This window comes from Streptomyces sp. GDS52 (assembly GCF_052246875.1).
Classification (GTDB): Bacteria; Actinomycetota; Actinomycetes; order Streptomycetales; family Streptomycetaceae; genus Streptomyces; species Streptomyces cathayae.
In genome coordinates this window covers 1-57,671 of sequence record NZ_JBQQCR010000002.1, presented here as the reverse complement: position 1 = coordinate 57,671, position 57,671 = coordinate 1, and the positions used below count along the sequence as shown (strand labels likewise).

Genomic DNA, 57,671 nt, shown 5'->3' with positions numbered 1-57,671 from the left:
GCCGGCCACCGGAGAAGATGTTCACCATCGGGCAGGGCAGGCTGACTTCGCCGCTGCCGTTCAGGTAGCGCCACAAGGGCTGCCCGGATGCGGCTGCTGCGGCGCGTGCCGAAGCCTGGGACACCGCGAGGGTCACGTTGGACGGGCCGCCGTCGAGGTGGTCGTCGACCTCGCCGGCCGGCACCCCGGCCAGGGTCTCGGCGACGGTTGTCTCGATCCGCACCACCGCGTCCCGGACACCGAGCCCGTCGTACCGCGCGCCGCCGTCGCGCAGGTCGGCGACCTCGAACTGGCCGACGGACGCCCCGGTGGGGACGAGCGCCCGGCCCTGGTGGCCGCTCTCCAGGGTGACCACACAGCCCACGGTGGGATGGGCCCGGGAGTCCAGCGACTCCCAGGCGCGCACCGAGGTCACGGGCTGGCGCGCACCCTCCCGGAACTGCGCGGACTCGTTGTTATCCACCGCGTTCACCACGGCATTCCCTCACCTTCGAAGAGCAGTGCCCGGCCTCGTTCGGCGACTCGCGCGCGGGAGGCGGGGCCCAGGTATTCCAGTTGGGACTGGCCGTGCACACGGGCCAGCAGGAGCGCGCCGACCAGTCGTGCGAGCCAGGAGTCGTCGATGTCCGAGCAGGCACGGCGTACGGTCGCCGCGGCCCGCAGGAAGTCGCTGCTCAGCTCGGGCAGGTGGGCCGCCTTGGCCACGAGATGGGTGATGAGGAACGCGGGGTCGAACGCGGGGTCACCCGCGTGCACGACCTCCCAGTCCAGGACGGTGACAGTGGGCCGCCCGTCCTTCACGCGCTCCACCAGGATGTTTTTGGGCGACAGGTCGCCGTGGACCAGATGGGTGCGGGTGGCGGAGAGCCTGTCCACGACCTCGTGCATCGATGCCCGCAGCGAGGGCTCGGAGTGCGCCGCCGCCAGAAAGTACGGCACGAGCCGCAGCCGGTGGAAACGCTCGTGCCCGTCGATGCCCTCCACGGGCATCTCCCGCACGGCCTGCAGGGCGCTCGCGACCCGGTCCACCACCTGCGGATCGACCCGTCCGTCGAGCAGTTCCTGCTTCCAGGAGTGCCCGTGGACGAAGGGCTGTACGAGGACGTGGTGGCGCTCGTCCACGTGCAGGGGCGCGGGGGCCAGTGGCCCGGCCATCCGCAGGGCCGCCGCCTCGGCGAGGATGCGGCCGGTGCCTGCCTGCCAGTCGAAGGGTACGTCGAGCTTGCGCTTGGGACGCTTGACGACCACGTGGCCGACCCGGACCACGTCGGCGGAGACCCCGCCGAGAATCGTCTCGCGCTCGGGCCCGTCGGGAACCACCCCGCGCGCGTGCAGGTAGGGAATCCACTCCTCGGCGCCGCCGCCCGGGGCGGGCGGCGGCGCGGGCAGATCGCGGGAGGCGATCCAGTCCGGTCCGGCGGGCGGCTGCCACGGCCCCGGCTCCGCGACGCCCGCCGCGACCCTGGCACGCGCCGCCACGGTCGCGACGGTCACGAACTCCACGTCGGGCGCGCCCGCCAGATGGTCGACCACTCGGTGCAGGGCCTCGAACCGGTCGTCCTCCAGGCCGCTGGCACCGGGATGGGCGATCAGCACACAGAGCCGGTCCGGTCGCTTGCGTGCCGCGTCCACCAGCTCGAGCCAGCGCTCGACGAGCGCGTCGGGGTCAGCGGGCGACTCCTCGTTGAGCACGTACTGCCAGTAGTCGACGGCGGGCCAGACGAAGGGCACGTTCACCACACTGTCCCCGTGGACGGTGGGCGCATCGGGGTCGTCGTTCTGCGGCAGGATCGAGCTGTCCTCGTGGATGCCGACCTCGGCGAACAGCTCCAGATCGCCGGGGGCGAGGATGCCGCCGGGGGCCCGGAAACCGGGCCGTTCGCAGCCGGCGAGGCGCAGGGCTGCGGTGCCGTCGTGCAGGATCAGCCGGCGCTCGTCGGGGCCAAGACCGGCCCAGCGCTCGTGCACCCAGCCGTGCAGGCCCACGTCGTGGCCGCGGGAGAGCAGTGCCTCCACGGCCGCCGGGTGGTGCAGGGCACTCCAGCCCTCGACATAGAAGGTGGCGGGCACGCCCTGGCCGTCCAGCAGGTCGAGGATGCGCGGGAAAGCCGTATCCAAGTCCCGGCGGTGGACATCTGGACTGCTGCGTCGCCCCTGGCCGACCTCCTGCCCGCCCCCCATGTGGTCGAAGGTGAGGCAGACGGACACCGGGCGGGAGTTGAGAGCGCTCACGTCACCCCTTCAGCTCGGTGGGCCGTTCCGCTGCGCGGCCCGGAAAAGTAATTTGCTTGAGCATGCATTGGAACATACAAGTAGATGCCTACGCAAGCATAGATTAGACTGGGCATCGACCCACTCCAGGGAAGTCCCCCACACAAGCCCAGAGAGGCCAGCGATGACCGGCATCGATGCGATGCACACCTGGCGGGAGTTGAGCCGTCGGCTGCGCGTCGCCAATGAAACGCTCGAACCCGTACTGCGGACCGTAGGGATCGGCAGCGCGGCCGACTTCGAGGTCCTGGAACTGCTCACCCGCTCGCCCGGAGGCGAGCTTCCCCAGCGCAAGGTCCATGAGGCCGTGGGCCTGAGCCAGTCCGGCTCAAGCCGCCTGGTCACCCGGCTGGAGCGCAGCGGGCTGCTGCGCCGCACCGCGTCCGAGATCGACGCCAGAGCCGCGCTGCTCAAGATCACCGAGTCCGGTCGCGATCTCGTCGCCAAGCACCGCGACGCGTACGAGCAGCACGTCCGCCACGAGCTGACCGTCCTCAGCAACGATCTCCCTTTCTTGCGCGACGCCGGAGACCCTAAGCGCCACCCCGATCCCACCGAACCGGCCCGCGCCGCGCAGGAAGCCGTGGGCGAGGGCCCGGCGAACGAGGCGGTCTCGGACGGCGGGCTGCTCCAGTTCGGCGAATCGCTGCTCTCCCTCGCTTCGGGCGCGATCACGGTCGCCGACGCCATCCACGTACGGGACGCCCTCGAACCGCTGGTGCTGATCGAGGCCGCCCAGTACCGGACCGAGCAGGACATTGTGGACTGTGAGCAGATCCTGGCCACGATGGCCGGGCTGCTCGGCGACGGCAAGGCGTTCTACTTCGCCGACTGGTCGCTGCACCACCGTCTCGCCGCCGTCTGCCGCAACAAGCTCCTCCGCCAGATCTACGAAAGCCTGCTGTTCACCCTCGAACAGCATGTGGACACCGTGGTACCCACCGACGGGCTGCGGGACTACCTGCGCAGGCGCCTGGTCGTCCACACGGAAATCATTGACGCGGTGGCCTCCGGGAAGGCCGACCGGGTGCGCGAGGCCGCCCATTCCCACGCGATCACCGGCATCGCCGCCCATGTCGCAGTCTCCGACTGAGTGACTTCCGCGCAGGGCGGAGGCCGTGGCGCAGGGCCCCGCTCCCTCTATGCCCGTCCGCCGCGTCCGTATCGCCCCGAGGCCGTACGGACGCGGCGGCGCTCAGCCGATGCCCAGGCTCCGACCGCCGTCGACGATCAGGTTCTGACCGGTGATGTATCCGGCGTGGTCGCTGAGCAGATACGTCACGGCCGAGGCGATCTCGTCCCGGTTGGCGTGCCGCCCCATCGGGATCTTTGCGAGGTTCGCCTGGTAGTCGTCCGCGTCGGGGAACAACTGTCCGATGGCGCCGGTGTCGTCGGTCAGCCCAGGCGTGACCACGTTCAGTCGGATGCCGTGGGTCCCCCAGGCCAGCGCCAGCGACTTCGTCATTGCCAGCACGCCCGCCTTGGCGCTCGCCGAGTGCGCGGTGTCCGCGCCCCCGAACAGCGCCGGCGTGGTGCCGATGCTGACGACGGACCCGCCGCCGCCACGCCCGATCACATGCCTGCCGACCGTCTGGGTGCAGTGCCAGGAGCCGTCCAGGACGATCCGCACGACCGCGTTCCAGGCGTTCGGTGACATCTTCTCGGGGGCGACCCGGAAGTTGCCCGCCGCGTTGTTGACCAGGTGGTCGATCCGGCCGTACCGCGCGACCGTCTCCGTCACGACCTCCTCGACCCGCTCGCGGTCCCGGACATCCGCCGCGAACGCGTCGGCGCTGCCGCCGCGTTTGCGGATCGCGGCGGCGACCGCCTCCACCGGATCGGCACGGCGGCCGATCAGCACGGCTGTCGCCCCCAGGGCGGCCAGGTGGTACGCGATCATCTCGCCCAGGCCCGAGCCGCCGCCCGTGATCAGGGCCACCCGTCCGTCGAAGGAACCGGACGGCAGCATGGGGGTGATGGCCCCCGGCCGGTTGGCGCTCACATCAACCGCCCGCCCGTCACTTCGAGGACCCCGCCGGTCATGTAGCTCGACAGGTCGCAGGCGAGGAAGAGCACGACCTTGGCGACCTCCTCGGGCTCCCCCGCACGCTGGAGCGGAATGTCCTTCTCGCGCGCCGCGAAGATGTCCTGGCGCATCGCCGCCGTCATCGGCGTGCGGATCAGGCCCGGCTGGACCGAGTTGACCCGGATGCCGACGTGCCCCAGCTCCTTGGCCGCCGACTTGCTCAGACCGACGATGCCCGCCTTGGCCGCGGCATAGTTCGTCTGGCCGGGGTTGCCGACCTTCCCGGAGAGGGAGGAGATGTTGACGATGGCTCCGCTGCCCTGTTCGCGCATGGCGGCCGCCGCCTCACGGGTGCCTAGCCACGCGCCCTTGAGGTGCACGTCCATGACGATCTGATAGTCGTCCAGGGTCATCTTGCGCATCGTCACATCGCGTGTGATACCCGCGTTGTTGACCATCACGTCGACCGAGCCGAAATGCTCCTTGCAGGCCGCGACCGCCGCCCGGACCTCGTCCTCGCTGGTCACGTCGCAGCGCACGGCGACCGCCGTGCCGCCGTCCGCGGTGATCGCGGCGGCCACCGCCTCGGCCCCGGCGAGGTCCACATCGGTGACGACAACCTTCGCCCCCTCCGCCGCGAACACCTTCGCGGTCGCCTCACCGATACCCCGGGCCGCCCCGGTGACCACGGCCGACCGGCCATCGAGCAGACCCATGCGGTCCACCTTCCTTCTGTTACTCGTCGAACTGGTTCAGGAGTCAGCGGGACAGTGCGGCCTCGGAGCCGAACAGAGCGGTGACCTGGCTGGAGAGCACTCCGCCGTTGCCGTGGGCGAGGGCCACGTCCACGTCCGGGCGCTGGCGCTCGCCGCACTCGCCGCGGATCTGCCGGACCGCCTCAATGATCAGGAAGATGCCGTACATGCCCGGATGGCAGTAGGACAGCCCGCCGCCGCTGGTGTTGACCGGCAACTCGCCGCCGGGAGCGATCCGGCCGCCGGAGACGAACGCGCCGCCCTCTCCCTTGGCGCAGAACCCCAGGTCCTCCAGGAAGAGGAGGGTGTTGATGGTGAACGCGTCGTAGAGCTGGACGACGTCGACGTCCGCCGGGCCCAGCCCGGCCGCCGCGTACGCCCGCCGACCGGAGACGGCCGCGGCCGTCGTGGTGAGATCCGGCATCTGGCTGATCACCTGATGCGAGGTCGCCTCGCCGACGCCCAGCAGATACGCGGGCTTGCGCGGCAGATCGCGGGCGCGCTCGGCGCTCGTCAGGACCACCGCGCCACCGCCGTCGGTGACCAGGCAGCAGTCCCGCACGGTCAGCGGGGAGCTGACCGTCCGGGCGGACAGCACATCGTCCATGGTCAGCGGGTCACGCAGGAACGCCTTCGGGTTGAGCGCCGCCCACTGACGGGCGGCCACCGCGACCTCGGCGAGCTGCTCCCTCGTGGTCCCGAACTCGTGCATGTGACGGGAGGCGGCCAGCGCGTACATCGTCACCGGGAAGCGGGGGCCGTACGGCTCCTCGTACGGGTTCAGCCGGGTGCGCACCATCAGCTTTCCCGCCGCCGACCGCTGGGTGCTGCCGTACGCGATCAACGCGACCTCGCACAGCCCCGCCTCTATGGCCGCCGCAGCGTGCAGGAGATGCGAGACGAACGAGCTGCCGCCCACCAGGGAACCGTCGAGGAAGCGGGGGCGGACGCCCAGGTACTCGGCGGTGTCCAGCGGGGCCGCGGGGTAGTTGGAGGAGGCGGTGAACAGGCCGTCCACGTCCCGCGTGGTCAGCCCCGCCTCGGCCAGGGCGGCATGCGCGGCCTGGCCGATCAAATCGAGCGGGGTGAAGCCGGGGCCGACCTCACCGAGCGCCGACTCGGCCACACCCACCACGGCCGTACGGCCACGCAGTCCGGCGCTCATGCGGCACCGCTTTCTTCGAACACGACGACGGGCCTGTCCGCCTCCTCGACGACACGGGCCCGTACAGGCGCGCCGATCGCCACGGAGTCGGCCGGGACCCCGACGACGCGGCTCATCATCCGGAACCCCTCGTCCAGATCGACCAGGACGACGTTGCGCGGCTCGGCCCCGCGCTCGTGGATCGCGGAGGTGGCGTACACGACGCCCGCGCCGGCGCTCTCCTGCCACTCGGGCGCGTATTCGCCGCAGTGGGCGCAGAGCACACGGGGATAGAACTGGGCCTTCCCGCAGGCGGTGCAGCGCTGATAGAGCAGTCGGCCTTCGGCGAGACCGGCTCGGTACGCCGACAAGGGGTCGGCGGCGGGGCCAGGGTCGTGGGACATGGTGATCTCCAGGAGTACGGGGACGAGGGACCCAACCGCCGGGCGGCGGACCGGACACGGTCGGTGGGGTGACGGGCCCGGACGTTCGGCCGGGTGGGCGGTCCGGGGCGGGTCAGCGGCCCCGAAAGACCGGACGGCGTTTGGCGAGAAAGGCCTCCGCGCCCTCGGTGAAGTCGGCGGAGGCGACCAGGCGGGCCTGCGCCTCAGCCTCACCCCGCAGCCCCTCCTCCAGACCGGGCGCGGAACCCGCCAGGAGCCGCTTGGTCTCGGCCATCGGCAGCGGAGCCGACCGGAGAAGCCTGCGGGCCGCCGTCAGGGCTTCGGCGAGCGCGGCTCCCGGGGCGCAGACACGGTCTACCAGGCCCCATTCGGCGCCCAGACCGGCGTCCACGATCTCGCCGAACAGGAGCATGGTCTTGGCCCGGCCGACCCCCACTCGCGCGGGCAGCGTGGTGTGCAGCCCGCCGTCCGCGGTCAGACCGACCCGGCCGAACGGACAGCAGAAGGTGGCGTCCGATGCGGCGACCAGATGGTCGGACGCGGCGGCGAGCCCGAGGCCCAGCCCGTATGCCCGGCCCTCCACGGCGGCGATCACCGGTTTGGGACCGGCCGCTATCAGGCGGATCATCTCCGCGACGACTTCCAGCCGGGGCCGGGCGATCTCCGGGTCGGTGGTCATCGCCCTGAGGTCGCCGCCCGCACTGAAGTCGCGGCCGTCGCCGGTGAGGACGACGACCCGCACCGCGGGGTCGGCCATGGCGTGGCGCAGCGCGGCGAGCAGCCGGGCGCGGCCGACGTCGTCGAGGGCGTTGAGCCGGCCGGGGCGGGAGAGGGTCAGGACGCGGGTGCCGTCCTCCTCCGAGACCAGGATCGCGGCCGAGCCGTCGGACGCCCGGGCAGCGGCTGCGGGGTTAGTCGCGGACACGACCCGCTCCTTTCTCGCGCGGGGACACGGCAGGGGAGGCGACCGGCGCGGAGGCCGGTCCCGCCGCCGGGGCCTGCTCCGCGGCGAGCCGGTCCCGCAGTTCCCCCTTGAGCACCTTGCCGACGCGGGACAGCGGCAGCGCCTCCTCCACATGCACCTCGTGGAGCCGTTTGACCGCCGCCACCTGGGCGTTGACCCAGGTCAGCAACTCCTGGCCGCCGACGGGCGTCCGGAGCACGACGAAGGCGACGGGCAGTTCGCCCGCGATCCCGTCGGGGCGGCCGACGACCGCGGCGGACGCCACCGAGGGGTGGTGCAGCAGCAGCTCCTCCAGTTCACGGGGGTAGACGTTGTACCCCTTGTAGATGAGCATGTCCTTGAGACGGCCGGTGACGTACAGGTCTCCATCGTCGTCCTGGTGGCCGAGGTCGCCGGTGCGCAGCCAGCCCTCAACGAACGCTCCCGCGGTGTCCCCGGGCCGGTTCAGATAACCGGCGGCGATCTGCGGGCCGCTGACCCACACCTCGCCGCGCTCGCCGCGCGGCAGGACGGTCAGGCCGTCCTTCGGTGAACGGATCTCCACGCGGGTACCCGGCAGCGGAATGCCGCAACTGCCCGGCTTGCGCGGCGTGACGGCGGTGAAGGGCGCGGCGGTGACGACGAGGGTGGCCTCGGTCATCCCGTACGACTGGCAGACCCGGCCCGCGGGGAACGCCTCCTCGAGGCGGGCGGCGACCGCGCCGGACAGCGGCGCCGAGCCGCAGCCGAGCGCCCGTACGGAGGTCAGATCGCGGGACTTCAGCGTCGGGCTCTCCATTAGCATCGCGTACATCGCGGGCGAGCCCAGCACATGCTGGACCCGGTGGCGCTCGACCAAGTCGAGGAACGCCTCCGCGTCAAAGCGGCGCATGGTGGTCAAGGTAGCCCCGGAGGCGATGTGCTGGCTGAGCCCAACCAGGCCCATGGAGTGGAACAGCGGTGCGGCGGTGAGGACTTCGACCGCGCCGAGCCGCAGCAGGAAGCCGTCGCCGGGCAACGGCTCGACCACGATGCCACCGTGGCCGTCGGCGGCCGGACGGGAACCGGTGCGCCAGCAGGCGTACTGCAGGGTCTGGGCGGTGAGGTTGCGGTGCAGGACCCGGACGCCCTTGGGCACGCCGGTGGTGCCGCCCGTGTAGACGAGGTGGGCGACGTCGTCGCCGCTGAGGTCGACCTCTGGCGGTGCGGCGGGCGACTCGGGCATCGGGACCCGGGTGACAGCATCCGCACCAGGGCCGCAGGGGCCGGCCCCGCCGCGCACCAGAACCAGGCGGACAGCGGTGCCTGTGAGCTTGTCCTTCTCGTCCGCCGCGGCGCGGCAGTCAGGCCCCGCCTCCGCCAGCAGCGCGACGGCGGCCGAGTCCAGCAGTTGCCGGCGGGCCTCCTTCACGGTCAGCATCGGGCTCAGCGGGGTCGCGGCGGCCCCGGCGAGCAGGATGCCGTAGTAGCCGATGGGGTAGGCGGGCCCGTTGTCGAGCTGTACGGCGACGACGTCGCCACGTCCCACACCATGCTCACGCAGGGTGCGGGCGACGGCGCAGGCCCTCCCGTACAGCGCGACGAACGACACCTCCTCGCCCTCGTGGCGCAGGGCGGTCCGTTCGCCGTAGCGCCGGGCGGAGCCGGCGAGCACGGCGGTGACCGGGGCGTCGTAGCCCTCGATGGTGTGCGGCAGCGGGTGCGGCCAGGCGGGGAAGGTGTCGGAAGAGATTCCGGAGGCTGTCTCGGGCGAGGTTCGCGGGCGATTGCTGCCATGGTTGCCGGTCATCGTGAACCCCCTCACAGACCGAGGGACTTGGCGATGATGGACTTCATGATCTCGTTCGAGCCGCCGTAGATACGGGACACGCGCGCGTCCGCGTACCGCCGGGCGATCGGGTACTCCCGTACGTACCCATAGCCGCCGTGCAGTTGCAGGCACTCGTCCGCGATCCGGCCCTGGAGTTCGGTGGCCACCAGCTTGGCCTTGGCGGCGTCCGCCGCGGACAGCTCCCCGGCGTCCAGTTCGGCCAGCGCCCGGTCGACCATGTGGCGCACGGACTCCGCCTGCGCGGCCAGCGCGGCCAGCGTGAAGCGGGTGTTCTGGAAGGTGGCCAGGCTCTTGCCGAACACTTGACGGCTGGTCACGTACTCGACGGTCTCGGTGATCATCGCCTCGCTCATCGCCTGGGAGCCGACCGCTATCGACAGCCGTTCCTGCGGCAGATTCGAAGTCAGATGGGCGAAGGCACCGCCCTCCTCACCGAGCACGTTCTCCACGGGGACGCGTACGTCGGTGAAGAAGAGTTCGGTGGTGTCCTGGGCGTGCAGGCCGAGCTTGCGCAGCGGACGGCCCCGGGTGAAGCCGGGCGTGCCGTCCTCCACCACGAGCAGGGTGAGCCCGCCGCGCCGGTCCTCGGTACGGGCGGTGCGCGCCACCACGATCACCAGGCCGGCGTGGGCGCCGCCGGTGATGAAGGTCTTCGCTCCGTTGAGGATCCAGTGGTCGCCCTCGCGTACGGCGGTGGTCGCCATGCCCGCGAGGTCCGAGCCGGTGCCGGGCTCGGTCATCGCGATCGCGCCCATGGTCGCGCCGGAGGCCATACCCGGCAACCAGCGGGCCTGCTGGGCCGGGGTGGCGAGGTGCAGGAAGTAGGGCACGACCACGTTCATGTGCAGATTGACCTGGCCGAGGAACGAGCTGCCCCGGGCGATCTCTTCGGTGACCACCGCGTTGTAGAGGAAACTGCGCTGGCCGCCGCCACCGTGCTCCTCGGGGATCTGGAGCCCCAGCAGCCCCCCCTGTGCGAGTCTCGGGTACAGCTCGCGGGGGACGATCCCCTCGTCCTCCCACCGCTCGGCGTGCGGCTCGACCTCCTGCGCGAGGATCTTCCGTACCGTCTGCCGGAAGGCGGCGTGCGTCTCGTCGAAGATGGTGCGTCGCATGTTCTGCTCTCCCTCCTCCGCCCTACTGTCTGTGGGCTGGGTGTGTCAGTCGCCGCGGAAGACGGGGGCGCGGCGCTCCTTGGCCGCGGCCAGCGCCTCGGCGGAGTCCCGGGTGGACTGGACGACGGCGAAGTGGGAGGCGATCAGGTCGAGGCTGGTCCGCAGGTCGTTGGCGCGCAGTCCCTGGTGGACGGCGCGCTTGATCGCGGCGAGCGCGACGGGCGGGCCGGCGGCGAGGCGGCGGGCGAACGCGAGCGTCTCGTCCAGGAGTTCGCCGTCCTCGTGGACCCGGGTGACGATGCCGAGCCGCAGCGCCTCCTCGGCGTCGACGAAGTCGCCCGTCCACAGCAGTTCCAGGGCGCGAGCCGTGCCGACGATGCGGGGCAGATAGTGGCAGCCGCCGTCGCCGGGGACCAGGCCGACCTTGACGTACCCCTCGGAGAAACGGGCCGACCGGCCCGCGAACCGGATGTCGCACATCAAGGCCATGTCCATGCCCGCGCCGACCGCAGCGCCATTCACGGCGGCGATGAGCGGTTTGTCGAGAGCGTCGACCGCGTACGCGACCTTGTGGACCCGGTCGGTGAGCATGCGGCGGCGGGCCAGCGGGGTGCGGTCCACGCCGTTCAGCTCGTCGAGGTCCACGCCGGAGCAAAAGGAGCGCCCGGCGGCGGTGAGGACCACGGCCCGCACCCGGTCGTCGCGGGCGGCGCTGGTGAGCGCGTCGGCCCAGTCGTCGATCATGGCGAAGGTGAAGGCGTTGTGCCGGTCGGGACGGTTGAGCCTGATCAGGCCGACGCCGTGGTCGTCCACCACGTAGTCAAGCGCCATCTGATGTCTCCTGAAGGGTTGGTGGCGGGTGGTGTGATCAGTCTGCGAGGAGTTCCCAGAGCTTGCGCCCGTGCTTCTCGGCGAGGCCGGAGAGCCGGGCGGCCCAGTGGTGCTCGTCGCCGTAGTCGTCGCGCCACTGCCACAGGGCCCGGGTGCTGATGTGCAGCGGGTGCTCCTCGGTGAAACCGATCGCGCCGTGGATCTGGTGGGTGGCGGCGGCGATCCTGCCCGCCGTCGCGGACGCCTGGATCTTGGCGACCAAGGCGGCGGCCTCGGCGCGCTCCGGAGCGGCGCCGTCGTCGTCGGCCGCGGCGATCGCCGCGTCCACGGCGACTCCGGTGGCCACGACCTCGCCCGCGCACTGGGCGAGGAGATGGGCGACCGCCTGGAAGCGGTGGAGCGCCCGACCGAACTGCTCGCGCTCGCCCGCGTACTGCGCGGCCTGGTCCAGGGCGGAGGCGGCGGCACCGTGCAGTTCGGCGGAGCGCAGCAGCGCGCCTCTGAGCAGGGCCTGTTCGGCGGTGGGCAGAGAGCGGAACCGCACGCCGGGCAGTCCGGCGAGGGTGTCACTCTCCCCCAGCGGCTCACCGGTGAAGGGACCGTCGGCGATCTCGCGCACGGCGCCCGCCGAGCGGTCGGCGACAACGAGTTCGGACGGCTTCAGCAGGACGAGCCGGTCGGCGAAGGGGGCCCAGGGCAGCCGGACCGGCTCGCCGGGACCGGCCGTGGACCAGGTGAAGGCGAGCGGTCCCGAGGGGATCTCCGTCTCCGCCCAGGCGCACGACCACGCCCCGAGCAGGGTGCTGACCAGAGGCAGCCTGACCCCCGCGTAGGCGCAGCGCCGCAGCACGACGGCGGCGTCGGCGAGCGAGCCGCCCGAGCCGCCGGTCTCCTCGGGCACGGAGAGCAGGGTGAACCCGCCCTGCTCCAGGGCGTTCCAGAGCTTTCTGCGCCCCGCGGGCTCGTGCGCCGCCTCCCCGTACCGCTGCACGATCTCGGCGACCGCGCCGTCGAGCGCGTCGACATGATCGGTTTCGTAGGCAGGCGCGGACACGGCCGTGTCGATGCCATTCATCGCAGTCCCATTCCTCGGGTCACCACACCGCGGAGGATCTCCGTGGTGCCGCCGCGCAGTGTGAAGCCCGGCTGCTGCAGGACGGCTTGTCTCAGCAGCCGCTCGGTCTCGGCGCTGTTCGTGTCCTCGGGCCGCCCGGCGGGGCGGCTGCGGCGGACTACGTCCACCACCTCCCCCTCGAAGCGGGTGCCGAGGTCTTTCGCCAGGGCGGCGGCCACGTCGGGAGCGTGGCCGCCGGTCAGCTCGACCGCGACCGAAGCGGTGAGGCCGCGCAGCGCGGAGAGGCGGGCCAGGGCGAGGCCCAGGCCGACCGGGTCGGCGGTGCCACCGCGAGCCGCGATCTCGTCGAGGTGGGCGAGAAGCAGCGGGGCCGTGGACAGCACGCGCTCGGGGCCGCTGCGCTCGTAGGCGAGTTCGGCGTTGATCTGGCGCCAGCCCTGGCCGATCTCGCCGAGGACCATCGCGTCCGGCACGAACACGTCCTCGATGACGACCTCGGCGAAGTGGGCCTCGCCGTTGAGGAGCCGGATGGGCCGGACCTCGATGCCGGGGTCGGCGAGGTCCAGGATGAGCTGGCTGAGACCGTCGTGGCGGCCGGTGGCCTCGTCACGGGGAGTGGTGCGCACCAGCGCGGTCAGGTAGTGGGCGCGGTGGGCCCCGCTGGTCCAGATCTTGCGTCCGGTGACCCGCCAGCCGCCGTCGGTCCGTTCGGCGCGGGTGCGCACGGAGGCAAGGTCGGACCCGGAGTCGGGTTCGGACATGCCGAGGGCGAAGTGCGTACGGCCGGCGGCGATTTCGGGCAGGAAGCGCCGTTTCTGCTCCTCGGTACCGAAGCCGAGCAGTTGGGGCGCGGTTTGCCGGTCGGCGATCCAGTGGGCCGCGACGGGCGCACCGGCGGCCAGCAGTTCCTCGGTGACGACGAACCGGGCGAGCGCCCCGGCCTCCTGGCCTCCGTACTCGGCCGGGATGGTCATGCCGACCCAGCCGCGCGCGGCGAGCCGTTCGCTGAAGGCGGGGTCCCAGCCGATGAGCCAGTTGTCGCATCGGGGGGTCCAGTGCCCGGCCGCGATCTCCTCGGCGGCGAAGGCGCGGACCTCGGCCCGCAGCCCGCCCGCTCCGGCGAGGCGGTGTCCGTGCAGGGACAGACGCTGGTACGGGGTGCTCATGGCGCTCCCAGGACGGTGACGGCGGCGACCGCGCCGGGGCCGCCGAGGTTGTGGGCGAGGCCGCGCCGGGCGCCGGGCAGCTGACGGCTTCCGGCCCGGCCGGTGATCTGGTCGGTGATCTCGGCGACCATCCGCACCCCGCTGGCACCGACGGGGTGGCCGCAGGACTGGAGGCCGCCGGAGACGTTGACGGGGATCTCTCCGTCGGCGCGGGTGGTCCCGGCCATCAACTCGGCCGCGCCCCGGCCACGATCGAAGATGCCGAGATCCTCCGTGTTGACGATCTCGGTGATGGTGAAGCAGTCGTGGCATTCGATGAGGTCGAGCTGGGCGCGGGCGTCGGTGATGCCCGCCTGCCGGTAGGCGTCGCGGGCCGCGTCGCGGGTGGCGCCGAAGCCGAGGAAGTCGTTGTCGCCGCGGAACAGGGCCGGGTAGTACCCCGCGTACGAGGCGAGGGCGATGCCCTCGACCAGCGCGTAGTGGCTCGCGTGCTTCTCGGCCCAGGCGCGGGAGGAGACCACGACGGCTGCCGCGCCGTCGGTGGTGGGTGTGCAGTCCAGCAGGCCGAGTGGGTCGGCGACCAGGGGAGCGGACAGCACCTCGTCCACGCCGATCGCCCTGCGGAAGTGGGCCTTCGGGTTGTGCACGGCGTTGGCGTGGTTCTTCACGGCGACCTCGGCCAGCACCTCGCGCCCGTATCCGTAGGTCTCCAGATAGCGCGAGGCGACGAGGGCGAACTGGCCGGGGGCGGTGCGCCCCTTGGCGATCACGGGGTGGGACTGCTCGACGGTCTTGGCGACCAGGGAACCGCGCGGCGGTACGTCGCGCATCTTCTCCGCGCCGATCGCCAGACACACCTCGTACTCCCCGGAGGCGACAGCGAGGGCCGCTCCGCGTACCGCCTCCATGCCGGTGGCGCAGAAGTTGCTGACCCGGGTGACCGGGCGGGGGGCGAAGCCGAGTGCCTCGGTGACGGCGGCACCCGAGTCGCCGACAAGGGCCCCCAGCAGAGGTTCCGCGGTGCCGAGCCAGGCGGCTTCGACCCGCTCAGGGTCGATGGCGGCGTCCGCCATGGCCTGGGTGGCGGCCTCGTGGATCAGGCTGGTGTAGGACCGGTCGTACAGAACGCCGAACCGGGTCACACCGGTGCCGACGATGGCGACCTCGCGGGAGACTGGCATCGTTAGCGTCCTGTTCCTTCGGTCCGGTCTTCGGCAGGGGTGGGAAGGATCTTCCAGAAGTAGCGGGGGGCGGCGTCTGCCGCCGTGGCGATGCGGCGCAGCACCAGCACCACCGGGTCTCCGATCGCGACGTCGTACCCGGCGGCCACCTGGCCGTAGAACCGGCCGCCGTCGGCGAGTTCGACCACGGCGGCGGTCAGCGGGCCGCCGACGGGGAAGACATGGTCGCGGGTGCGGGTCAGGACGCTGCCGGTGAGCGCCATGTCGTGCGGGCTCAGCTCGGCCGCAGGGCCGTGCTGGGGGCAGGCAGGGGCGGCCGGGTACTGGGGGGCGGCACAGGCAGAGCAGCGCATTCCGGTGAGCCGCAGCTCCTCACGGCGATCGCGCCATGCCTGCACCTGCGAGGTGTAGGGGCTGAAACCTTCGGCTGCGGGGGCCGAGGGCGGCGGGACCGCGTTCGTCTCCTGCGCGCCGAGAGCGGCGGCGGGGCGCCAGCCGGAGGCGATGTCGAGGTCGACGCGGTAGCGCGCGCCGCCGCCGATCTCCAGGCGGAGCGTGCGGCGCTCGCCGGGGGAGGTGTCGGCCGGCTGCTCCAGCAGGGCCGCGGCCTGCGCCCAAGGCGCGGCGCAGCCGAGGTGGCCGATGCCGGGCAGGCCCTGGCTGCCCGGCCGCACCGCCACGGTCCCGGGCGGGTCCTGGGCCGAGGCCGCCAGCCAGCGGGTGAAGGCGGGTTCGGCGTCCACGACGCCGTCACCGAGCGCGTACACCTCGCGGCTGCTGTCCGCGTCCGTGGCGGTGATTCGCAGGCCGACCGGCCCCTCGGCGTCCACCAGCAGGGCGGCGGCGCCGGAGCCCAGGGCCCGTCCGCGGTCGGAGTGCCGGGTGTCGGCGAGCAGCACCAGCGCGGGCGCGACGCCTGCCGTGACCAGCGCGGCGGCGGACGCCAGGGCCGATCCGGAGGCGAAGAGACCGCCCGCGTGCTCCTGGACGAGCAGACCGTCCGGGTCGAGGCGGAGGGCTTCGGCGAGCAGCGACGCGTTGCCCCCGTCGGTGACCGGCGGGGTCGTGGTGGCCAGGAGCAGGGCCGCGGGCCGGACACCGGGGTGCCGGTCGAGCAGGGCCCGCCCGGCCTGCCAGGCCAGGGTCAGGGTGTCTTCGTCGGGTGCGTGTACGGCAATGCGTCTCGTCCCTTGCCCCTGTCGCCAGGGAGGGACGGAGACGACCGAGTCGTATACGGCTGCACTCAGCGTCATGGTTGTCTCCACCTCCACGACCGAGATTAACATGCGTGAGCACGCAAGTTCAAGGAAATGCTTGCGCACGCATGGCCGCTGGGCTCTAATAGCGACACCACGTTTCAGCCACGTTCCCTGAAGGTCTGGAGATCCTTATGCGCCTGGGATGCGTCGACGGTGAAGCGGTTCTGATCGAGGACGGCCGCTACGCCGGCCTCGCGGAGCCGTCCGCGCAGCGCTTCGCCACACCCGGCCAGGTCTACGGCGACTGGTCCGGCTTCCTCTCCTGGGCCTCCGAGGACCACGACCTGAAATGGCGCGATCTCGACGCCGCACTGCTCCAGGCCCCGGTCCCCAGCCCGGGTCAGGTTTTCGGTGTGGGCCTCAACTACCACGACCACCTGGAGGAGAACGGCCAGGCGGGCACCCGCCCGCTGCCGCTCACCTTCACCAAGTTCCCGAGCTGTGTCACCGGCCCGTACGACGCCGTGGAGATCCCGGTCGACGGTGTGGACTACGAGGTGGAGGTCGTCCTCGTGATCGGTGCGTACGCCGACCGCGTGCCCGCCGAGCGGGCCTGGGAGCACATCGCCGGTCTCACCGTCGGCCAGGACCTGTCGGCCCGTGGAGTCCAACAGGGCGGCCAGCTCTCGCTGGCGAAGTCCTACCGCGGCTTCGCGCCCATCGGCCCCTGGGTCACCACCCCGGACGAGTTGCCCAACCGCGACGCCCTCGACCTGCGCTGCTGGGTCAACGGAGAGCTGCTCCAGGACGGGACCACCGCCAAGATGGTCCACGACATACCCGAGCTGATCGCCTTCCTCTCGACGATCACCCCGCTGCGCCCCGGGGACATCGTCTTCACCGGGACGCCCGCGGGCGTCGGCTTCTTCCGCGAACCGCAGCTGTTCCTCGCCCCCGGCGACGTGGTGCGCAGCGAGGTCACCGGCCTTGGCGTGATGGAGAACCGCTGCGTCGCCCCGGCCGCAGCCGGCTCCTACGACGAGGCGTTTCGGGCTCTTGCCCCCCGGCCGCGCGCCAAGCACTGAGGCTGCCAGAGGCTCCCGTACTACCCCGCCGCCATGGCGACGACCTCACAACAGAGCACGCAGAGTCGCAGGACAACAGAAACAAGACCCAGAAGCAACAGCGGCATCGACGTCGACACCAGCAGAAGTGGAACCCGACATGGTGACTCCCATCGCAATGAACCACATCGCCTACCAGACGACGGACCTGGCTGCGACCCATGCCTTCTGGACCGAGGCCGTGGGCGCCAAGCTCGTCGGAGCGGTCCGCCAGGACCGGGCCACCACCAGCAGCGGCGAGGCGATGAACCCGTTTCTGCACGTGTTCTACGAGCTGAAGAGCGGCGAGTGCATCGCGTTCTTCGACGTCGCCGGTGAGTACGAGGCCAAGGACGACGGCCTCGAGTGGTGGGCCAAGCACGTCGCCCTGTCCGTCTCCTCCGACGAGGAGTTGGAGGAGATGGCCCAGCAGCTCAAGAACCACGGCGTCCAGGTCCGCGGCACCGTCGACCACGACGGCGTGTGGCACTCGATCTACTGCTTCGACCCCAGCGGCGTCCACCTGGAGATCACCCACCAGACCCGCCCGCTGAACGAGAAGGACGCCGACGAGGCCCAGCTCCTGTACGACGCCTGGCTCGCGGACCGTGCCGCCGGCCGCGTCTGACCGACCACACCGGCCCCCGGCCAGGGACCGAGCGCACCCGGCCCAGCCCTCCGGCACCGCACCGTGGCCACCACCTTCGCCCCGGCATCCCGGGCCGGCCCTTCCGAGCCCCGCAAAGCCACCCGCTTCGCCCGGCCGTATCACCGACCTCGGTCACCCGGCCGAAGGGCCCTGCCGTCACCCGGCCCGAGCGCCCCCGGTGCGGCTGCCCCCGCACCGCCCGGCCTCTCCCGACCCTCATCGGCCCATCCCGGGCGGCCCGGATCACCATCGGGCAGGCCAGGCCATGCCCGAGACAGCACCCGAACCCCGCTCTCGCACCGACATTCCTGGACGGACTCTCATGAACAGAACGCTGCGGACCGCGATCGCGGCCGTGTCCCTCACGCTGCTCGCCACCGCCTGCTCCACCAAGGGCAGCGACTCCTCCGCCGCGTCCGACGACGGCAAGAGCGACGTCAAGTCGGGCGTGGGCGTCACGGCCGACACCATCAAGCTGGGCGTCCTCACCGACCTGTCGGGCCCCATCGGCCCGTTGGGCAAGGCCGGTCTCGCGGGCAACGACCTCTACTGGGAGGAGCAGAACGCCAAGGGCGGTATCTGCGGTCGGAAGGTAGAGACCATCGCCAAGGACAACCAGTACAACGTGCAGAAGTCCGTGGTCCACTACGCGTCCCTGCGCAACGAAGTCGTCGGCATCGCCAACTTCGCGGGCGGCCCCGACGTTCTCGCCGTCCAGCAGCAGATCAAGTCCGACAGCATGGTCGTCCTGCCCAGCTCGTACGACGGCGCGCTGCTGAAGATCCCCACCACCCCGTTGGTCGGCTCCCCGTACGACATCGAGGCGATCAACGGCATCAGCTACCTGATGGAACAGAAGAAACTCGCCGAGGGCGACGCCATCGGCGTCATCCACTACCCCGGTGGCATCGGCACCAACACCCTCGCCGGCGTCAAGGCCGCCGCCGGCGAGTTCAAGCTCAAGCTGACCGCTGCCGAGGTCGACCCGACCAGCAGCGACCTGACCGCGCAGGTAGCCGCCATGAAGAAGGCGGGCGCCAAGGTCATCGTCATGGGCACCGCAGGCGGCCAGACCGTCGCCGTGTCCTCGCTGGTGCACTCCAGCGGATACCAGGCGACCGTCCTGGCGACCAACCTGATCTCGGCCGCCCTGGTCAAGGGCCCGGCGCAGAAAGCGCTGACCGAGAACCTGGTGCTGACCAGCAACTCCTCGTCGTTCTCCGCCAACACGGCGATGGTCAAGAAAATCCGCGAGGCGTACGCGAAGAAGCACCCCGGCACCGACATAACCGCCCCCGTCGGCGCGGGCTACGTCTTCGCCCTGACCTACCACACGATTCTGGAGAAGGCCTGCGAGAACAAGGACCTCACCCGCGACGGTGTGGCCAAGGCCCTGACCCAGGTCACCAGCGTCGACTCCGGCGGCATGCAGGTCGCCCTGAACTTCTCCGAGCCCGGCAAACCCGCCTCCCGCGAGTCGTTCATCCTCAAGCCCGACCCGAAGTCCGTGGACGGGGTGGCACTCGTCCAGGAGCCCAAGGCCAGCCCGCTCGCGCTGAAGTACCAGTCGTCGAGCTGAACCGCTGAGACACCCGTGCCCGCATCGCCTGCCGCCGGAGCGTAGCTCATGCTCAACGTCGAATCACTGGCCGTTCAGTACGGAACGGCCGACGCCATCAACGGGATCTCACTGACCATCGATCCCGGGCGGGTCACCGCCTTGCTCGGCAACAACGGAGCGGGCAAGACCACCTTGCTGCGCACCCTGTCGGGCACCATCTCCATGCACGGCGGCCAGGCGGTCCGGGGCAGTGTCCGCCTGGAGGGGCGGGATCTGCTGCGGACCCCGCCGGACCGGATCGTGAGGGCGGGCCTCGCCCAGGTCCCGGAGGGCCGCCGGGTCTTCGCCTCCCTCACAGTGGAGGAGAACCTGCACGCCGGAGGGCTCGCGGTGAAGTCCCGCAAGGACACCGAGCGCAGCATGGCCAAGGTCCTGGAGATGTTCCCGATCCTACGCGAGCGTTCAGCGCAGAGTGCCGGGCTGCTCTCCGGCGGCGAGCAGCAGATGCTGGCCATCGGGCGGGCACTGATGAGCACTCCGAAGGTGCTGCTGCTGGACGAACCGTCTCTGGGCATCGCCCCGATGGTGGCCAAGGAGATCGCCGCCACCGTACGGACGATCGCCGACTCCGGGGTGGCGGTGCTCCTCGTCGAGCAGAACACCCGGCTCGCCCTCAGCATCGCCGACCAGGTGTACGCCATTGACGGCGGAACCGTCGCCGCCGAGGGCCCGGCGACCGACTTCGCCGACTCCGAACTTCTGCGTCGGCTCAGCCTCGGTGGGGGCACCGGCACCCGGACGAAGCCCGACGAGGCGGTACGGCAGGGAGGTACGACCAGCCATGACTGACACACCCACAGCGACCACCGAACGCGTGGCGAACGCCGCCGGCCCACGCACCGTGCCGGAGATCGAGGTGGACGGGGTGACCGTGCGCTTCGGCGGGGTCACTGCCGTCGCCGAGGCCCGCTTCGCGGTCCGCCCCGGCACGGTGCACGCGCTCATCGGTCCCAACGGAGCCGGAAAGTCGAGCTGTTTCAACGCGATCACCGGGGTGTACCGGGCCGCCTCCGGCTCCGTACACCACCGGGGCGAGCGCATCGACGGGCTGCGCCCGGCGGCGATCGCCTCACGCGGAGTGGCCCGGACCTTCCAGAACCTGGTGCTACCGCCGGAGCTGAGCGTCTACGACTGTCTGCGCGTGGCACGCCACTACCGAACCGGGGCCGGGCTGTTCGCGACCGGTTTCGGGCTGCCCGTGGCCCGCCGGGAACGGCAGGCCGACGACCGGCACATCCGCGAGGCGGCGCACACCGCCGGAATCGGGCACCTCCTCGACCACCAGGTCGGCAATCTCCCGTACGGCACCCGCAAGAAGGTGGAGTTCGCCCGGGCCCTGTGCGCGGAACCGACCCTGCTGCTGCTGGACGAGCCGGTGGCCGGCATCAACGACGCCGAGTCCGACGCGATGGCGGAGGCGGTGCTGCGGGTGCGGGACGAGCGCGGTCTGACCGTGCTGCTGGTGGAGCACAGCATGCCGTTCGTCATGGGGATCAGCGACCACGTGACGGTCCTTCAGTCGGGCCGGGTCATCGCGGACGGGACACCCCGGCAGATCCAGGACGACCCGGTGGTGATCGCCGCCTACCTCGGCGACGACACCGACACCCAACCCGGCGCCGCCGCGCCCACGGGCGACGCCGCCGGCAACGGCAGGCCCGACCCTTCAGAAGCACCCTCCGCCAGTGCACCGACAACCGGTCCCGACCCCCGGAGCCACCCGTGATCACGCTACTTGAGGCCATCGTCAACGGCGTCTCGCTCGGGGCGCTGTACTCCCTGATCGCACTCGGTTTTGTGATCATCTACCGGGCGACCGGCGTACTGAACTTCGCCCACGGCGCGTTCCTGCTGGTGGGCACCTATGTGACCGCCGAGGTGGGGGCCTCGCACGGCTTCGCGCTAGGCCTGACCGCCGGTCTCGCCGCGGGCGTGGCCGTCGGCTGGCTCACCCACAGCGTCTTCATGCGGTTCTCCCGGGACCGCAGCCACATCAGCCTCACCGTGATGACGCTGGGCATCAACATCCTTGCGGTCACCGAGGTCACCCGGCGGATCGGCGACCGCACCATCCCGATGACCGAGCCCTGGGGCTCCGCGGAGATGCACATCGGCCCGGTCACCGTGCCGCAGGTGCGCATGGTCGCCCTGCTGCTCGCGACCGTCGTCATCATCGGGTTCCTGCTGGCGTTCCGGTACACCCGCTGGGGGCTCAAACTCCGGGTGAGCGCGGCCGACGGGGAGACCGCCGCCCTGATGGGCGTACGGCTGTCCAAGGTCTCCGCGACCAGCTGGATCATCGGCGGTCTCATGGCGACCCTCGCCGGACTCTTCCTGGCCTCATTCCCCAGCCCGGGCGTTGACCCCGGTCTCTCCAACAGCGCGATGCGTGCCTTCCCCGCCGCGGTCATCGGTGGCCTCGACTCGGTCGGCGGCGCGTTGGTCGGCGGGCTCGCCCTGGGTCTCGCCGAGTCGATCACCGCGACCTACGAGTCCGGGCTCGGCATGATCGGCAACGGGCTCTCGGGCATCGTCGCCTATCTCGTACTCTTCGCCGTCCTGCTGGTGCGCCCGGACGGATTCTTCGGCAAGAAGGCGGTGGCCCGTGTCTGAGGCGATATCCCGTGCGGGCGGATTCCTGACCAGATCCCGCATACTCACCGTGGCCCTGCTCGTCGTCCTCGTCGCGGTGCCGTTCTACCTCGACGAGTTCTGGATGCAGCTCGGGGTGTTCACCCTCGCCGCGGCCGTCGGTGCGATCGGCCTGTCGATCCAAGTCGGCGTCGCCGGACAATTCTCCCTGGCGCACGCCCTCTTCCTCGGCAGCGGGGCGTACCTGTACGCCTTCCTCGCGGGCAGCCCGGAGGGCAAGGTGTACGGCCTTGGCTGGCCCACCGCGCTTGCAGCGCTCGGTGCGATCCTCCTCTCCGGCTTGCTCGGTGCGGCGTTCAGCCCGATGGCCGGACGGGTGCGCGGGCTGTACCTCGGTGTGGCCTCCATCGGCCTGGTCTTCCTCGGCCAGCACCTGCTGACCAAGGTCATCCCGCTGTCCGGCGGCCCGGCTGGCCGGGCCGTACCGCCCCTGTCCATCGGCGGGTTCGAATTCTCCGACAGCGAGAAGACGATGGTGCTCGGGGTACCGTTCGGCAGTTTGGAGAAACTGTGGTTCCTCGGGCTCCTGGTTGCCGCGATCGGATACGTCGCGGCCCGCCGTATCGTCGGCGGACGCCCCGGCCTCGCCATGAACATGATGAGGGAAAGCGAGATCGGCGCCGCCGCGATGGGCGTCCGGGTGGGCCGGGCCAAGGCCGGCTCCTTCGTCCTGGCCGCTGTCTACGGCAGCACCGCAGGCCTGATGCTCGCCCTCGCCTCGCAGTGGATCGTGCCCAACTCCTTCGGTTATCTCGCCTCGGTGGACTACCTCGCCATGGTGATCATCGGAGGCATGGGCAGCATACGGGGCGCGGTCGCGGGCGCGGCCTTCGTGACCGCCCTGCCGCTGCTGCTCTCCCGCCACGCCGACAGCCTGCCGTTCCTGAGTAGCACCAGCGGCAACGGAGGGATCGACGGCGCGGTGTTCGCGACGCTGCTGTACGCGGCTCTACTCATCCTCGTGATCATGTTCGCCCCGGGCGGACTCAACGCCCTGCTCACCCGCATCACCGGCCGCCCCGAGAACCAACGGCGCCATGTCCGGCACGGCGGCCCGCAGGGCCCGGACCCCACTGCCGGGAAGCGGCGGGCGCTGCAGCGAACCCCGGCCTGACACTCTGGAAGGAGAGCCCGTGGCCATGTCCCACGCCGGCTCGATCGACGCACTGGCGGAGCGTTTCCTGCGAGCCGTGGAACGCGGCGACATCGAAACCGTACGCGAGAGCGTCTACACCCCCGAGACGGTCATCTGGCACAACACCACCGACCGTGAAATCGGTCCCGAGGACAACTACCGCACGCTGCGCTGGCTGTCCGGCGTGCTGACCGGAATGCGCTACGAGCAGGAGCGCCGTCACCCGACCCCGGACGGCTTCGTCCAACAGCACGTGCTGCGCGGAACGACACCGGACGGCCAGGAGATCGAGGTGCGGGCCTGTTTCGTGGCCACCGTGCGGGACGACCGGATCGTCCGCCTCGAGGAGTACCTGGACAGCGCGGCGAGCCGGGCGCTGGACCCGTACCGCGAATCGCCCGCGCCGTGAACGGCGCCGACTCGAGCACCGTAGCCGTCCCCCCGACCGACCCTTCTGCACCATCGGAGCCTGAACCATGCCCGTACCCCTGACCATCGGTGGACTCGCCGACCTCGAAGCCGCCACGGGGGCCGAACTGGGCCCCTCCTCCTGGCTGGAGATCACCCAGAAGCGGGTGAACGACTTCGCCGAGGCCACCGGGGACCAGCAGTGGATCCACGTCGATCCCGAGCGCGCTGCGGGCGGGCCCTTCAGCACGACCATCGCCCACGGCTATCTCACACTCTCCCTCATCAGCGGTCTGTTCGGCGACCTGCTCGATAGACAAGGCATCTCGATGGCGGTCAACTACGGCCTGAACCGGGTCCGCTTCACCTCGCCCGTCCCCGTCGGTTCCCGGATCCGCCTGGTGGGGCGGATCGTCCGGACGGAACGGGTCGGGGGCGACGGGCTGCAGGTGACGTACGAGTTCACGGTCGAGATCGAGGGATCCCCGAAGCCCGCGTGCGTGGCGGAATCGGTCCACCGCTACTACGCGTAGTGCCGGCCGGGGTCTCCTGCCCCGGCACGGCCTCCCAGCCGCTCACCGCCCGACCAACCCGCCTGGAGCAGCCCCCGATGACCACTGCCTTCGACCCCATCGACCTGTCCGGCCTGCGGCTCGCCAACCGCATCGCGATGGCCCCCATGACCCGCAGCCGCGCGTACGGCCCCGGCGCCACACCCAGCGGGGCGGCAGCCACGTACTACGCGCAGAGGGCCTCGGCCGGACTGATCATCAGCGAGGGCTGCCACCCCTCGGCTGTGGGCCAGGGCTACATCAATACCCCGGGCCTGCACACCGAGGAGCAGACCGCGGCCTGGCGTCCGGTCACTGACGCCGTCCACGCGGCGGGCGGCCGGATCTTCGCGCAACTCACCCACACGGGCCGCATCGGTCACCCCAGGATGCTGCCCGACGGTTTCGTCCCGGTGGCGCCTTCACCGATCGCCGCGCGCGGTCAGGCGCTGACCACCGAAGGACGGCTCGACTTCGCCGTGCCCGAGGAACTGGACGAGGCGGGCATCCGCGCCGCCATCGCCGACTACGCGCAGGCCGCCCGCAACGCGATGGCGGCCGGTTTCGACGGCGTCGAAATCCATGGGGGCAATGGCTATCTGATCCACCAGTTCCTCGCGCCCAATACCAACCACCGCACCGACGCCTGGGGCGGCGAACCCGAGGCGCGCGTCCGCTTCGCGGTCGAGGTCGTCACGGCGGTCGCGGCGGCGGTGGGAGCGGCCCGCACCGCCCTGCGCATCTCCCCGGCCAACCCGTTCAACGACATCGCCGAGCCCGAGCCATGGACCACCTACCGGTCACTGCTCGACGCCCTCAACTCCATCGGGCCCGCCTACCTTCACTTGGTGGAGCCCGTGGACGCGCGTGACCTCACCCTGGATCTGCGTAAACGCTTCACGGGCACCTTCGTCCTCAACCCGGCCACCCCAGCCGGTCGCACGACAGGCCCCGAAGAGCTGCCCCTGATCGAGGACGGTACTGCGGACATCCTCGCCTTCGGTGCCCTATTCCTCGCCAACCCGGACCTGCCCCGTCGGCTGGCGGCGGGCGGACCGTTCAACACGCCGGACAGGACGACGTTCTACGGAGGCGGTGAACCCGGCTACACGGACTATCCGACGCTTCCCTGATCTCGCCTCGTGGGGTTCCACCGCTCACCGTACAGACCCTGGCCGCGCTGTGACGGTGCCCGGCCGAGTGCCGGGTCAGCCCCCGACCGACCCGGACGGGCAGGCCCCGGGCGCATTGCGTCAGCCGGTCAGCCCCGCCTCCCACTTGCGCCGATGAAGGACGTAGTCGCTGAAGAGGTGCCGGGCCCGGTCCAGCAGCTCGCCCACCTCCGCCTCCCCGCGCGGGGTGTTCGCGCCCGGATGCCAGCGCTGCACCGACTGCCCGGCCCACCTGCGCAGCTTGTCGTCCGGATCGTTCAGCAGGGCGACCGCTGCCCGCAGTCCGATGAGGCCGCCGCGCGCGTCGAGCAGCCGGAACGCGGCGACCCGGACCGGCCGGGACCGCTCGGCGCCGAGGCGCGCCATCAGCAGCCCGTCGGGCAGTGTCCCGACGAAGGGAAGCAGCGCGGTGGTCGTCTCCCGTACGACACCGGGCGCCGGGTCGTCGAGCAGCGGCAGCAGCCGCGCCGCGTCGGTCACGTCCAGTATGCGCAGCCCGGCCACCGCCCGGGCCCGCACCGCCGGTGCCGGATGGGCGAGCAGCGGCCACAGCAGCTCCGCGTCCGCGCGCTCCCCGCACTCCGCCAGCCCGATCACCGCACCGGGCGGCACCGCCGGGCCGGCCGGGTCCGCACACCGCTTCCGGTACCAGGGCAGCGGATCCGTCCCGTGCTGCCGTACGACATACCGCGCACAGGCCCGGACCACCGCGGACCGGTCGATGAGGAATTCCACCGCCCGTTCGGGCCGTCCCGCCCGCCGCAGCGCGGTGACCCCGGCCGACCGCGCCCGGGGATTGCGCGCGCCCAGCAGCGGCTCCAGCACCTCGTCCCAGTCGCCTCCGTCCGTCGGGGCGGCCAGGGCGGCGTCGGCGCACAGGCCCTGGACGACCGCGTCGTCGTCCCAGGCCGCGCGGCGGGCCAGCTCACCGGGGGAGAGGAGCCCCTCCTCGACGGCCAGCCGGAGGGTGAACCGGCGTACGGTGCGGTCGGTGTGGGTGTGCAGGGGCAGCAACCGCTCGCGCGGTGCCCGGCGGAGCACGCCGTCGAGCAGTTCCAGCCCGAAGGTGCCCCGGTCGCGTCGGCCGACCCGCAGGATCAGCGGCGCGAGGACGACCGCGGTCTCCACGTCGAGCCTTTCGCCCAGCAAATGCCGGGCCCGCTCCCGCACGGGCATCACCCGGTCGCCGGCACGTATGACGAGCAGCGGCAGCAGCACGGGATGCCCCGCGACCCGCTCCAGAGCGGCCTCGCGCACCCGCCCGTCCGGATGGCACAGGGCGAGAGCGAGCCGGGCCCGCGCATCCGGCCCCGCGCTCCCGCTCCGGAGCCCGTCTGCCCCGGGCCGGCCGTGTGGAAGGCGCCCGAGTCCGGTCGGCGGTTCCGGGCTCCCGGCCGGGCGGTGGAAGCCGGCGGTGACCCAGCGGCGGAGGCGGTCGGACCGACCGGTTGCCGGGTGCCGGGCAGACGTCCCCGGCCGCGATGCGGCCTCGCCGGCCGTGCCGGAGCGAAGCACCGCGGTCCGCTCTTTCTCCGGCAGCAGCGCATGCCCGTACCGGAGGACCTGCCGGACGCCCACGTCGAACGCGGTCCAGGCGCGGGGATCGGCGGGGTCCAACGCCTCGGTGAGGGGCGTCCCCCGGATCAGGCGGACCGCCGCCGTCCCGCCGCTTCCGATGCCGTCGTCCATGCCCGCCCCCCCCAGCCGACCCGCCGTTTCGAGCGATCGTAGAGGTGAGGCGACAGGGCGTCGCGGGAATTGGTGCGGGCGGAAGTTGAGGGACTTGCGACGTCTTACGCCGATGCGCTGCCCGCCCTCAGCAGGCGTCGCCCCTGGTTCTCGGGTGATGCCACCGAACCAAGGTCGTGACCGGTGAGGACGTCTGGCATGCGGTGAGAGCCGGACTGGACAGCGAAGTGAGACGTTGCAGCCAGCGGAGAGCGCCCCGGTCCCGGAGCTGCGCGGTGGGCAGTTTCGAGGAGGGGGGAGAAGCCGAGTTCCTCACGGAGACCGCGGAAGGCACCGGCCGCGCCCCGTGGAACGCGCGGCCGGCCGTACAACCGAAAGCAGTGGTTGGCCGGGGCACGGGTGCACCCGAGGAGGACGGGGCAGTTGACGCTGCCGTCGCTCCGGCGCTCGGCAAGGAAGGCCTCCGGCGTTGCTGTTCAGGGCCGGGGTCTTCCCGTATCCGGTCGGTTGCACCGGCGCGGGGGATGTGCCGGTCTGTTCGGTGCGCTGAGAGTGTCTATCCGCAGTCGTTGCGGTTGATCTTCAGGGAGCGGGTCTGGTCGTTGAGGTTGTAGCCACGCAGGTCGTGGAGGGAGCCGCCGCTGCGGGTGACGCACACCCAGCGGCCGGAGTGGTTGCGCTTCTCGTACACGCGGGCGGTGCGGTCGGAGTTGTTGCGGATCGAGCTGCCGCGGTCGCGGATCGCGGAGGGCAGGTCCTTCACACTGCCGTCCGAGGCACGCCGCACCCAGGGCTGTCCGCCGAAATCGATCTCCGGGTAGATGCACACGTAGCCGGACGGGCAGTCGATCCCGGCCCGCACCGTGCCGGCCTCGGCGGAAGCGGGGACGGCCAGGGGAAGGAGGGCCAGTGCGGCGGTGGCCCCGGCACGCATCACGTTTTTGATCACGGTGTTACACATACTGGCCACCGGGCACCGGCCGGGCAGGCATGCCCGCGAGGTCACTCCAGTGGCGCAGCGCACGGTGCGGATCGGTACGAACCCACAGACAGGGGGAGCGGGGGAGGGCTGACGTCTCCGGGGCGGTGGGCGAGGACACTTTGCGCGTGTCCGGCTCCGCGGCCGGGGCTGGTGCCCCGGCCGGGTGGCTGCGTGGGAGTTGGGCCTGGTGTGCGCTCCGGCGGCCCTGCGCTATAGTTGATCTTGAAGGCGCGGGGTCGTTTCGACGATGCCGTTGTCCGTGCGTTGGTGGTCTAAGGAAAGACGTCCCGCTTCCTGCGGGGAGATGCAGGTGCAAGGCCTGCCCGGCGCTCCATGAGAAGCCCCGTTCCTGCCGTGGCAGGAGCGGGGCTTCTTCCCATGTGGGGCGGGCCGCGGAGCGGGGAGCCGTTACCCACTTTCGGGTGATGGCCCCGCGGGGGCTGGGGTGGCGCGTCATGGCGTTTTCGAGTCCGGGGTCAGGGCCCGCACGAGTTCTTTGCCTGATGGGTCGTCAACCCGGTGTATTCGGCGCATAGATGGTCATTGCAGATGACAGTTGCCATGAGGTGGGTGATCCGTAACAGGGTTCACGTCTCGTTCACGTGCCGGTCGCGGGGTGGGCAGGGTGTGCGTGTGCGGCCGACCGGCCGCCATCCGCACCACGCACCCCCCGAACCTACGGCCCTCGTGTCGTTGTGTCCGGGTGGCGCCCGCACCATGCAGGGGAAACCTGTGTCGAAGTCCATCACCACTCGCCGCCTGACCGCCGCCGCCTTGAGCGCCGGCGCGCTGACCGCGGTCCTGACGGTGCCGGCGTCGGCGGCCGAGCACCGGCCGCACCGGCCGAACGTGCAGATCTCCGACGTGCAGTACGACTCCCCGGGACGCGACGACCGCTCCAACCGCTCGTTGAACAAGGAGTGGGTGGAGATCACCAACAACACCCGCCGTGCGGTGAACCTGGACGGATGGACGCTGCGGGACGAGGACGGCCACCGCTACCGCTTCGACCACGTCCGTCTCGCCGGCCGCGCCACCGTCCGCGTCCACACCGGCGTCGGCCGTGACACCCGCACCGACCTGTACCAGGACCGCCGCCACTACGTGTGGGACAACCGCGCCGACACCGCCACCCTGCGCGACGAGCGCGGCCGCACGGTGGACACCGAGTCCTGGGGCCGACACCGCGGCGGCCGCCGCTGACACCCCACAGGCAGCACCGGCAGCCAGGGACCGGCGCCGGCACACCCCGACCCCCCCCACCACCACGGCGCGCCGCCCCTTCAAAGGGGCGGCGCGCCGCCGGTTTTTTGCAAGCGGCTGGTCGGGCGGCCGGGAACCGGAGATGGGGGTGCCGACGCCTCGCGGACGGAGAAGCAGGCAGCCTCGATGGCGACCAAGCGCGACAGGGGCGACGTGGACGCCACGACGATGGGCGACAGCTGGCGTCGGCGGGCCGAGGCACTCGTCGGCGACGTCGACGCGGTGGTGGCCGCGGCTGCCCCCGGTCCGCCCGGCCCGGACGGCGGCGCCGGCCTGGACGGGCCCGGCACCGGCCCGCGCATCCCGCCGCCCGGCGACACCGCGGCCGTCGTGTTCGACCCCAAGGAGGGGCTGACCGCGAACGACAAGACGTTCACCCGCGCGCAGCTGCTGGCGGCCGTGGCGAACGCGCTGGAGTTCGGGATCGACGCCGGCCCGGACAGCCTGGAGCGGCTCGTCGACGATGTCCTGGCGGTCGAGGGCTACGCGGTGCGCGTGCCCACCCTCGGGTCCACCGTCATGTCGTCCATCAACCGCTACACCACCCAGGACATCCTCGACGCCGAGGAGACCGTCCGGGCCCAGGCGCTGGACCGGTTCGACAGCGGCGCCGTACAGCTCACCGCCGACCAGGCCGCCGCCGCCATCGACGTCTTCCAGGTCGCCGCCGGGTTCGAGCTGTCCGAGGAACAGTCCGCCGCGGTGCGTCGGGTGCTGACCGCCGGGCACGGCATCGACGCCCTCGTCGGCGTCGCCGGGGCGGGCAAGTCCACGCTGATGGAGGCGTGCCGGATCGGCTGGGACGCCACCGGCACCACCTACGCCGGGGCCACCCTCGCCGCGGTCGCCGCCAAGCAGCTGCACGATGCCTCCGACATCCCCGCCCGGACTGTGGCCGCCTGGCTCGGCGAGATCGAGAACGGCAACGGGCTGCGCGGCGTCGACGTCCTGGTGGTGGACGAGGCCACGATGGTCGACGACCGCGCCGCGGCCGCGCTGATGACCGAGGCCGCGCGCACCGGCACGAAGGTCGTCGGCATCGGCGACCACCTGCAGCTCCAGGCGATCGGCCCCGGGGGGCTGGTTCAAGGAGACCCACCGCCTGGTGCACGGGCTCACCCTCACCGAGAACCGCCGCCAGGAGGACGCCGCCGAGCGCGCCGCGCTGGACGTCTGGCGCACCGGCAACCACCAGCTGGCGCTGCGGATGCTCGCCGAGGGTGGGCGCGTGCATCCCGCCGAGACCGCCGAGGAGGCCCGCTCCCAGATCCTCATGGCGTGGGACGAACTGCGGCTGCAGCAGTGGGCCGACCCGCAGGACCTCATCGCCCACCTGGTGGTGCTCGCCGCCCGCAACTCGGATGTCGACGCGCTCAACCTCGGCGCGCAGGCGATGCGCCGCGAGGCCGGCGAACTCGGCGACGAGCACACCTACGCCCTGCCCGGCGGCGACACCCTCACCCTCGCCGTGGGCGACGTCGTCCGCGTGCGGGAGAACGACTACCGGTCCCGCCGCGGCCAGGGCCCGGACATGCTCAACGGCTACCGGGCCGTCATCACGGCGATGGACGAACACCACCGTGTCGAGATCACCTGGCGGGTCAAGGACGCCAAGGCCCCCGGCGGCCACCGCACCGAGTCCGGCTGGGTATCGCCGCAGAAGGTCGCCGGCGGGGCGCTGTCGCTGGGCTACGCCATGACGATCGCCGCGAGCCAGGGCCTGACGTGCAACACGTCGCTGATGTACGGGCACGGCGCGAACGCGTTTGCCACCTATCCCGGCATCACCCGGGCCCGGCTCGGCCAGTCCCGCAGCGAGAGGGAGCGCCTGGAGCGCGCCATCGACGCGTTCGCGCGCTTCCTGGGCCAGTCCCGGCCGGACAGCATGGTCTCCGACCTCCTGCGGGAGCCGCCGGCTCCCGCCCCGCTGCCCCGGCAGCGCGACCTGTCCGCCGAGGAGGCCCGTGCCGAGTCCGAGCGCAGGCTCCGGCAGTCCCGCATGGCGCAGGCCGGGCGCGCGAAGTCGATGTCCCTCTCCCACCGCCGGGCGCAGGACGAGGCCCAGCGCGAGGAACGGGCCCGGCGTGCCGAGGAGAAGGCCAAGCAGCTGCTCGCCCGCATCCAGGGCGGTGCCGAGGAACGTGCGGTCCCGTCCTGGACGAAGCGCATCTACGGCGCCGTCTCCCCTCAGGAGCTGAACCGGCTGATCGCCGAGGGCGACCGGCTCGCCGCCGAGGCCGAGGCCGTCGCCACCGCGGCGGAGACCAAGGCCCGGGAACTCGCTACGCGCCTCGACCACGAGAAGGCCACCGGCCGGCCCACCCGGGGGCAGCGGTTCGCCGCCGAGGCCGGGGAGGTCCTCGACCAGGCGGACGCCCGTGTCGTCGACGCCCGGGAGTATCTGGCGACCGCGTTCGTTGCGGACGGCCACGCCGAGGACCGCGCCCGGCAGCTGGCCAAGCTCGCCGAGAGCGAGGGCAAGGGCCGCATTGCGCTGCGCCTGGCGGGGACGTCGCTGAAGGAGTACCGCGAGCTGACCCAGCGCCTGACCGGGGAGCGCGCCGCGTGCCTCCAGACCGAGGCCGACGCGAAACGGGACGCCCGGCAGGCCCTGCGGAAGGCATGGGACGTGGTGCAGCAGAGCCGCTTCGCGGACAGCCTCGGTGTGGCGAGGACGCCGGTGCCCGACCACGTGGAGAAGGTCGCCGAGCGGCTCGTGGAAATGCGCTCCGTCGCCGAACGGCGCGGCCACAGCATGGACAAGCGGGACCGTGACGACATTGGCCGCGCCACCCGGCAGGCGGGCGAGTTCCGGGGGTACGCCGCCGGCCACCGCGCCCAGGCCGCCGACGCCCGCGCCGAGAAGGCCCTGCGCGCCACGATCGCCGAGAAGTTCCCGGAGCTGTACGACCGGGAGGTGACGAGCCGCCGCGCCCACCAGCAGGCACAGCAGGCCAAACGGGCGAAGCAGGTCGTGCAGCATCAGCAGGCCGCCGTCGCGCGCCTGGAGCCGACGCAGTCGAGGGGGCGGGGCAGGAAGTAGACCGGGGTTCTTGAGCCGACGGCGCAAGCATGGGCCAGACCCTCCACCTGTAGGACCGAACACAGGCCACCCGGCCGTGCTCGTAGAGGACGAGGGTTGGGTGTCGTACGATGCAGGGGACTCGCCGGGACTCACTGAGCCTCACTGAGGCTGGGTCTGCCCCGGAACGTTGCGAGGGGTCTGAGAGGGCATTTAATGTGACCGAGTTGCCACTTATGCCCTAGTAGGTTCCTCGCCAGGTTGGCGTGACCTCGTCCGTTATGCGCTTGGCGAGGTTGTCGATCGAAGCGATGTGGATCATGGCTTCGGAGCTGGCGGCGAGGGTCTCGTAGTCGCGGGCAAGTCGTCTGTGCATCATGATCCAACCGATGCTCCGCTCCACCACCCAACGTCTTTTCAGGACGTGAAAGCCGCGGGTTCCTGGGTTTTTGTCGACGACTTCGACATCGATCCCAAGTTTCGCGCCGTGTTCGACGACGGTCTTCTTGAAGCCGGTGTCGACCCAGCTCTTGGCGATGGTTGGATAGGTGTTTTTCGCCTGGTCGAGGAGGCGTATCCCCAGGGCGTTTTCGGAGAGGCCGGCGGCGGTGACGGTCACGGCGAGGATCAGGCCGATGGTGTCGGTGAGGATGCCTCGCTTCCTGCCCACGATCTTCTTCGCGGCATCGGTTCCCTGGCTGGTCACGGGCACGTTGGTGGAGGTCTTGACACTCTGGGTGTCGATCACGGAGGCCGTCGGCTCGGGCTTCCGGCCTTCCTTGACGCGGGCCAGGGCGGTGAGGTCGTAATTGAGCTGGGTGAAGATTCCCTCGTCGCGCCAGGCGGCGTAGTAGAAGTAGACGGTGCCGTGGCCGGGGAAGTCGTGCGGGAGGTATTTCCAGGGGATTCCGGTGCGGTTGAGGTAGAGGAGCGCGTTGAACACGTCGCGCAGGTCGACTTTCGCCGGCTGGCCGGTGGGGCGACGTTCGAGACGGGCATTGCGCCAGGCCGTCAACGTCGGTTCGATCAGGGCCCATCGGGCGTCCGACAGGTCGCTGGGATACGGCTTGCGCTCACTCACAGCACAGCCTGAGCATGGGCATGCCGGAACTTCTCGTTCCGCTGATGGCTGGGAGGTTCTGCTGCATCTCTACGCCAGACGGGTTTCCGAACCCAGAAGCGGATGAGACGGGTGGCGAGGCTACCGCCCTGCCGGGCGACGTTCTTCGCGCATCGGGCTATCCGTAATGAAGCGGGACACTCGCATAAGGCGCGTATGTGCCTTGGCCTGCATAAACGCCCTCTGACATCGGCGGCTACCGACGTCAGACCCCGCGCCGAGTACCGCAGTCACCGAGCCCGGCCGTCTAGCTGTCGGCCGGGCTCGTTGCTGAGCACGGACCTTACGGCGGAGCTTTCCGGTTCTCTGGTCAGGACCAGATGGACCGCAGTACATCGACGGCCGCGACGATCACGGGCGCCCAGTCGACAAGTGCCTGACGCCAGGTCAGGACGCGCTCGTAACAGGCGCAGTGCTCGTGTTGGTCCATCGATGCCTCCCCTCACCAACCCCAAGTGGCCCTTGGGAAAGGGCCCCCGTACCTGCTGCACGGAGCACATGAGGGGCTTGTGTGGCGAAGCAGAGCCCAGCATAGGTCAGTTGCAGGGTCTCGACGGTCCGGGGACCACAACTTCTGGGTAGCCAGTGCAATCCAACCACTAGATGTGGGGATTGACTCATACATGCACGCCGTCGCGCGTGTCACCTGCCCGGCCGGTCTGGAAAAGCCCAGGTCCGGCGGAGGGTTGAAGGTGGTAGGCCTGCCTCTACGGAGATGCCGTGGGCGCTCGTGGTCCTGATCCTGTGGGTCTGGTGGACCAGGAACGACTCCATGGAGTGGGATGAACCAGTACCGCAATTTACCGGCCCAGGCCGGTGATCCGCGTCATTTAAACCGAACGTGCGTTTGGCGCAACCTTTCGATGGCGACTGCCGGTGCCCAGTAGGGGACCGTCGAGAGGGTCCGACGTGACCACTACTGCAGACAGTGCCACCTGAACCGCCCCGGGTTCGATAGAGATCTCAGTTTGCGGTTGTGATCTGTGGTTTTGCGGTTGTGAGGTAGTAAGCGGCCTCGTATTCAACGGGTGGGACGTGGCCGATCTCACCGTGGAGTCGGCGGTGGCAGTACCAGTCGACCCACTCGGCGGTGGCCAGCTCGACCTGGGAGAGCGTCTTCCAGGGCCGGCCGGGCTTGACCAGCTCGGTCTTGAACAGGCCGATCACGCTTTCCATCAGCGCGTTGTCATAGGCGTCACCGACCGAGCCGATCGATGCCGCAATGCCGGCCCGGTCGAGGTGCTCCGCGAGCGCGAACGATGTGTATTGCGACCCCGCGTCGCTGTGATGTATCAACTCGCCCTGCTGGTACGGGAATCCGTCCCGGACGCGTTGCCATAGAGCCATTTCCAGGGCGTCCAGGACGAGCCGGGTCTCCTTGGTGGTGGAGGCGGACCAGCCGACGATCCTGCGGGAGTAGGTGTCCACGACGAACGCGACGTAGACGACGCCGCTCCAGGTCGCGACGTGGGTGAAGTCGGCGACCCAGCACCGGTTGGGGGCCGTGGCGACGAAGTCGCGGTCGAGCAGGTCCGGGGCCCGCTCGGCGGCCGGATCGGTGATCGTCGTGACCACCTTCTTACCGCGGACGGCGCCGGTGATGCCGAGCTCGCGCATGAGCCGCTCGACGGTGCAGCGTGCCACGGCATGCTCCTGCCGGTTCAGCTCCCGCCAGATCTTCCGGGCCCCATACACGCGGTAGTTGGACGCGTAGACCTCTTGGATCCGCTCCTTGAGTTCCTCGTCGCGCACGGAACGGGCGGAGGGCGCCTTGAGGCGCTTCTTGTGGGCGTAGTAGGTGGACAGGGCGATCTTGCAGTCGTGTTCGGTGAGGGTTCTGCAGATCGGCTCGACGCCGCCGAAGCGGTCCCGGTACTCGTCGATAAAGGCTACGAGCGTGTGTGTGGCCGGTCGAGCTCGGCCGCGAAGAAACTGGCCGCGGCCTTCAGGATCTCGTTGGCCCGCTTCAGCTCGGCGTTCTCCTTCTTCAGCGCCTTGAGCTGGGCGGATTCCTCCGTTGTTGTCCCCGGACGCGTCCCGGTGTCGATCTCATGCTGCTTCACCCAGTTCCGCAGCGTCTCCCGTGAGCCGATGCCCAGCTTCTCGGTCACCGCCTGCAAAGCGGCCGTCTCATTCGGGTAGTCGCCCCGTACCTCAGCAACCATGCGCACCGCACGTCGGCGCAGCTCAAGCGGGTAGGAGGAAGGTCGTGCCATGACTCGGATCCTTACACGTGTTCGAGTCTCCACCAAACCCGGGGCGGTTCAGGTCGCTCTGGCCGACATTCCCTGGCTGGCCGAACTGGTCAGCCAGGCCGCCGACCATCCCCACGTCGACATCGCCCACACCCTGCTGATGCGCCACGGGCCCGAACTGGCCGACTGGTGCGAACAGCTGTGGACCGGGCAACAGGCCTTCCCCGACGACAAGACCAAAAAAGCGGCGCTCCGGCTGTGGGGAGACCTGGTCTGGATGCGCGCTGCCGAGCGGCCCTCTCTCACCGCACAGGCCGACCTGCTGACCGATTACCTCACCCCGACGCAGTGGCGGTCCGGCCTGGAGATCCTGGCCCGGTGGAACGCCCACGGCGTCAGCGAACTCGCCAGCCCGGCGGGCGAGGACGGCTGGGACAAGCTGGACGCCGCGCTGGCGGCGATCGCCCAGCTCCCCGCCAGCCACCCCCAGGCCGGCCGCGCACCCACCGCCGCGCTGCGCTTCCACTGCCTGTGCCGCTTCGCACCCATCGGCGAGGCGGTCGAACGCGCGCACACGATCGAGATGGCCACCGAAGCCGTCCGCGCCGCCGACACGACCACCCTGATCTCCACCACCGGCTTCCTCGTGGAGCGCCTGTGCCTAGTGGACCCCTCCGCCGCAGTCACCCTGACCACACTGGTCGCCGCCAGGACGGCGCAGCAGGGCAAGCACGAGGGCCATCACGTCAAGAGCATGGTGCATCGCTGGCCGCACCCCCTCAGACACCTGGTCCGCGCCACCGGCTACGCCGACCTCGAACGGCTCGTACGGGGTCTGTCCGGGGGCCCGAAGCGCATGCTCCTCAACGTCCTCGACCTCGCCGTGGCCCTGCGCCGCCACGACCCCGTGCGCGACGACGCGCTCCAGTGGCTCGCGGACAGCCCCTATCTCGCCCAGGCAACCATGCAGCTCCGCGACTCGGCCGTACGACACCGCCGGACCCCGCTGACCGACCCCGCCTGGCCCGAGGCACTGCCCGGCACTGACGACCCGGGGCACGCGGATGACACTCCCGACCGGTGAAGTCCGCCAGCACCCACGGGAGGGCTCAGCGAGTCGTCCAGCCCCCGCGATCACCGCGCCGGCCTCGCCTCCAGGTGAAGGTCGGGGAGGAGCGGACCAGACCTGACGGGCGGCTGCCCGCTCCCCATGTGGCTCGCCAACTGCTCGTAGCTGCTTTCGGAGGGCGGGATCCCTCGCCGCCGTCCGCCGTCAGGGCGCATTGCCTGACCGGCTGTCGCGCCATCGTCCATGAAGCAAGGCAGTACGGACTTCTATGCGCGGCCAGCTCACAAGACGGCGTCGATGCTGCAGTCGTGGCCAGAGGCGGCTCCGGCGCACGACGGTATAAGGCATGCGCCCCGCTGTATCTCGCCGTTTCCGACCGGAACCCGTCTGACTTTAAGAGTGGCTGTTCCCGCAGGTGACAGCGTCTGCAATGTGCACGCCGCAGGATACGACCCAGGGCTGGGCCAGCTGGTACTGCGGATTCAAGACTGCATACAGCTAGGTCAGCTCATTGGAGGCCGTCGGCTTTACTCGTGTCCCATCCCATCGGGTGACCGTGGCTGGATGAGGTCCTGCCTGGTCAGGCTGTCATCGGGCGCTGTCAGTGCCCGCTGCTACACCGATTCCTGAGCACGGGCCGTACTCGGCGGCCGCCGACGGGAGGGAAAAGCATGGCGAAGGCACCGGACGGATTCCACTACGTGCGCGGGCACATCCGCCGCAACCCGAAGCCCAGGAGCGCCAAGCGGATGAGCGGATGGATGATCGCCGGCCTGCTGGCGGGGGCCTGGCTTTGGGGGCAGGTGTTCGGCTTCGAAGCGACGACGCCTGCTACTCCGTCAGAGCCGAACCCGGCCGTCAGCGCACCGGCCGACCGATGAAGGGAGGATGGCGCCTGCGACGCCCCCGCGGGCCGGTCGAGGGTGCATCAGCGGCCGTCGTGGCGCTGGCCGTGCTGGTGATGGTCGTCCGAACGGTCACCGTGTCGGCCGGCGTACTGGTCGATGCGTGGCCGGTACTGCTACCTCTTGCAGCGCTGGGGGGAGTTGCTGTGGTGTGGCGGGTCAGACGAGCCGTGGCGGGCCGGCGTCGGGATGGCACGCGTCTGGCTGCCTTGCGGATCACGCTCGCCGAGTTCGATGCCATGGACGACCGGCGTTTCGAGCATGCGCTGAGGGATCTGCTAGTCCGTGACGGCTGGATGGCCCGGAGGGTGGGCGGCGGTGGAGACCAGGCCGCCGATGTCATTGGTGACCACGCCGTCCTCGGGCGGATCGTTGTGCAGGCCAAGCACACGCGCGTCGGCGGGAAGGTCGGATCGTCGGTGATGTACGCGGTAAAAGGGACGGCCGGCCCTGTTCACAGGGCGGACCATGCGGTGGTCGTCACCAACGGGTTTTTCACCCGCGATGCCATGAACTGGGGAGACCGGCACACGGTCCACTGGATCGACCGGGGAAAGCTGCGGCGCTGGGCCGAGGACGGAGCCGCGCTGCACGAGCTCCTCAAGCTGCCTGCCCGCTCTCGCGGCAGCTGGTTCAAGCGGGCTGCCTGACCGGTAGCCGTCTCCATGCGCGCCATCAGTTGGGGGTCTGGTGTTCGACGAAGACGGGTCCTTGGACCCGACGCTGAAGTTCCTGCTGTACGCCGTCATTGCGCTGGCCGTCGGCAAGATGATCTGGGAGTGGCTCACCGAGGACGTCAGCCGGTTGATCACGAAGGACCTGTGGGGTCTGATCGCTGATCACCCCTGGTGGACGGGACTCGTCGTCGCCGGCGGGCTCACCGTGCTCATCCTGCTGGGTGCGATCTTGTCATCCGGGCCTGGCACATCCATATACGTAAGCCCCGATGACGCCTCCACCGCGCAGGCCGGCGGCGTGGTTGAGCCAGAGGTACTGACCTTCAGGATGAAGCAGCTCGCAGCGATGACCGCGACGGGCTTCGAACAGGCGTGCGCCGACCTCCTGGCGCGTGACGGCTTCCGTCGCCCCCTGCGAGTTGGCGGCGCCGGAGACCTCGGCGTCGATGTCACCGCACATGACGACGAGGATCGTCTTTTGATCCTGCAGTGCAAGCAGTACCAGAATCCGGTCGGCTCCGGGCACGTGCAGAAGTTCAACGGGACAGCCCGGCCGCACCACGGAGCCGACATTCCCATCATGATTGCGCTCAAGGGCTTCACCCAGCCGGCCATCGATTTCGCTCGGCACCATCGGCTCATCCTCGTGGGCCGACCAGAGCTGAAGAAGTGAGCCCACGGTCAGCACCTCTACGAGGTCATCGGCATCCAAAACGCCACGCTGTAACCCCACTCCCACTCGACTTCCGCGGTTGGCTGCAGTGTCCATCCGCCATCCGGAGCTAAGACCGTGAGCCCCGCCGGACAGGGTTAAGAGCTCGTAACACGATCTTGTTGAAGTGGCCTGGTAGGCCGTGACCGATGTGAGGATTCGGCCGTTCGGGAGGGTGTGAGTACCCGGCCGTGGATCGTGGACGACGACTTGTGGGCACTGATCGAACCGCTGCTGCCGCCCTGGCCGGAGAAGGCACCGGGGCCGCGCCCGGTGCCGGACCGGCTCTGCCTGCAGGGCATCCTCTACGTCCTCCACAACGACATAGCCTGGCAACTGCTGCCCCCTGAGCTGGGTTTCGGCTCCGGGCAGACCTGCTGGCGGCGCCTGGACCGCTGGCAGAAGGCAGGGGTCTTCGACCAGCTGCACCGCATCCTGCTGGCCGAACTGAACGCGGCCGGCGCACTCGACTGGTCTCGCGCGTGTGTGGACGGCTCCCACATCCGCGCGAAAAAGGGGGTGCCGACACCGGTCCGTCGCCGGTCGACCGGCGCAAGACGGGCAGCAAACATCACCTGATCTGCGACGGCTGCGGCACCCCGCTCAAGGTCATCACGACTGCGGCCAACGTCAACGACGTCACCCAGACCCTCGCCCTGGTCGACGGCATCCCGCCCGTCGCCGGCCGCCCCGGCCGTCCGCGCCGCCGTCCCGAAGCCCTGCTCGGCGACAAGGGCTACGACTCCAACCCGAACCGCGAAGAGCTGCGCAAGCGGCGGATCCTGCCGGTCATCTCCCGCAAGGGCGCCCCCAACATCAAGGGCCTGGGCAAACTCCGGTACGTCGTGGAACAGACCTTCGCCCTGCTCCACCAGTTCAAGCGCCTCGCGGTCCGCTGGGAACGCCGCACCGAACTCCACGATGCCTTCGTCTCCCTGGCCTGCAGCCTGATCTGCTGGAGACGTCTCAAGAAGGCCCGACCATGATCGTGTTACGAGCTCTAAGCGTCCGTATCCGTTCTTCAGCAGCATGTGAGCGGCGAGTTGGTACAAGTGGTGGGAAACGTGCGGTTGTTGTGAGAGATACCTCTAGTATGACGGTCTGCGCTGGCGTCTTGAGCGCCCCTTCTGCCCGTCAAACACCGCACGTCACCCCTACCGGCCGGGGAAGGGGAGATTCGGAGCACGTTGACTGTGTACCTCACCCGCTTTTCCGCCTGCGGCTTCCGCTCCCTGGCCCGCATCGAGGACATCCCGGTCAGCAGTCCGACGATCCTGGCCGGCCACAACGACGGTGGGAAGAGTGCCGTACTGACAGCGCTGGCCTTCCTGCTGGGCAGCCACCGGCTGACAGACGAGGACCGCACCTACGAGCAGGCGGAAGGATCCGCAGGCGGCCGCTGCGCCCGCACCTCGGTCGAAGGGGACTTCCGCCTCGACACAACGGAACAGGCCGCCACCGGCCTGCCGCAAACGGTCCGGATCCGCCGTATCTCTGAAGAGGGGCAGCCGCCCCAGTGGCAGTACTTCGGTTCCCGGCCTGCCGACAGTCGGCTCCACGACATGAGCCGCCTGCTGAAAGGCCAACTTGCCGAGCTTGCGGCCGAGTTCTCAGTGTCCCCGGACGGCTCCCGCAGAGACGACCTGTTGCAGGCCCTCACCACCTACGCGGCCACGGCGCCGCAGGTGGAGCAGTGGCAACCGCTGCCCAAGGAACTTCAGGAGCGTCTGCCGCGCCTGCTGCCGTTCGGAGGCAAGGACGAGAGGCCCGATGACGCGGTGCGTACCGCGCTGAGCAGCTGCTACGAAACCTACCTGGAGGACGAAACGCTCCAGGGCCGGGTCAGGGAGATCGAAACGGAGATCACTCAGCGCCTGGAGAAGGAAGCCGACTCACTGTGCCGGCACATCCGCCAGCACTGCCGGGAGTTCGTGGGCGTGCAGGTCAAGCCCGAGGTCTCCTTCAAAGGCGGCTTCAAGCGCGCCCCCCTGGAAGTCTCCAAGGCCGACGGCGAGCCGGTGGACCTCACCCGCTCAGGACAGGGCAGCAACCGCCGGATCGCGCTCGCGGTATGGGAGTGGACCAGCAACCTGCTCGAAAGCAGCGAACTCGCCATGGGGGAGGGGAGCGATGCGGAACCGACCCAGACCATCGTCGTCTACGACGAGCCCGACACTCACCTGGACTACCGCCACCAGCGCACCGTCATGGACATCATCCGCAAACAGTGCGCCCTGCCCCACGTCAGCGTCGTCGTTGCCACCCACTCGATGAACCTCATCGACGGTGTCGACATCGCTGACGTCGTCCACCTCCGCCTCGGCGACAGCGGCCGCACCATCGTCGAACGCCTCACGGACGAATCCCACGAAGGGATCGACTTCCACCTCGGACAGATCGCCTCCGCCGTGGGACTGCGCAACTCCGTCCTGCTGCACGAACGGTGCTTCCTCGCCGTCGAGGGCCCCACGGAACAGCAGTGCCTGCCCCTGCTGTTCCGCCTCTCCCAGGGCCTGCCCCTCCAGGCGGCGGGCATCGCCCTGTGGGCCTGCGGCAACAACGAAGGCGCCCTCCGCCTGGCCGGCTACCTCGTCAAGAACCGACGCACCGTCATGCTGATGGTCGACGCCGACAGCCGCACCAACAAGCACTTCAGGACGGAAAGACTCATCAAGGCCGGGCTCGACCTCGACACCCAGGTCACCTGGATCGGCGAAGCAGACGGGTTCAACGAACTCGAGGAACTCTTCACCGACGCCCAGTGGGCCACAGCCGCCAACACCCACTGGCCTCGCCCCGCAGGCACGCAGTGGGCCGCCGAGGACTTCACCGCACACCGCGGCGGCAAATTCAGCGCCCGCGTCCTGACCATGATCAAAGAGCAGGCCGAGCACACCAGCCCCGACGGCAAGGACGACATGCTCTACGGCCTGGTCACCACCCTCAAAACCCGCGAAGACGTCCCCTCGCAGCTGACCAAGGCCTTCAGCAGCCTCCGGGCCCTGGCTTCCTGACCAGCCTCACGGCGCGCCGCTGCAGCATCCGCTCCTTGCGCTGCTGCAGCGTCGGAGCCGTCCAGGCATGCCAGCCCACCCCCGTGACGTGCTGCCGACCATGCCCGCGCGCTTCGATCCCACACCAGCGACACCCACTCGGTGACACGGTGGATCCAGTGTTGGTAGAACGCGATAACGACATCACATCCTCCTTCCCCCACCCCCTATCTTGCTGCCTACCACTGACAATCACCCGATGGCGCGGCACCCTGCAAGCCCACGCACGCCAAGCGAAGAAACCGTTCACCACCCGCACCGCACACCCGTCCCGAGAACATCGTTTATCAGGAAAACCACCCACAGCCCTTCCCTCAGTAGTTACCGTCTGTGCTCATGCGGTTTCTGCACACTTCGGACTGGCACCTGGGCCGCCGGTTCCACACAGAAGACCTGATCCCCGCCCAGCGCGCCTTCCTCGACCACCTGGTCGACACCGCCCGAAGTGAACGCGTCGACGCGGTCCTCGTGGCAGGCGACATCTACGACCGGGCCATCCCCAACCTAGACGCCGTGCGCCTGTTCAACCGCGCCCTGCACCAGCTCGCCGACCTCGACGTGCCGATCATCATGATCAGCGGCAACCACGACTCCGCCCACCGCCTCGGCGTCGGATCCGGCCTCCTGGCCCGCGCCGGGATCCACTTGCGGACCGACCCGGCCACCTGCGACATCCCCGTCCTCCTCGAGGACGCCGACGGCCCGGTCGCCGTATACGGCATCCCCTACCTTGAGCCGTCGATGGTCCGCGACCGCCTGGAAGCGGAAGCCGCCTCCCACCGCGCAGTGCTCACCGCAGCCCTGGACCGCATCCACGCCGACCTCACCAACAACCAGCCGGCCGGCACCCGCTCCGTGATCCTCGCCCACGCCTTCGTCACCTCCGGCACCGGACAGCCCGCCGAACGCGACGAACGGGAGGAATCCACCAGCGAACGCGACATCGCCGTGGGCGGTGTCGCCCACGTGGGCGCCGACGTCTTCGCCGGGATCGACTACGTGGCCCTGGGCCACCTCCACGGCCCCCAGCGCGTCACCGACCGCATCCACTACAGCGGCTCACCACTGGCCTACTCCTTCTCCGAAGCCCGCCACACCAAGTCGATCACCCTGGTCGACCTCACCCCGAACGCCGCCCCCACCCTCACCCGACGGCCCTGCCCCGTGCCCCTCCGTCTGGAACGCGTCACCGGCTTCATGGACGACCTCCTGACCAGCCCCACCCACGAGCATCTGAAGGACGCCTGGCTCGAGGTCACCCTGACCGACACCGCCCTGCCCTTCGAAGCCATGGCCCGCCTGCGCCGCCGCTTCCCCCACACCGCCAGCCTCAAGCACAAGCCCGCCCTCATCCCCGCCCAGGCCACAAACACCCCCACCTACAGCGAACGCATCCGCGGCCGCAGCGACCTAGACATCACCAGCGACTTCATCAACAGCATGCGCGGCACCGATCCCACCCCGGACGAACACGCCCTGCTCCAGCAAGCCGTCGAAGCCTCCCGCCTGAACGAACAGCAGAAGGAAACCGTCTGACATGCGCCTGCACACCCTGCGCCTGCAGGCCTTCGGACCCTTCGCCGGAACCCACACCGTCGACTTCGACGCCCTGTCCGCCGACGGCCTGTTCCTCCTGCACGGCGACACCGGGGCCGGAAAGAGCACCATCTTCGCCGCCATCTGCTTCGCCCTCTACGGCAAACCCCCGGGCGACCGCGACCTGCTGCTGCGCAGCCACCACGCTCCTGCCGACCTCCTGACCGAAGTCACCCTGGAGGCCACCCTCGCAGGCCGCCGCCTGCGCATCCACCGCATCCCAGCCCAGAAGCGCCCCAAGCGATCCGGCCAAGGCGAAACCGACCAAAAACCCGAGACCCGCCTCAGTGAGTGGGCCGTCGATGCCGACGGCCAGGGCCGCTGGGAAGCATCCAGCAAATCCCATCAGGAAGCCGCCACCGAGATCACCGACCTGCTGGGCATGAGCCGGGACCAGTTCTGCCAGGTCGTCCTCCTGCCGCAGAACGAATTCACCAAATTCCTTCACGCCGACGCCCACGGCCGGCGAGAACTCCTCGGCAAACTCTTCCGCACCGGCCGCTTCTCCTTCATCGAACGCTGGCTCAACGACCACAGCCGCACCACCGAGAAGAACCGCGACGCCGCCCGCGCCGACGTGCTGCGCCTGATCGAACGCATCCACCAGGCCGCCGGAGGCGACCTGACAACCGAGTACACCGCTCCCACTCCCGACGACCCGCACACCCTCACCGAACCGGCCCGCGCCTGGGCCCGCGACCTCATCCGCGCCAGCCAGGCCGACCACGACAAGGCACTCCAAGCAGCCAACACGGCCAAAGAGAACCTGGGCAGACAGCAGTCACTCGAGGCCGCAGCCCGCGAACTCCACCAGCAGCAAGCCACTCACGCCCGCGCCCAGCAGCAGCTCGACCTTCTCCAGGAACAGGCCCCGCACCACAACGCGCTCGTCCAGCGCCGCGACCAGGCCCGCCGGGCCCAGCAGGTGGCGCCCCAGCTACACGCCGCGGACACCGCCGCAGACGACCACATCCGGGCCCAGAACACCGAGCGCACTGCCCGTGAGCACCTGCAGCCCGCCCACGCAGACCTGGACGCCGGCCAGCTGGAAACCGCCGAGCAGAGTGCCCGCGCTCAGGCCGCCGTCCTGACCGCCCTCATCCCGGAAGAAGACACCGTCCGCCAGCTGACCGCCGACCTGAAGCGCACCGACGCCGAACGACAGGACTTCGCCGACCAGCAACGCACAGCCCAGGACTGGCTGGAAGAGGAACCCACCCGGCGCCGCACCCTCGAAGCCCGGCGAGAAGCCGCCCGCCAGGCCGAAGAAGAAGGCCGCCGCCACCAGGCCGCCCTGGACATCCTCAAGGTCCGCCTCGAAGCCGCCAAACGCCGCGACGCACACCTCACCAAGATCACCCAGGCCGAACAGCACCTCGCCGGTGCACAGGCAGACACCGGCCAGACCGGCCAGGCCTACCTCACCATCCGCCGCCAGCGCACCGAAGGCATGGCCGCCGAACTCGCCGCCACCCTCACCGACGGCACCCCCTGCCCGGTCTGCGGATCCTGCACCCACCCGGCCCCGGCCGCCCCCCAGGACGGGCAGCCCACACGCCAGGACGAACAGGACGCAGAAGCCCTCCACGAGCAGGCCAAGACCACACAGGACGCCGCCACGGCCGCGCTGCACAAGCTCCGCGAACAGGCCGCCACCGCCACCGGCGAGGCCGGCGACACCCCACTGGCCGACCTCAAAACCCAACACAAGACACTCACCGCCGAGTTGACCGACTCCCTGGCCCGTGCCGCCGACCAGGGCACCGTCCAAGAAGAACTCCTCGCGCTCGACAGCGAACACACGGCCATGACCCAGCAGCACAGCACCGCCACGGCCGGCCTGTCCGCCCGCAACGCCAGCTACGACACCCTCACCCAGCAACTCACCGAGCTGACCGGCAAGCTCGCCGCAGCCCGCGGCACCCACCCCACCGTCGCCGCCCACGCCGACGACCTCACCCGCACCGCCAACCGCCTCAAAGAAGCCGCCGAAGCCTCCCACCACCTCACCACAGCCACCCAGACCCTCACCCACCGCACCACCCAGGCCACCCACGCCGCCAAAGACCAGGGCTTCGACACCCTGGCCCTCGCCCAGCAAGCCCTGCTCAGCGACGAAGACCTGCACACCATCGAGGAAGAGATCACCCAGTGGCGCGAGACCCGCGCCGCCCACACCACAGTCCTGGAGAACCCAGCACTGCAACAGGCCGCCGCACAGCCCCCCGCCGACCTCGACGCCGCCACGGCCCAACGGGCCGCCGCAGACGACCAGCACGCCGAAGCGGCCACCGCCGCGAGCGCCGCCCACACACGCAACCAGGACCTCACCGCCCTCGCCGCCGACCTCGAGACCGCCATCCAACGCCTTCAACCGCTCGAACAGGCCCACAGCACCGCCCGCCACCTGACCGAACTCGTCACCGGCAACTCACCCAGCGCCCGGGTACGCATGCAACTGGAGGCCTACGTCCTGGCCGCCCGCCTCGAAGAAGTCGTCACCGCAGCCAACACCCGCCTGCACGTCATGTCCGAAGGCCGCTACACCCTCTCCCACTCCGACCACCAAGCCGCCCGCGGCGCCCGCTCCGGCCTCGGCCTGCAGATCACCGACTCCTGGACCGGCCGCCCCCGCAAGACCGACACCCTCTCCGGCGGCGAATCCTTCTTCGCCTCCCTCTCCCTCGCCCTGGGACTGGCCGACGTCGTCACCCACGAAGCCGGCGGCAACCCCCTGGACACCCTCTTCATCGACGAAGGCTTCGGCACCCTCGACGAAGACACCCTCCACAAGGTCCTCGACGTCCTGGACTCCCTCCGCGCCCACGACCGCACCGTCGGCGTCATCAGCCACGTCCCCGAACTGCGCCGCCGCATCACCCACCGCCTGCACGTACGCAAAGACCCCACCGGCTCCACCCTCGCCCACCTGACCGAAGCAGCCGAATAACCTGCACCCTGCAGGGGCGGGGACTCCCGCCCCTGCACAGCTCTCAACCGACCCCCACGGAGCAGCACACCCTCATGGCTTCCGACATCGAGCTGCGGCCCCACCAAAAGGACGCCGTCGCTGCGGCCACCCGCACGCTCGGTCAGCGCTCCCGCGCGAGTGTGATCGCCGCCTGTGGCACCGGCAAGACCCTGATCGCTGCCCGCACCACCGCCCGCATCGCCCCCCGCGGCCGCGTCCTGGTACTCCTGCCGACGCTGGACCTGCTGTCGCAGACGATCCGCTCCTGGCGCACCGCCGGACGCAAAGGTGCCTCCATCGCGGTGTGCTCGGCACGCCAGGCCCTCGACCATGAGCCGCTCGGCGCCGACACCCCTCTCACCACCAACCCCGCCGAACTCACCGCCCTCACCACCTCGCCCCGCCCCGGCCCGGTCACCGCATACGCCACCTACGCCTCCCTGCCCACCGTGGTCGCCGCTCACCGCGACCACCACCTGCCCCCCTGGGACCTGGTGATCGTGGACGAGGCCCACAGAACCGCCGGCCGCCTCGGCAAGGCCTGGGCCGCCGTCCACCACGACGACCAGCTCCCCACTGCCCGCCGCCTGTACCTGACCGCCACCCCCCGCATCTGGAACCCCGACGACGACCAGACGGGCGATGCGGAAGCAGTGGCCTCCATGGACGACGAAAACCTCTTCGGCCCCGTCGCCTACCGCCTCACCCTCTCCGACGCCATCGACCTTGGCCTGCTCGCCGACTACCAGATCCTCGTCCCCGTCGTCACCGACGAAGACCTCCGCGACTGGCTCGCCACCGGCCCCGGCGCCGGCGTCGACGGCCTGCGCCTGGCCGGCCGCCAGGTTGCCGCCCTACGCGCCATCCACGACCACCGGCTGCGCCGCATCCTCACCTTCCACCACCGCGTCGCCGACGCCCGCGCCTTCGCCACCACCCTGAACGAGACCGCCGTCACCCTCCCCACCGAGCTGCGGCCTGAAGGACTGTGGGCCGACTGGATCAGCGGCAACCACACCCCCCAGGTCCGCCGCCGTCTCCTGCTGGAGTTCGCCTCCCACACCGACCCCCACGCCCCGGCCGTACTCTCCAACGCCCGCGTCCTGGGAGAAGGCATCGACGTGCCCGCCATCGACGCCGTCGTCTTCGCCGACCCCAAAAACAGTCCCGTCGATACCGTCCAGGCCGTCGGCCGCGCCCTGCGCCAAACCCCTGGCGCCGGCAAGAAAGCCACCCTTGTCGTCCCCGTCTACCTCACCCCTGGCGAGGACCCCGACGACCTCCTCAGCACCGACGCCTACACCCCCCTCTGGCACACCATCCAGGCCCTGCGCGCCCACGACGACCGCCTCGAAGCACGCCTCGCCGACCCCCGCACCCACCGCCCCACCATGCCCCCCGAGGACCCCGACGCCTGGCTCCACTTCGACCGCCCCATCCAGACCGAAGAAGTCGCCCTCGCCCTCTCACTTCGGGTACTGGCCCCCAAGAGCGCCGAATGGCGCCGCGGCCTCAAAGCCGCCCGCCGCTACCACCACACTCACCACCACCTCGATGTCCCCCAAACCTACGAAGACACCGCCGGCTACCCCCTGGGCCGCTGGCTCACCTGGCAGCGCCATCTCCATGCCACCGGCGCCCTCGATGCCACACGCACCCAGGCCCTCGAACGCCTCGGCATCATCTGGGACCCCCGCCAGCAGGCCTTCGACCGGGGCCTTGTCCACGCCACCGCCTACGCCACCCACAACGGTCACCTTGCCGTCCCGGTCCAATACCTCCACGACGACTTCCCCCTCGGCCGCTGGCTGGCCACCCAGCGCACCCGCGCCCACCACCTCACCGCAGAACGCGCCGCCGCCCTCACCGCTCTGGACCCGTGGTGGAACCCGCCCTGGCCGATCACCTGGCAACGCGCTTACCACACGGCTCGCCAGCAGACGAAGCAGGACACGGACGCCTCACCGGCGGGGGAGTGGCTCGCGGCCCAGAGACAACGTGCTGGTGACCTTCACCCCGAGCAGCGCCGGCTCCTCAAGAACCTGGGGCTCGACCTGCCGGACATGCCAGTCTCTCGCGCTAAGGACACCCCATGGCCGGCACGGGAACACGCCTTCCAGCGCGGACTGGCCGCCGCACGTGCCTTCCGTAAAAGAGAGGGCCACCTCAACGTCCCTCAGCGGCACATCGAGGAAATTGAAGGCGACCAGGTTCGCCTGGGGCAGTGGCTGAGCAACCTGCGTCGTCGCCGCTCCAGTCTCAGCCCGCAGCGGCGAGCAGCACTGACCGAACTCGGCCTGTAATACTTCGGCACAGCGAGACTGGCTGGCTCACCTGCCAGACACTGACCGAACTGCACACTGCCAGTGTCACCTGCGGTCGCGCCTTCATCGCATAGCGGCGCCCCGGACGTGCGCCTCACCTTTGCCGGGCTGGCTCACGCCTGTGGCGTCCGGCGGCCGCACACGGCCGCCGGACGCCACAGTCAGCGCTTGCCGCGGACGGCTTTGACGATGTCGGCGACCGCTGCGAGGACTGCTGCGCGATGTTCCGATTTCGTGTTGTGCAGTGCAAACCGGGCCACAAGCGCGGCGGTAGCCGCAACAATGACAAGGCTGGAAAGGACTACGGTCGGCCAGATGAGTATGGGGTTCATCGGTGTTCTCCTCCCTGTTACGACCCGCCCCAGCGGGACCAGCCCAAGGAGAACGTGAGCGGCCTCCGAGCGTCCGCAACCTCCGGACGGACCGGATTGACCCGGGAACCTGCCTGGTCAAGGAGATATCTGGGGCTGTCCGGACCGGACTGGTCCGACGGCCGGACAGAGGGGGAGGCGCTGTATGAGTCCCACGACGCCCATCGATCACCCTGGCCGGGCTGCACTGGCACAGGCGCTGCAGGACCTGGAGAGCCGAGCACGTTACGGCACCGGCGAGCCGAAGCGATCACGCAAGAAGGCCATCCAAGAAGCCAACCGTGCTTGCCTGCAGGCCCAGTTGCCGACTTTGAATGAGAAAACAGTCAGTGACTGGTTCCGCCTGGGCCGAGTGACCGGTGACTTCGAGCCGCTGTGGCGGCTGGTCACAGTGCTCCTTGACTGGGGAGAGGACGAGCAAGTCGACAAAGACCGTCACCCGGCAAAGCTCCGCGCGCGGCGTGAGGCGGTCCGTGATGTCTGGAAGAAGCGGTTGGACCAGGCCAAGACTGTTGAACCCCGACCCCCGCAGCCCTCACCGCCTGGCCCGCACCTGTGGGGTGAGCCCATCAGCGCAATGGACCCCACTACCAGCTTGGAAGTCCACCGCGCCATCGCACCCCGGGCCGGCTCCACGGAAATCAGTGACCTTCCGCTCTACGTCGAACGGCCCCACGACGACCTGCTGCGCCAACGCGTCGACTGCGCGGCGCAGGGCAGCAACCAGCTCGTCCTGCTGGTTGGCGACTCCTCCACAGGCAAGACCCGAGCGCTATGGGAGGCGATCCGGCACCTGCCCAACAACTGGCGGGTATGGCGGCCTTCGGGAGCCAGCGAACTGATGTCAGCGCTTGCCCGCACTCCACGGATGCCCAACACCGTGCTGTGGCTGAACGAAATGCAGCGCTACCTCAAAGGAACGGAGACCCAGCCACTGGCCGAGGCCCTTGACACGCTGGTCAACACCCCGGCACGGGGCCCGGTACTCATTGTGGGGACCCTATGGCCGCATGACCACCGTGACCTCACCAGCGATGCCTATTCAGCGGTGACAAGCTTGCTGAAGGACCGGCATATCCGTGTCCCCGATACCTTTGATGAGGCATCCCACCAGGAACTGGCCAGGGCCGCAGAGCGTGATCCGCGGCTCGCCGAGGCCCTCGACCAAGGCAATGACGCGATCACCCAGTACCTGGCTGGCGGACCGGCCCTCCTCGACCGCTACGCGGTATCTCCGGAAGTACGGGCCCTGGTGGACGCGGCGGTGGATGTAGCGCGTCTCGGCTATCAGGAAGACGTCACCGAGGCCTTCTTGCAAGCAGCGGGATGGTCCCTGATTCCCGAGACCTACCGCAGACGTCAGAGGACGGACTGGCACACATGCTGGTTCCGGGAGGCCCTCGCCGACGCAGCGCAGGATTGCCGCGGAGTGCCCGGTCCGCTCACCGCGGATCCCCCCGGACCCGACGCGCCACACACAGCCCAGAGGACCTACCGACTCGCGGACTATCTGCGCCAACACCTCTCGCCTCAGCGTGCACTACTGTGCCCGCCCATCGCCTGGTGGCAGGCAGCAGCCAACCATCTGACCTCGCCTGCACACCTTCTGGCGCTTTCGGACGCCGCCCGCCGACGTGCCCGCTACCACATGAGTGCAGTCCTGGCACAGCAAGCACTAGAGCACGATTCTGCCGCTCCCGCTCACCGCCCACTCGTCGAGCTGCACTACAAAGCCAGTCACCGATCACAGGCGGAAGGCACCGCTCACAAGGCACTGGAGACAGGAGATACCAGGGCCGCAGTAGAGCTGGCCAGGCTGCTACGCAAGGACGGGCTTATCCAGGATGCGGTCCACTGGCAGCGTAGGGCAGCAGACCTCGGTGCAGAGGACGCCTGGGCCGACCTGGCCGCGACACTGCTGAAGGCCGGAGAAATCGATGAGGCCGTCAGTGCCGCCGACCACCTCGACGACTACCGTCTGGACAATTTCGCCACCGTCCTCACGGAAGCAGGCCACTGGGACAGGCACCTACCGATCGCACGCCGCCTGGCAGCCGACGGCAAACTCGCCGCACTTCTCTCGCACGCCTACAGACTGGCCGAAAACGGTAAAAGCGATGAAGCGATAGCCCTACTCACCGAAACAGACCGACTGGAGGCACCCGGCGCCTACGAATACCTCGTTGACCTCCTTGAGGACAGCGGTGATACCAAAGCAGCAGAGGAGGCCGGGCGACAGGCAGTCATCGAGCACGGCTACGGCAAAGCGCTGAGGCGGCTCTCCCGGCGCAGGGAAGAGCGCGGGGACCTGCATGGATCCGCGAAGGCATTACGGACGCTAGGTTCCTGCCCAGGCTGGGAACGGTGGTTGCTTGCCGCGTCATATGAGTATCTGGAAGCAGGGGCGGTGCAAACCGCTACCCAGGCAGCCGAGCAGGCGATCGCTGTCGGCGAGCATCGGAGATGGGTGATGCTCGCCTACATCAGCACGCGCAACAATGACAACGAACAAGCCCAGAGAGCCGTCACCAAAGCCGCCGCCACACAGGACGGCGAAACGCTGCGCATGCTCGGCGACTTTCACTACGAGCTCCACGAAACTGAAAAGGCGGACGTTGCCTATCGACGTGCTATTAAACTGGGCTGCCCGGACGCCTGGGACGACTTGGCTGCCCTGTGGCACGATGCCGGCGACACCGAGCGCAGGGACGCAGTCGTTACCGAAGCCATCACCGGCGGCAACGTCAAGTACCTCCGTGATCTGCCAGCTCATTACGCCCGTTCAGACGCCCGGGACGAAGCCCGCGCGCAGGCGCGACGTGCGGCCGAGCACGGTGACGACGACCCCGGATTCTGGCTGGCCATGAGGTGGCGCCGTGAGGGCGCTGACGACGACGCATTGGCAGTCGCGCTCGACCTCGCCCGCGCAGGATTCCCCCAGGCGATCGAGGACATGACCCGCTTGGCAGACAACGCCGACGAGACTGAGAGGGTCATTCTCTATGCCGAAGCGCACCTCGCAGTCGGCGCCCTGCAAACGGCTCGTTATCTCCTGCCCGCCTACGCCAAGATGGGAAATCGCAAGTCCTTCATCACGATGCTGCAGCATGTCCAGTCATCCCGCTCAATCCTGGCGATGGCAGGTCAACAGTGTGAAAGCCAGGGATCGCATGCCGAGGCTTTCACTCTTCTCGAACGCGCCAAGAGTCTGGGATCTGCGGAGGCACTGGTTCCACTGGCCCGCCTTCATCGCGCTGCTGGGCACAGAGAGTTGGAACGCCGACTTCTGTACGAGGCAGTCGATGCCGCAGTCCCAGATGCAGCAGAGCTGCTAGTGGCACACTACGAGGCGAGCGGCGACCGGGCCACGGCACGAATAGTGCAATGCTGGGGGGTAACCCACCAGAGACCGGCCACGCCATGGTAATGCAATGCCCCAGCCCTCAGCGTGCGACGCAAGTCGCCCTGGTCCATTGCATCGGTCAGCACGGTCTTCGACCGGGTGCCGTTGCGGCTGTTGCCGCTGTTCCTGCCCGCCGCGTCGTGCTTCTCGTAGCCGACGTGGTCGGTGATCTCGCCCTCCAGGGCGGACTCCAGTACCCGCTTGGTTAGCTGTTGCAGCAGCCCGCCCTCGCCGGTCAGCTGCAGCCCGTCCGTACGGGCGCGGTCCACCAGCATCGCGATCAACTGCTCGTCCGTCGCCGTACTCGACGGCGCCTGGACCGGCTTCTCAGCGGCTTCGTGCTCAACGACGGTGTCAGCCATCCCTGGCGTCTCCTTGATCATCAGATCCGCCGTTGATTAGACACTCCCGTTCTGCGGGCGGATCTGGGCGCCCCGCCCAAACAGGAGCCCGTGGTGGTCCGGAGCTGCTGCTGGTTCCCAGACACGAGGACGCCCCAGTCGACGGTCACAGGATCTGGCGTCTGTCTGGGACGGCCTTTCACGGTCCAGCGAAGATCTCCCGTCACAGTCATGGCTTCAGTACCGTGGCTGCACCAGTGGAATCGGAGTGGTTGGGGGAGACCGATGGGGCAGGATGACGGGCTGGGCTTGATTTTCGTCCATGGGTTCAAGTCCTCGCCCGCCATGTGGGACGACTTCGCGAACCTACTGGCCGCCGACACTGGTCTCGCGGACGTGACGCAGATGCGGTTTCAGTACGCGACCAGGCTGGTAGAACCCGGTCCGTTGCGACGGATCCCCACGTTCGACACGGTGGCCGACAGTCTGAAGGAGTTCGTGAGCACCGAGGCCGAGGGCATTCCCCGACTGGTTCTGGTTGCCCACAGCCAGGGGGGACTGGTCGTGCAGCGTTTCCTAGTCCGGATGCTTGCCGAGGGCCGTGGTAGGCAGTTGGAGCGGATCCGTCGCGTGGTTTTGTTCGCCTGTCCCAACAACGGCTCCCAACTGGGCTTGGCGCTGCGCCGCTGGACGCTGCGAAGCAATCCCCAGGAGCGCCAGTTGCGTCCCCTGGACGAGCAAATCACCGACACCCAGCGTGCTGTTTTGCGCGACATCGTCAATGCCACGAAGACGACCGAGCGAACCTGCCCGATTCCGTTTTCGGTCTACGCGGGCGAGACCGACAACGTCGTCACGCCGGCTTCGGCCCGCAGCGTCTTCCCCGACGCCGGAGCCCTGCCGGGAGACCACTTCACCATCGTGCGTCCCGACTCCATCCGGCACCGTTCCTACACAACCCTCAGGCGGCTTCTGCTGGATGCCGCAGATGCCAGCCCGCCTGCTGCGCCTCGTGCCTCATCAGCCAGCGTTGATGCGGCCCACGGCATATCGGTGCCCGTCGAGGCGTGCAGCCCTGAACGTCTCGGCATCCACCCAGCTATTGACGGCAGCAGGGGTGATCGGCCCGGAGCAAGGAAGTACGTACTGCCCGCTTTCGTGGCCCGCCCACACGACGATGAGACACGCGAGCGCCTCGACGGGATCGTCACTGGCACCGAGGTGGGATTCATTCTCCTGCGCGGTGGTTCCTGCACAGGGAAGACCCGCTCGGCCTACGAGGCCATCAAGGCACACCTGGGCGGCTGGCAGATGGTCCAGCCACGGGCAGCAGAGGAGGCGCTGGCGTTGATATCCCGCCCACGCTTCACTTCCCGCACGGTGCTCTGGCTCGATGACATCCACCACCTGCTGGAGGGCCCCGCAGGAGAAACGGTCGCTGCCGGCCTGCATCACCTTCTCGACGTTCCAGGACCTGCCGTCATACTCGCCACCATCTGGCCCGGCCCTTACCGCTCGCTCATCGACACCCCGCCGACCGACAAACCTGATCTGCACCTGCAGGCCCGCCGCCTGCTGCGACGTGCACGACTCGTCCACGTGCCAGATGAGTTCAGCGGCGCTTCCCTGACCGCCTTGCACAGGGAAGCCCTCAGCGACGCTTCCTTGGCCATGGCACTGGCCACCACTAAAGAGCCCGGAGCAATCTGCCAGACGCTTGCCGCAGGACCCGACCTCCTCGACCACTGGCGTCACGCCACCAATCCCTACGGCAAAGCGCTCATCACCGCAGCCGCCGATGCCAGGCGGTTCGGCCATCGGCTGCCACTCGACGCCGCCCTGCTCCGCGACGCCGCGCCCGGATACCTGTCAGCGACCCAACGCGCGGATGCTGACACAGACTGGTTCGAGCAGGGCATCAGCTACGCATTGCAGCCCGTCAAACAGGTCGCCTCGGCCTTGAGGCCGGTCCCCAGAGCCACCGGCATGGGGGCCGTTCCCGACGTCTACGACCTCGCCGACTACCTGGAACAGACTGTCGCGCGCGACCGGTGCACGGCGCCGACCTCCTTCTGGGACTCGGCAGTCACCTGCGAAATGGCACCCCAATCCCTGCGCGCATTGGCCCAAAGCGCGCAGGACAGGGCCCTGTACAAGCACGCAGCCCTGTTTCTGCATCGCTGCCTCCGCCACACGGATGACAGCGATGATTTTGTGGCCCTGGGTGACTTCCTGCTCGGCCGCGGCCTGCACGACGATGCGGGCCGCTACATGGCCGCAGCCGCGGCCCGCGGGAACGCTCACGCCATGGTCGCCCTGGGCGGCATCGCACAGGACAGAGAAGACCTGGAGGCGGCCTTGCGATGGCATCGCAGCGCCTGGACACATGGAAACGAACGGGCTTTCTTCACGGTGTACTGGCTGCTGAAGAAGGACGAACGAGAAGACGAAGCCGAATCTTGGATCCGACTCAAAGCCGGGGAGTGGCCGGATGCGGCCCGGCTGCTGGCCGATCTCCTCGCCCAGCGCGGCCAGGAAGAGGAGGCCGAGGAGATCCTTTGGCCCCTGGCTCGTGACAACATGCGCCGCTGCCGCCGCGACCTAATCAGCCTCCTTTACAAAGCCGGCAGGACCGATCGAATCCAGGTTCTGTTCACTCCACTCGCCGCAGCAGGCGACGAGAACGCGCGAGAGTGGCTCGACACTGTCCGTACCTGGGACGAACCAGCCGAACTCGACCCCGCGACTACCTCCGACTCATCGCCATCGACGATGTATGTCAGCCGGAGAGGCCAGTCTTTCTTCCTTACACACGACGAAGAACACCCATTGGCCGTAGCCATGAGACAGGCGGAGGAAGCCGAAGCGTCGGGGCGGCCTGAGGAAGCCGTAGCCGCACTGCGCGGCGTGGCGCAGTCCACCACCCACTGGCCTCTCCTGCAACGTCTTTCCGGACTTCTGGAGCACCAAGGCTGCGCAGACGAAGCACTCGGAGTCTGGCGACTCATGATGGAAGACGGCAATCCCGCAGCACTCGAAGAGAGCGTTAATGTCCTCGAGCGAAATGGGGATGCGGACAAGGCGGAAGACCTCATCCGCCGCGAACTACTCCGTGGGCCAGCCGATGAAAAGCCCTGGGCAGCGGATCCGCCCGGCTTGGAGCTGCTTGTTCGCCGCCTTACGGCGGCAGGGCGGCAAGCTGAAGCCGAAGGATTGAAGACGTATGGAATCCTGCCCGACGGGACAACAGCTCCACCCTGGCGCTTGCCAGCCGTACCACAGGCCGCGACGGACGGCCCACCGGCGCCTTGATCCAGCAGCGGAACCAGACGTGCAGCGTTAACGGCATCCGGGCCTTCGCCACCAGCAGACCCTCATTGCGTGAAGACGGGGGCGGCCCCACTCTCCCCTCGACCTGAGCCGCCCTACTGCAGCAGTGCGATGGGATGCCTCCGCTATACCGATCCTGGTATAGGCGGCAGCTCACGACGCAGACGGCTCATGATCCGCCGTTACTGGCGAGCCTGTTCCTTCCGAGGGAAACCACGCCCGAATGCTCCGCCGGTCCAGGGAAGCGAACTCCTCCAGCGCCGCTGCCAGGTCCGGGTCGCCCGCGGACCCTTGCGGGCCACGGAGTGCACCTGCTGTGCAAGGTCGTGCAGGCGGTGCGCGGCACGGTAGTAAGCAACCTGATCCTCGCTCAGGCGGCGCACGGCATACTCGCCGCATTTGCTGTACGGGTCGAATCCCTTACTCTCCAGTAGCTTCTCGATGGTCACCAGATCGTCGTTGCGGCCGACGCCGTGCTCCGGGCGCCGGTGGGTACATCCGGGAGAGTGGTCCCGGCCCTGATACTGGTCGGCCACGTCCGATCGTCACAACCCTGCTGGCCACCCGCTCCGTTAACCGTTGTTGGACTCGCCCTGACCGCCGTATGCGCCCCCACGGCCCGCCGCCAGGCGACTCTCACCGTGTTGGCCGTGTTACTCGGTCGCCCGCCACGCCCCGCGTCTGGGCAAGGCCCCGCTGGCCCCTGGCCGGGCCACCCGGCCAGGGGCCACTCTTCCACCGGACCAAGCTGCTAGGGAGGTTGGCGGAGTGTGATACCCCGCTGAGTGGGACTGGTGAGCCATGGCCTTACCGGCTTCACCTGGTCGTCGCGCCAGCCTCGTCGCAGCGCTGCTCCCTGAAACAAGCCCGCGGCTCGGTGGCACCTCCGAACCTCCCAGGAACCGGCAGAACTGGCAGGCGAGCAGCCAACAAACAGTCACGAGTGACAACCACCCAAGCTTCTGACGCCGCCAGGCGTCATCTCAACCTTAGAGAGACAGGGGGCAGGCATACCGTCCCTGAACGCCGCCAGACAAAAAGCACGAGAACCCAACGCATTCCGCGTCAAAGGAAACTGGCCCCCACTCAGTCCGGCGACAGCCGGACGCCACTCACTCAAGCTCTCCGGCAGGGGAGCGCAGGCAACTCAAATATCTGTGCAACCACCCAGTTTTGACATCACCGGCGCCGACAGGCGCCGGCATCACACCCCCCTTTCCTCCCCGCCAGGGGAGGAGCTTTACGTTTCCCCGGTCCTGCCGTCAGGCAGGACGGCATCCCCACTTGCCGAGCGGGCCGTCAGGCCCGCCAACACCCACAGAAACCAACCAAAGTTGGCCCGCCAGGGCCAACCCTGCACTTGACACACAGTCGTGCCGCCAGGCACGACGACAGTGCCTGGCGGGCCGTCAGGCC

General features: G+C 69.7%; 45 protein-coding genes and 2 pseudogenes (1 of these 47 running past the window's edge). 25 read left to right on the top strand and 22 right to left on the bottom strand.

The window, feature by feature from the left end; all coding sequences use genetic code 11:
- Both eno and ACTWJ9_RS30905 read right to left on the bottom strand, forming a co-directional pair.
- Window positions 1-472, bottom strand: partial view of a phosphopyruvate hydratase gene (gene eno / locus ACTWJ9_RS30910; RefSeq protein WP_443295984.1) — the 5' portion only. It extends 752 nt beyond the left edge of the window; the window shows 472 of its 1,224 coding nt (coding positions 1-472); the start codon lies at window positions 470-472; its stop codon lies off the left edge, out of view.
- On the bottom strand, window positions 469-2,232 hold the full coding sequence (locus ACTWJ9_RS30905) for a phosphotransferase (protein ID WP_443295983.1): 1,764 nt from the start codon (window positions 2,230-2,232) through the stop codon (window positions 469-471). Before ACTWJ9_RS30905 ends, eno begins: the two co-directional genes overlap by 4 nt.
- A gap of 163 nt (window positions 2,233-2,395) precedes the next feature.
- Here ACTWJ9_RS30905 and ACTWJ9_RS30900 point away from each other — a divergent pair, with 163 nt between their 5' ends.
- A complete protein-coding gene (locus ACTWJ9_RS30900; RefSeq protein WP_443295982.1) occupies window positions 2,396-3,364 on the top strand; it encodes an FCD domain-containing protein in 969 nt (322 codons plus the stop codon).
- A gap of 102 nt (window positions 3,365-3,466) precedes the next feature.
- On the opposite strand, the gene ACTWJ9_RS30895 is transcribed toward ACTWJ9_RS30900, so the two are convergent.
- From ACTWJ9_RS30895 to ACTWJ9_RS30840, 12 genes are all read right to left on the bottom strand, one after another.
- Window positions 3,467-4,273 carry an SDR family oxidoreductase gene (locus ACTWJ9_RS30895; protein ID WP_443295981.1) on the bottom strand — a complete coding sequence of 269 codons (807 nt, stop codon included), beginning with the start codon at window positions 4,271-4,273 and terminating at the stop codon, window positions 3,467-3,469.
- Window positions 4,270-5,013 carry a 3-oxoacyl-ACP reductase FabG gene (gene fabG / locus ACTWJ9_RS30890; RefSeq protein ID WP_443295980.1) on the bottom strand — a complete coding sequence of 248 codons (744 nt, stop codon included), beginning with the start codon at window positions 5,011-5,013 and terminating at the stop codon, window positions 4,270-4,272. The genes ACTWJ9_RS30895 and fabG overlap by 4 nt, the downstream gene beginning before the upstream one ends.
- Window positions 5,014-5,056: 43 nt before the next feature.
- The gene (locus ACTWJ9_RS30885; RefSeq protein ID WP_443295979.1) at window positions 5,057-6,217 is read right to left on the bottom strand and encodes a thiolase; all 1,161 of its coding nucleotides are present in this window, start codon (window positions 6,215-6,217) and stop codon (window positions 5,057-5,059) included.
- Window positions 6,214-6,600: a Zn-ribbon domain-containing OB-fold protein gene (locus ACTWJ9_RS30880; RefSeq protein WP_443295978.1), complete on the bottom strand. Its 387-nt coding sequence runs from the start codon at window positions 6,598-6,600 to the stop codon at window positions 6,214-6,216. The genes ACTWJ9_RS30885 and ACTWJ9_RS30880 overlap by 4 nt, the downstream gene beginning before the upstream one ends.
- Before the next feature lie 112 nt (window positions 6,601-6,712).
- Window positions 6,713-7,525 (bottom strand): enoyl-CoA hydratase/isomerase family protein, encoded by an 813-nt coding sequence (locus ACTWJ9_RS30875; RefSeq protein WP_443295977.1) that lies wholly within the window; start codon window positions 7,523-7,525, stop codon window positions 6,713-6,715.
- Complete coding sequence (locus ACTWJ9_RS30870) at window positions 7,512-9,332, bottom strand: class I adenylate-forming enzyme family protein (protein WP_443295976.1); 1,821 nt, start codon at window positions 9,330-9,332, stop codon at window positions 7,512-7,514. The genes ACTWJ9_RS30875 and ACTWJ9_RS30870 overlap by 14 nt, the downstream gene beginning before the upstream one ends.
- 11 nt (window positions 9,333-9,343) lie before the next feature.
- Entirely contained in the window at window positions 9,344-10,489 is a 1,146-nt protein-coding gene (locus ACTWJ9_RS30865; protein WP_443295975.1) for an acyl-CoA dehydrogenase family protein, read from the bottom strand.
- 45 nt (window positions 10,490-10,534) lie between these two features.
- A complete protein-coding gene (locus ACTWJ9_RS30860) occupies window positions 10,535-11,320 on the bottom strand; it encodes an enoyl-CoA hydratase/isomerase family protein (protein WP_443295974.1) in 786 nt (261 codons plus the stop codon).
- Between the two features lie 37 nt (window positions 11,321-11,357).
- Window positions 11,358-12,395 carry an acyl-CoA dehydrogenase family protein gene (locus tag ACTWJ9_RS30855; RefSeq protein ID WP_443295973.1) on the bottom strand — a complete coding sequence of 346 codons (1,038 nt, stop codon included), beginning with the start codon at window positions 12,393-12,395 and terminating at the stop codon, window positions 11,358-11,360.
- The gene (locus tag ACTWJ9_RS30850; RefSeq protein WP_443295972.1) at window positions 12,392-13,561 is read right to left on the bottom strand and encodes an acyl-CoA dehydrogenase family protein; all 1,170 of its coding nucleotides are present in this window, start codon (window positions 13,559-13,561) and stop codon (window positions 12,392-12,394) included. The genes ACTWJ9_RS30855 and ACTWJ9_RS30850 overlap by 4 nt, the downstream gene beginning before the upstream one ends.
- Window positions 13,558-14,742 carry an acetyl-CoA acetyltransferase gene (locus ACTWJ9_RS30845; RefSeq protein WP_443295971.1) on the bottom strand — a complete coding sequence of 395 codons (1,185 nt, stop codon included), beginning with the start codon at window positions 14,740-14,742 and terminating at the stop codon, window positions 13,558-13,560. The genes ACTWJ9_RS30850 and ACTWJ9_RS30845 overlap by 4 nt, the downstream gene beginning before the upstream one ends.
- A 2-nt stretch (window positions 14,743-14,744) precedes the next feature.
- Window positions 14,745-15,995, bottom strand: a complete 1,251-nt coding sequence (locus ACTWJ9_RS30840; protein ID WP_443295970.1) for a zinc ribbon domain-containing protein — start codon at window positions 15,993-15,995, stop codon at window positions 14,745-14,747.
- 137 nt (window positions 15,996-16,132) lie between these two features.
- On the opposite strand from ACTWJ9_RS30840, the gene ACTWJ9_RS30835 reads away from it, so the two are divergent.
- From ACTWJ9_RS30835 to ACTWJ9_RS30790, 10 genes are all read left to right on the top strand, one after another.
- Window positions 16,133-17,026 (top strand): fumarylacetoacetate hydrolase family protein, encoded by an 894-nt coding sequence (locus tag ACTWJ9_RS30835; protein ID WP_443295969.1) that lies wholly within the window; start codon window positions 16,133-16,135, stop codon window positions 17,024-17,026.
- A 139-nt stretch (window positions 17,027-17,165) separates the two neighbouring features.
- The gene (locus tag ACTWJ9_RS30830) at window positions 17,166-17,672 is read left to right on the top strand and encodes a VOC family protein (protein ID WP_443295968.1); all 507 of its coding nucleotides are present in this window, start codon (window positions 17,166-17,168) and stop codon (window positions 17,670-17,672) included.
- Between the two features lie 343 nt (window positions 17,673-18,015).
- On the top strand, window positions 18,016-19,272 hold the full coding sequence (locus ACTWJ9_RS30825; protein WP_443295967.1) for an ABC transporter substrate-binding protein: 1,257 nt from the start codon (window positions 18,016-18,018) through the stop codon (window positions 19,270-19,272).
- Between the two features lie 48 nt (window positions 19,273-19,320).
- A complete protein-coding gene (locus ACTWJ9_RS30820; protein ID WP_443295966.1) occupies window positions 19,321-20,103 on the top strand; it encodes an ABC transporter ATP-binding protein in 783 nt (260 codons plus the stop codon).
- A complete protein-coding gene (locus ACTWJ9_RS30815; protein WP_443295965.1) occupies window positions 20,096-21,040 on the top strand; it encodes an ABC transporter ATP-binding protein in 945 nt (314 codons plus the stop codon). The genes ACTWJ9_RS30820 and ACTWJ9_RS30815 overlap by 8 nt, the downstream gene beginning before the upstream one ends.
- Window positions 21,037-21,927, top strand: coding sequence for a branched-chain amino acid ABC transporter permease (locus ACTWJ9_RS30810; RefSeq protein WP_443295964.1), 891 nt, complete (start codon window positions 21,037-21,039; stop codon window positions 21,925-21,927). The genes ACTWJ9_RS30815 and ACTWJ9_RS30810 overlap by 4 nt, the downstream gene beginning before the upstream one ends.
- The gene (locus ACTWJ9_RS30805) at window positions 21,920-23,080 is read left to right on the top strand and encodes a branched-chain amino acid ABC transporter permease (protein WP_443295963.1); all 1,161 of its coding nucleotides are present in this window, start codon (window positions 21,920-21,922) and stop codon (window positions 23,078-23,080) included. The genes ACTWJ9_RS30810 and ACTWJ9_RS30805 overlap by 8 nt, the downstream gene beginning before the upstream one ends.
- A gap of 25 nt (window positions 23,081-23,105) precedes the next feature.
- Window positions 23,106-23,510 carry a nuclear transport factor 2 family protein gene (locus ACTWJ9_RS30800; protein WP_443296122.1) on the top strand — a complete coding sequence of 135 codons (405 nt, stop codon included), beginning with the start codon at window positions 23,106-23,108 and terminating at the stop codon, window positions 23,508-23,510.
- A gap of 67 nt (window positions 23,511-23,577) precedes the next feature.
- Window positions 23,578-24,042 carry a MaoC family dehydratase gene (locus ACTWJ9_RS30795; RefSeq protein WP_443295962.1) on the top strand — a complete coding sequence of 155 codons (465 nt, stop codon included), beginning with the start codon at window positions 23,578-23,580 and terminating at the stop codon, window positions 24,040-24,042.
- 77 nt (window positions 24,043-24,119) lie between these two features.
- Window positions 24,120-25,193, top strand: coding sequence for an alkene reductase (locus ACTWJ9_RS30790; protein WP_443295961.1), 1,074 nt, complete (start codon window positions 24,120-24,122; stop codon window positions 25,191-25,193).
- Window positions 25,194-25,313: 120 nt separating this feature from the next.
- Here the strand turns inward: ACTWJ9_RS30790 and ACTWJ9_RS30785 are convergent, their stop codons facing one another.
- Both ACTWJ9_RS30785 and ACTWJ9_RS30780 read right to left on the bottom strand, forming a co-directional pair.
- A complete protein-coding gene (locus ACTWJ9_RS30785; RefSeq protein ID WP_443295960.1) occupies window positions 25,314-26,921 on the bottom strand; it encodes a hypothetical protein in 1,608 nt (535 codons plus the stop codon).
- Between the two features lie 556 nt (window positions 26,922-27,477).
- Complete coding sequence (locus tag ACTWJ9_RS30780; RefSeq protein ID WP_443295959.1) at window positions 27,478-27,870, bottom strand: peptidase inhibitor family I36 protein; 393 nt, start codon at window positions 27,868-27,870, stop codon at window positions 27,478-27,480.
- An 807-nt stretch (window positions 27,871-28,677) separates the two neighbouring features.
- On the opposite strand from ACTWJ9_RS30780, the gene ACTWJ9_RS30775 reads away from it, so the two are divergent.
- Window positions 28,678-29,106, top strand: coding sequence for a lamin tail domain-containing protein (locus ACTWJ9_RS30775; RefSeq protein ID WP_443296121.1), 429 nt, complete (start codon window positions 28,678-28,680; stop codon window positions 29,104-29,106).
- A gap of 596 nt (window positions 29,107-29,702) precedes the next feature.
- On the opposite strand, the gene ACTWJ9_RS30770 is transcribed toward ACTWJ9_RS30775, so the two are convergent.
- The gene (locus ACTWJ9_RS30770; protein ID WP_443295958.1) at window positions 29,703-29,975 is read right to left on the bottom strand and encodes a hypothetical protein; all 273 of its coding nucleotides are present in this window, start codon (window positions 29,973-29,975) and stop codon (window positions 29,703-29,705) included.
- Here ACTWJ9_RS30770 and ACTWJ9_RS30765 point away from each other — a divergent pair.
- Both ACTWJ9_RS30765 and ACTWJ9_RS30760 read left to right on the top strand, forming a co-directional pair.
- A pseudogene (locus ACTWJ9_RS30765) lies at window positions 29,869-30,192 on the top strand (AAA family ATPase); the annotation flags it as partial. The gene ACTWJ9_RS30770 and the pseudogene ACTWJ9_RS30765 overlap by 107 nt on opposite strands.
- A 79-nt stretch (window positions 30,193-30,271) precedes the next feature.
- On the top strand, window positions 30,272-32,209 hold the full coding sequence (locus ACTWJ9_RS30760; protein ID WP_443295957.1) for a hypothetical protein: 1,938 nt from the start codon (window positions 30,272-30,274) through the stop codon (window positions 32,207-32,209).
- A 220-nt stretch (window positions 32,210-32,429) separates the two neighbouring features.
- On the opposite strand, the gene ACTWJ9_RS30755 is transcribed toward ACTWJ9_RS30760, so the two are convergent.
- Window positions 32,430-33,269, bottom strand: coding sequence for an IS5 family transposase (locus ACTWJ9_RS30755; protein ID WP_279337445.1), 840 nt, complete (start codon window positions 33,267-33,269; stop codon window positions 32,430-32,432).
- 1,002 nt (window positions 33,270-34,271) lie between these two features.
- A protein-coding gene (locus ACTWJ9_RS30750; RefSeq protein WP_443295956.1) for an IS3 family transposase occupies window positions 34,272-35,524 on the bottom strand; the annotation gives its coding sequence in 2 pieces (ribosomal slippage) (window positions 34,272-35,245 and window positions 35,245-35,524; 1,254 coding nt in all).
- Between ACTWJ9_RS30750 and ACTWJ9_RS30745 the strand changes: the two genes are divergently transcribed.
- The 9 genes from ACTWJ9_RS30745 to ACTWJ9_RS30705 all read left to right on the top strand — a co-directional run bounded on the left by ACTWJ9_RS30745 (window position 35,523) and on the right by ACTWJ9_RS30705 (window position 48,789).
- Window positions 35,523-36,587 carry a hypothetical protein gene (locus ACTWJ9_RS30745; protein WP_443295955.1) on the top strand — a complete coding sequence of 355 codons (1,065 nt, stop codon included), beginning with the start codon at window positions 35,523-35,525 and terminating at the stop codon, window positions 36,585-36,587. The genes ACTWJ9_RS30750 and ACTWJ9_RS30745 overlap by 2 nt on opposite strands.
- Before the next feature lie 656 nt (window positions 36,588-37,243).
- Window positions 37,244-37,453 carry a hypothetical protein gene (locus ACTWJ9_RS30740; protein ID WP_443295954.1) on the top strand — a complete coding sequence of 70 codons (210 nt, stop codon included), beginning with the start codon at window positions 37,244-37,246 and terminating at the stop codon, window positions 37,451-37,453.
- On the top strand, window positions 37,450-38,127 hold the full coding sequence (locus ACTWJ9_RS30735) for a restriction endonuclease (protein WP_443295953.1): 678 nt from the start codon (window positions 37,450-37,452) through the stop codon (window positions 38,125-38,127). The genes ACTWJ9_RS30740 and ACTWJ9_RS30735 overlap by 4 nt, the downstream gene beginning before the upstream one ends.
- A gap of 40 nt (window positions 38,128-38,167) precedes the next feature.
- Window positions 38,168-38,827: a restriction endonuclease gene (locus ACTWJ9_RS30730; RefSeq protein WP_443295952.1), complete on the top strand. Its 660-nt coding sequence runs from the start codon at window positions 38,168-38,170 to the stop codon at window positions 38,825-38,827.
- Between the two features lie 216 nt (window positions 38,828-39,043).
- Window positions 39,044-39,852 (top strand): IS5 family transposase gene (locus tag ACTWJ9_RS30725; protein ID WP_443295951.1). Its coding sequence is split into 2 segments (ribosomal slippage): window positions 39,044-39,361 and window positions 39,364-39,852, totalling 807 coding nucleotides; the frame shifts between segments, so codons are not numbered across the junction.
- Between the two features lie 207 nt (window positions 39,853-40,059).
- Entirely contained in the window at window positions 40,060-41,880 is a 1,821-nt protein-coding gene (locus ACTWJ9_RS30720) for an ATP-dependent nuclease (protein WP_443296120.1), read from the top strand.
- Window positions 41,881-42,255: 375 nt separating this feature from the next.
- Entirely contained in the window at window positions 42,256-43,455 is a 1,200-nt protein-coding gene (locus ACTWJ9_RS30715; RefSeq protein ID WP_443295950.1) for an exonuclease SbcCD subunit D, read from the top strand.
- Between the two features lies 1 nt (window position 43,456).
- Window positions 43,457-46,465, top strand: coding sequence for an AAA family ATPase (locus ACTWJ9_RS30710; RefSeq protein ID WP_443295949.1), 3,009 nt, complete (start codon window positions 43,457-43,459; stop codon window positions 46,463-46,465).
- Window positions 46,466-46,539: 74 nt separating this feature from the next.
- Entirely contained in the window at window positions 46,540-48,789 is a 2,250-nt protein-coding gene (locus ACTWJ9_RS30705) for a Helicase associated domain protein (RefSeq protein ID WP_443295948.1), read from the top strand.
- Between the two features lie 182 nt (window positions 48,790-48,971).
- Here the strand turns inward: ACTWJ9_RS30705 and ACTWJ9_RS30700 are convergent, their stop codons facing one another.
- Window positions 48,972-49,142 carry a hypothetical protein gene (locus tag ACTWJ9_RS30700; protein WP_443295947.1) on the bottom strand — a complete coding sequence of 57 codons (171 nt, stop codon included), beginning with the start codon at window positions 49,140-49,142 and terminating at the stop codon, window positions 48,972-48,974.
- Window positions 49,143-49,326: 184 nt separating this feature from the next.
- On the opposite strand from ACTWJ9_RS30700, the gene ACTWJ9_RS30695 reads away from it, so the two are divergent.
- Window positions 49,327-52,608, top strand: coding sequence for a hypothetical protein (locus ACTWJ9_RS30695; RefSeq protein WP_443295946.1), 3,282 nt, complete (start codon window positions 49,327-49,329; stop codon window positions 52,606-52,608).
- Window positions 52,609-52,658: 50 nt separating this feature from the next.
- On the opposite strand, the pseudogene ACTWJ9_RS30690 reads toward ACTWJ9_RS30695, so the two are convergent.
- Window positions 52,659-52,859: pseudogene (locus tag ACTWJ9_RS30690) on the bottom strand (transposase); the annotation flags it as partial.
- 351 nt (window positions 52,860-53,210) lie between these two features.
- On the opposite strand from ACTWJ9_RS30690, the gene ACTWJ9_RS30685 reads away from it, so the two are divergent.
- The gene (locus tag ACTWJ9_RS30685) at window positions 53,211-56,237 is read left to right on the top strand and encodes an alpha/beta fold hydrolase (RefSeq protein WP_443295945.1); all 3,027 of its coding nucleotides are present in this window, start codon (window positions 53,211-53,213) and stop codon (window positions 56,235-56,237) included.
- Window positions 56,238-56,437: 200 nt separating this feature from the next.
- Here the strand turns inward: ACTWJ9_RS30685 and ACTWJ9_RS30680 are convergent, their stop codons facing one another.
- Window positions 56,438-56,791, bottom strand: coding sequence for a hypothetical protein (locus ACTWJ9_RS30680; protein WP_443295944.1), 354 nt, complete (start codon window positions 56,789-56,791; stop codon window positions 56,438-56,440).
- Window positions 56,792-57,671: the final 880 nt, after the last annotated feature.

Excerpts from the sequence above, each read along its gene's own strand:
- ACTWJ9_RS30900 (WP_443295982.1), top strand. The coding sequence starts at position 2,396 with ATGACCGGCATCGATGCGATGCACACCTGGCGGGAGTTGAGCCGTCGG.
- fabG (WP_443295980.1), bottom strand. The coding sequence starts at position 5,013 with ATGGGTCTGCTCGATGGCCGGTCGGCCGTGGTCACCGGGGCGGCCCGG.
- ACTWJ9_RS30885 (WP_443295979.1), bottom strand. The coding sequence starts at position 6,217 with ATGAGCGCCGGACTGCGTGGCCGTACGGCCGTGGTGGGTGTGGCCGAG.
- ACTWJ9_RS30880 (WP_443295978.1), bottom strand. The coding sequence starts at position 6,600 with ATGTCCCACGACCCTGGCCCCGCCGCCGACCCCTTGTCGGCGTACCGA.
- ACTWJ9_RS30870 (WP_443295976.1), bottom strand. The coding sequence starts at position 9,332 with ATGACCGGCAACCATGGCAGCAATCGCCCGCGAACCTCGCCCGAGACA.
- ACTWJ9_RS30865 (WP_443295975.1), bottom strand. The coding sequence starts at position 10,489 with ATGCGACGCACCATCTTCGACGAGACGCACGCCGCCTTCCGGCAGACG.
- ACTWJ9_RS30860 (WP_443295974.1), bottom strand. The coding sequence starts at position 11,320 with ATGGCGCTTGACTACGTGGTGGACGACCACGGCGTCGGCCTGATCAGG.
- ACTWJ9_RS30855 (WP_443295973.1), bottom strand. The coding sequence starts at position 12,395 with ATGAATGGCATCGACACGGCCGTGTCCGCGCCTGCCTACGAAACCGAT.
- ACTWJ9_RS30850 (WP_443295972.1), bottom strand. The coding sequence starts at position 13,561 with ATGAGCACCCCGTACCAGCGTCTGTCCCTGCACGGACACCGCCTCGCC.
- ACTWJ9_RS30845 (WP_443295971.1), bottom strand. The coding sequence starts at position 14,742 with ATGCCAGTCTCCCGCGAGGTCGCCATCGTCGGCACCGGTGTGACCCGG.
- ACTWJ9_RS30840 (WP_443295970.1), bottom strand. The coding sequence starts at position 15,995 with ATGACGCTGAGTGCAGCCGTATACGACTCGGTCGTCTCCGTCCCTCCC.
- ACTWJ9_RS30835 (WP_443295969.1), top strand. The coding sequence starts at position 16,133 with ATGCGCCTGGGATGCGTCGACGGTGAAGCGGTTCTGATCGAGGACGGC.
- ACTWJ9_RS30830 (WP_443295968.1), top strand. The coding sequence starts at position 17,166 with ATGGTGACTCCCATCGCAATGAACCACATCGCCTACCAGACGACGGAC.
- ACTWJ9_RS30825 (WP_443295967.1), top strand. The coding sequence starts at position 18,016 with ATGAACAGAACGCTGCGGACCGCGATCGCGGCCGTGTCCCTCACGCTG.
- ACTWJ9_RS30820 (WP_443295966.1), top strand. The coding sequence starts at position 19,321 with ATGCTCAACGTCGAATCACTGGCCGTTCAGTACGGAACGGCCGACGCC.
- ACTWJ9_RS30815 (WP_443295965.1), top strand. The coding sequence starts at position 20,096 with ATGACTGACACACCCACAGCGACCACCGAACGCGTGGCGAACGCCGCC.
- ACTWJ9_RS30800 (WP_443296122.1), top strand. The coding sequence starts at position 23,106 with ATGTCCCACGCCGGCTCGATCGACGCACTGGCGGAGCGTTTCCTGCGA.
- ACTWJ9_RS30795 (WP_443295962.1), top strand. The coding sequence starts at position 23,578 with ATGCCCGTACCCCTGACCATCGGTGGACTCGCCGACCTCGAAGCCGCC.
- ACTWJ9_RS30790 (WP_443295961.1), top strand. The coding sequence starts at position 24,120 with ATGACCACTGCCTTCGACCCCATCGACCTGTCCGGCCTGCGGCTCGCC.
- ACTWJ9_RS30785 (WP_443295960.1), bottom strand. The coding sequence starts at position 26,921 with ATGGACGACGGCATCGGAAGCGGCGGGACGGCGGCGGTCCGCCTGATC.
- ACTWJ9_RS30745 (WP_443295955.1), top strand. The coding sequence starts at position 35,523 with ATGACTCGGATCCTTACACGTGTTCGAGTCTCCACCAAACCCGGGGCG.
- ACTWJ9_RS30740 (WP_443295954.1), top strand. The coding sequence starts at position 37,244 with ATGGCGAAGGCACCGGACGGATTCCACTACGTGCGCGGGCACATCCGC.
- ACTWJ9_RS30735 (WP_443295953.1), top strand. The coding sequence starts at position 37,450 with ATGAAGGGAGGATGGCGCCTGCGACGCCCCCGCGGGCCGGTCGAGGGT.
- ACTWJ9_RS30715 (WP_443295950.1), top strand. The coding sequence starts at position 42,256 with ATGCGGTTTCTGCACACTTCGGACTGGCACCTGGGCCGCCGGTTCCAC.
- ACTWJ9_RS30710 (WP_443295949.1), top strand. The coding sequence starts at position 43,457 with ATGCGCCTGCACACCCTGCGCCTGCAGGCCTTCGGACCCTTCGCCGGA.
- ACTWJ9_RS30705 (WP_443295948.1), top strand. The coding sequence starts at position 46,540 with ATGGCTTCCGACATCGAGCTGCGGCCCCACCAAAAGGACGCCGTCGCT.
- ACTWJ9_RS30700 (WP_443295947.1), bottom strand. The coding sequence starts at position 49,142 with ATGAACCCCATACTCATCTGGCCGACCGTAGTCCTTTCCAGCCTTGTC.
- ACTWJ9_RS30695 (WP_443295946.1), top strand. The coding sequence starts at position 49,327 with ATGAGTCCCACGACGCCCATCGATCACCCTGGCCGGGCTGCACTGGCA.
- ACTWJ9_RS30685 (WP_443295945.1), top strand. The coding sequence starts at position 53,211 with ATGGGGCAGGATGACGGGCTGGGCTTGATTTTCGTCCATGGGTTCAAG.